Consider the following 57,671-nt stretch of genomic DNA (forward strand, 5'->3'; position numbering starts at 1 on the left):
AACTTATTTATCTGAGTGGTATCATCTAAATAAGTGAAAAAAAATGAGCCGGAAAAGCCTGAATCCAATAAATTCAGGCCTATTTCGGCTCTTTTTATTTATCTATTTGCGGATTTAAGGTAATAATAATCGAGCATGAGTCTCATACGGATGCTCGGGTCGAAAGGGAATCCCCAGGCGAGTAACCTGTTTGCGGTGATCCATTAGCTGCAGGAGCAGAAGAGTATACATCTGGAAGCAAAGCCAGGAAAGCGGCCTATGGAGCTGTGCGGCAGCGCTCAGTAGGCAATTTTTCAAAATATTGTTAAGCCTTTTCTGAGCATGGTATTTTTCATGGTATTACCAATTAGCAGGAAAATAAGCCATTGAATATAAAAGATAAAAATGTCTTGTTTACAATAGAGTGGGAATGATTCCGCGTCTGGCACAGCCAGGCACCTGATGGCATGAAATGCCGCTAAGCCCGCGTAATTGCGGGCTTTTTTTTGTTTGTGTTTGGCACGATCTGGCAACGGGAGGAAGCGCCAAGCACCGTTTGAGCATGGCATTAAAGCTGGTATTATGGTTTGGCGATGCCATGATTGATGCCGATACCATGCTGCGTTCTTTTGTGTGTTCATGGTATTAATATTCTATAAGTTACTGTTTCGTAAGAAAAAATACGATAAATTCGAGATTTTTTCAGCATGGTATCGGAGACGAAGAAGGACAAGGTACATGCTGACCGATACCAAGCTGCGCAATCTCAAGCCCAGGGACAAACTCTACAAAGTGAATGACCGGGAAGGTCTCTATGTGGCAGTGACTCCAGCCGGCTCCATCTCGTTCCGTTACAACTACTCAATCAACGGTCGGCAGGAGACCATCACCTTTGGGCGTTATGGTGTCGGTGGCATCACCCTGGCCGAAGCCCGCGAGCTGTTGGGTGACGCCAAGAAGATGGTTGCGGCGGGCAAGTCGCCGGCCAAGGAGAAAGCCCGAGACAAGGCGCGGGTGAAAGATGCAGAGACGTTCGGTGCCTGGGCGGAGAAGTGGCTGCGTGGCTACCAGATGGCCGACTCCACCCGCGATATGCGCCGCTCGGTTTATGAGCGTGAGCTGAAGCCGAAATTCAGCAATCAGAAGCTGGTGGAGATCACCCACGAAGACTTGCGGGCGCTGGCTGATGCCATTGTTGAGCGAGGCGCACCGGCCACCGCCGTTCATGTGCGTGAAATCGTGTTGCAGGTATTTCGCTGGGCCATCGAGCGTGGGCAGAAGGTCGAAAACCCGGCAGAACTGGTGCGCCCAACAAGCATCGCTCGATTCGAGCCACGTGACCGAGCGTTGACGCCAGAAGAAATTGGGCTGATGTACCAGTACATGGAGCGAGTGGGCACAAGCCCAACAAACCGTGCGGCGGCCAAGCTGTTATTGCTGACGATGGTGCGCAAGAGCGAGCTGACCAATGCGACCTGGAGCGAGATCAATTTCAGCGAAGCGTTGTGGACGATTCCAAAGGAGCGGATGAAACGCCGTAACCCGCACCTGGTATTTCTGTCCCAGCAGGCTCTGGATATTTTCATTGCCATGAAAACCTTTGCCGGTGGTTCCGACTTCGTTTTGCCATCACGGTACGACTCGGATGCGCCGATGAGCGCTGCCACACTTAACCAGGTGCTGACGCTGACTTACAAGGCGGCGCAGAAAGATGGGAAGTCACTTACCAAGTTCGGACCGCATGATTTGCGGCGCACAGCCAGCACGCTGTTGCATGAGGCCGGCTACAACACCGACTGGATCGAGAAGTGCCTGGCGCACGAGCAGAAGGGCGTGAGGGCTGTCTACAACAAGGCTGAGTACCGCGAGCAGCGGGCGGCGATGTTGCAGGATTGGGCCGATATGATTGATGAGTGGACTTCGGGAGGCAGTAAGGGTTGATGTTTTTGCTATCTTTGATAGCATTGAAGTTGATGCCGTGAATTTATAAATAAGGCCGCCATTGGCATCGGGCAGGTCAATTACCGATTAGCTGCTTCGCGCAGCTACTCGATGAATAGCAACTATTCATTTGAGAGGTATTGACCCATGCAAAATATAAAGACCCTCATCAACAGGAAGAAGCTCCTGGAGATGATCCCGCTTTCGACACGAACAATTTATAACCTGGAGCAGCGAGGGGATTTTCCACGCCGTATCGCGTTAACCAGTAGAAATGTCGCCTGGGATTTGTCAGAGGTCGAAGAGTGGATTGAGGCACGTAAATCATCGGGTGATCAAGCTGCGCGACCTGGCCCTATAGAGGGCTAGTTATATGGCTCTTGATCTTATGGCGGCTTTCACGGAATTGCCGCCACCCATTGATTATGTTCTGCCTAATATGGTTGCTGGCACTGTTGGTGCTCTTGTGTCGCCTGGTGGGGCTGGTAAATCCATGTTGGCCCTTCAATTGGCTGCACAGATTGCAGGCGGGCCTGATTTACTTGAAATAGGCGAGTTTCCCACCGGGCAAGTGGTCTATCTGCCTGCTGAAGATCCACCGGCCGCTATTCACCATCGTCTGCACGCCCTTGGGGCACACCTCAGCGCAGCGGAACGGCAAGCCGTGGCTGATGGTTTGCTCATTGAACCCTTGATCGGTAAATGCCCAAACATCATGGCTGCTAGCTGGTTCGATGCTCTCAAACGAGCCGCTGAAGGTCGTCGCTTGATGATCTTGGACACTTTGCGGCGCTTCCACATTGAGGAGGAGAACGCTAGCGGGCCGATGGCGCAGGTTGTTGGGCACATGGAGGCCATAGCCGCTGATACAGGCTGCTCCATTGTGTTTCTGCACCACGCGAGTAAAAGCGCAGCCATGATGGGGTCGGGCGATCAACAGCAGGCCAGTCGTGGATCGTCCGTACTGGTTGATAACATCCGTTGGCAATCGTACCTATCCGGCATGACGCAAGGCGAGGCCGAGATACTGGGGGTCGATGATTGTCAGCGTGGGTATTTTGTCCGCTTTGGCGTCAGCAAGGCCAACTATGGCGCACCTTTTCAAGAACTCTGGTTTAGACGGCACGACGGCGGCGTGTTGAAGCCTGCTGTACTGGAGCGGCAGTGCAAGGTGAAAAGGAGACAGCGTGAAGAAGCCTAAGCATGACCTGACCCACGTCCGACATGATCCCGCGCACTGTTTGGCACCTGGCCTGTTCCGCAGCCTCAAGCGTGGCGATCGCAAACGCTGCAAGCTGGACGTGACCTACACCTTTGGCGAGGACGAATCCATGCGTTTCGTCGGATTCGAACCTCTCGGGGCCGATGATATGCGTCTTTTGCAAGGCATCGTGGCCCTTGGCGGCCCGAACGGCATCTTGCTAACCCCGGAACCGACCAGTGAGACGGGGCGACAGCTACGGCTATTCCTTGAACCCCGTTTCGAAGCCATTGAGCAAGACGGCTTGGTGGTTCGTGAGAGCCTGACCAAACTGCTCTCAGAAACGGGCATGACGGATAGCGGCGACAACATCAAGGCGCTCAAAGCCAGCCTGCTGCGCATGTCGAACGTCACCATCCTTGTGACGAAGGGACGGCGGCAAGCCGCGTTCCACCTGATGAGTCATGCTTTTGACGAGACGGACGGCAGGCTATGGGTTGCCCTGAATCCGCGTATTGCCGAAGCGATCCTGGGGCATCGTCCATATGCCCGTATCGACATGGCGGAAGTGCGGGTGCTACAGACTGATCCGGCACGGCTGATGCACCAACGGCTATGCGGCTGGATCGACCCCGGCAAATCCGGGCGCGTGGAACTGGACACGCTTTGCGGCTATGTCTGGCCAGATGAAGCCAATGCCGAAGCTATGAAAAAACGCCGTCAGACTGCCCGGAAGGCACTGGCCGAACTTGCCGCCGTGGGTTGGGTAGTGAACGAATACGCCAAGGGAAAATGGGAGATCAAGAGGCCTGGCCCCACGGCAACTGCACCCGTTTACCGTCGTAACGTTCCCTTGTTACCGTCGTAACGCTCCCCTTCTGCCGTCGTAACGTTCCCCGTCCCAATTTGGAAAACCCAGACGGTGCGCTGCTTTGCGGGCAGTTTGGGAAATCCATCCAAGATTATCTAAAGATAATCCATCATGCGCGGTGCAGCTCGCGCCTTGAGGGCGCGTTCTGACCTTGCCAATAAAGCCCTGGCGGGCTTTATCAATCGGCCATAGGCCGATGGTTTAACGCCAAGAAGAGAAGGCGGCTTCAGTGGCCGCTGAAACGCCTTGTGAGAGGGGAAAACAACCCGGAGTCCCTTATTCCATGAGCTGAAGCAGAATCTGCGTCTAACGGTGCTGGAGGGCCGCTGTGTGCACTTGTAGTTATCTGTACTGAAACCTTGGCTCGAAACGTGAAATGGCTAAGCAGTGCCCATTCGTTCGGTAAGAATAATAAGAAGATTATTATTCTTATTATTACCAAGCAGGAATGAGCCGTGTGTGTTGGACGCCCATAACCAGTAACCTGCGTGAAGGTGTCAACATCAGGAAAGGTTGCCCCTCAAGTATCAATACGTCGCCTTAGTGGTATGACGGGAGGGGAGGCAAATTTCTTGTGTTCATTGACACTTGAGGGGCGGGTTATGCCCTTCTTTTTTGGCGTCCAACTCGCCCCATCGGGGCGAATGGTTTGTGTCGATTGTTGGCATTTTAGGTTCCGATTTAAAGCCGATTGAGCAGCGATTTTGAAGCGACTATGTCGATTGCAGGCCGATTTGGTGACGATTACGGTTATGTTGCCAAGAATCGGTGTTTGTTTGACGATAAAACGCTTTACGTTCGATATGCGCTAGATTTTCAATAGTGGGTGAAATGCGGGCAGGATGGGTGAAGTTAGCTAACCGGCAAGCCGGTTATCTATCTTCACTGTCCCTTATTCGCGCCGGGGGCACTCAACGGGAATCCTGCCCTGCGGGGCTGATCGGCTACCGCCGGTTGCAAGAGTATAGGTCTTGCTATTTTTAATATCTTTGATAGCATGGTTGTCGGGTACACCAAAAGGGTATTGATATGGCAAATGTGCTTATCAGGAATTTACCCGCCGAGGTGCACCGTGCGTTGAAAGTTCGAGCAGCGCTCAACGATAGGAGCACCGACGCGGAAATACGCGAAATACTGACGGCGGCAGTACAGCCGCTAGAGCTTGAAGAGATTGGCCGGGAAGTTGGCTTGTCCGAAAGCGATAAAAAAACAGAGTAGTTTTACGTTTGTAAGTCCGGGCCTCAGCGCCAAGGGCAATACCGATCAGCTAGTGGCGTAGCTCTTCGATGAAACGTTGCCGAGAACAAGCACAACGCTTGGTCAAGGCAATGCCTTCTTTTCATCGACGGAGTACGACCATGAAGTCCAAAATTTTAGCGGCTAAAAAAACCGCTCTAGCCGTTGCACTCGCAACCGGCTTTATCACCACTACCACCGCCCCTGTGCAAGCTGGTATCCCCGTCATCGACGGCGGCAACCTGGCCCAGAACATCATGACGGCCATCGAGTCGGTGGCGCAGACGCTCAAGCAGATTGAGCAGTACCAGACCCAGTTGCAGCAGTACGAAAATCAGCTCCAGAACACGATGGCCCCAGCCGCGTATATCTGGGATCAGGCGCAGACTACGATCAACCGGCTGATTGCCGCGCAAAACACGCTGGCCTATTACGAGAACCAGCTAGGCAGCCTGGATCGTTACCTGGCCAAGTTTCAGGACGTGGCCTATTACCGCAGCTCGCCATGCTTCAACGGCAGCGGCGGATGCACGCCGGCCGAAAAGGCAGCGATGGAAGAGAACCGCCGCCTGGCGTCAGAGTCGCAAAAGAAGGCCAACGATGCCCTGTTCCAGACCGTTGCCGACCAGCAAAAGGCTTTGAAGGATGACGCCCGTACCCTGGAGCGGCTGCAAGGCGCGGCCCAGGGTGCAACTGGCCAGCTACAGGCCATCGGCTACGCCAACCAGCTCGCCAGCCAGCAGGCCAATCAGCTCTTGCAGATTCGCACCATGTTGACCGCCCAACACAACGCGGAGGCAGCCCGGATTGCAGCAGAACTCGATGCCGAGGCGCGAGGTGATGCCAGGGCCGAGCAAATGCGTACCTGGACGTTTCGCCCGAGTCCGGCAGACAACTACTAGGGAGGCGGTGAGATGAAAAAAATCTTTTTTACTACCGCGGCTACGTTGCTGTTGTTGGCTGGATGTGAACAGGAAAGGATGCCCGAACCAAATGCGGCGACGTGTGCCCCCGATGCGTTCCAGGCAGCACTGAATGAAATGCGCAGCGAAGCGAACCGAGAGGCCTTTACCGAGGAATGCAGAGCATTCCAGAAGGCCAAGCAGATGCGTCAGTGGGAGTTCAAGCCCAGCCCTAAAGATGATTATTGAGGTGGTCGCCATGAGAAAGAAAATTGCTCTAGGTGGCTTGATGATGGTCGCCACAATGGTGCTGGCTGAACCTGCAATGGCGCAGGAGCTAAGTAGCAGCGGTGTTATGAATGATGTGCTCAAGCGTTTTCATGATGCTGCCGCAACATGGGGGCCAGCTATTGAGTCCGCTGCATCGCGTTTGTTCTGGACGCTGGTTGTGATTTCGATGGTCTGGACATTCGGCATGATGGCTTTGCGCAAGGCCGACATTGGCGAGTTCTTCGCGGAGTTCGTTCGCTTCACGATCTTCACCGGCTTTTTCTGGTGGTTGCTGACGAATGCGAACCAGGGCATGAATATCGCCGGTACGATTGTTCAGTCATTGCAAACTCTGGGCGCGCAGGCGGGGGGACTTTCCAATAGCAATCTTGGGCCCTCCAGCATCCTTGATCTTGGTTTCGAGTTATACAACCGCACAGTACAGGCCACCTCGGAGCTGGGATGGCGGCAGATGGCAACTGCTCTGGTCATGGAGCTAATGGCCCTGGCTGTTTTGTTTGTCCTGGCGTTGATTGCGGTCAACCTGTTGCTGTTGCTCGCATCAGCCTGGATTCTGTTGTATGCCGGTGTGTTCTTCCTTGGCTTTGGTGGAAGTCGTTGGACTTCCGACATGGCGATCAATTACTACAAGACCGTGCTGGGCCTGGCCGCACAGCTTATGGCAATGGTGCTTCTGGTTGCGATTGGCAAAGAGTTCATCAATCACTACTACACGCAAATCAGCGAGAACATGGCATCCCAGGAACTGGCCGTGATGTTGGTTATATCGGTCATCTTGCTTTTCTTGGTCAACAAAGTTCCGCCGATGATTTCTGGTCTTGTGTCTGGTGGTGGTATTGGCGCAGCCGGTGGAATTGGAAACTTCGGTGCGGGTGCGGCAGTTGGGGCGGCGGTGACGGCGGCCAGTATGGCAACTGGCGGCGCTGCCCTGGCAGGTAAAGCGGTTATGGGTGCCGCAGCCGGTGCAGCCGGAGGTGCAAGTGCACTCCAAGCGGCTTTTCAGAAAGCATCAGCGAGTATGGAAACCGGCGGTGACATGTCCAGCATGGGGTCAGTTGTCAGCAGTGGCGGAAACGGTGGTGGTGAAGCGGGTACTGCTGGCAGTAGCCCATTCGCCCAAGCGGCTGGCTTTGGTGACAGCGGCAGTAGCTCAAGCGGTGGCGGCTTTGCCAAGGCCGCGAAGCTGGCCACAGGCACGGCCTCCGAGTTAGCCAAGGGTGTCGGCTCTCAAGTGAAGCAGGGATTCCAGGAGCGAGTGAGCGAAACCACAGGCGGAAAACTGGCTGCTTCGATACGCGAAAGCATGGAGCCGAAAGAAGCAAGCCAATCTGGCCAGTTCGAGGGCAATAGCTTGGGCGCCGATTCTGGCCCAGATAGTAACGAAGTCAGGAGTTAGCACGATGACGACATCAACATACATGGCCGCATTGGCGGCCCTGGATGAAGCGCCAAGGGAAGAAGTCAGCCAGGTATTTATTTCGCCGCTGGGTGATCAATCGACCGAGGTCGATGCAGAGACAGAAACAGCCGCTTTTGTATCACGGCCAGACCCTATGAGAGAGAGCGAAACTAAGCCGATAAGTATTGAGGTTAATGGCGGCAGGAATGAGCGGTCAGCATTCGCGGAGGCGGCGGGGCTGTACCTGTAGGCGCACCGGGCTGGCCACAACCAGCCCGGCACTTTCAATCAACACCTACTGGAGAGGTGAATTATGACAACACAACATATTATCGAACCAGGGCAAGCAGTGCATCAAGCAGCGGCTATTCTTTCTTCTTTGGAGTACATCAACCAAGCGGAAGCGCGGAGCCTTGGGCCATTGGCCGAAGCCGTCGCTAATGCTTTTATGGTGGTGTACTACCAAGCTGAAACGGGCCGGGCGACACAGGCTGATTTTCAAGAAGCAATGAACGCCTTGCGCCAAGCGTGCAGCTAATGACGAAAGGGCGGCCACTCGAACTGGCCGCCTTTTTCAATCTTCACTGTTTGGCCATTCCCGACCCACAGACGGCGCATCCATCCATTCGCGTTCCTCCGGCGGCAGCGGGTAAGCCCCGGATGCTTCCGCGTCGGCCAGTAGTTCGGCCAGTGTGTAGCGCACCCGACCAGTGGAAACGGCGCGGGCCGGGTCGGCCTTCTCATGCAGCCTGTTCTCTAGGTTCTTTGGGTCTGTCATCGGGCGACCTCAGCAAGCATGGATACTAGGTGTTCCAGGTCAGTGATCGAATGCGCCAGGAAGCGGCCGGCGCGGCAATCTGCAATCATTTCCTCAGTTTTTTCCTACTCATGTTCAACCTCGTTCGTACCAGCTCTTCGAGCGATTCACCACGCGCACGACCAGCAGCATCACCGGCACTTCGACCAGGACGCCGACCACGGTTGCCAATGCAGCGCCGGAGTGCAGACCGAACAAGCTGATGGCGGCCGCCACGGCCAGCTCGAAGAAGTTGCTGGCACCGATCAGGGCCGAAGGACAGGCGACAGAGTGCTTTTCCCCCGCCCGCTTGTTCAGCCAGTAGGCTAACCCGGAATTGAAGAACACTTGAATCAAGATCGGCACGGCTAGCATGGCGATCACTAACGGCTGCCGGATGATGGCCTCGCCCTGGAAGGCGAACAGTAGAACCAACGTCAGCAGCAGCGCGGCCATCGACCACGGCCCGATCTTCTGCATGGCCCGTTCAAAGGCGGCCTGTCCTTGCTTGAGCAGATGCCGCCGCAAGAGCTGCGCCAGGATCACCGGCACGATGATGTAGAGCACGACCGAAATCAGCAGCGTGTCCCAAGGCACCGAGATCGAGGACATGCCCAGCAGCAGGCCGACGATGGGCGCGAAGGCCACGATCATGATGGCGTCGTTCAGAGCCACTTGCGAGAGCGTGAAAAGCGGGTCGCCGTTGGTAAGGCGGCTCCACACGAACACCATTGCCGTGCAGGGCGCGGCGGCCAGCAAGATCAAGCCCGCGATGTAGCTGTCCAGTTGATCGGCCGGCAGGAACGGAGCGAACACTTGTCGGATGAACAGCCACCCCAGCAGGGCCATCGAGAATGGCTTGACGGCCCAATTCACGAACAGCGTGACGCCGATGCCGCGCCAATGCTCTTTGACCTGGTGCAGCGCCCCGAAGTCGATCTTGACCAGCATCGGGACGATCATTACCCAAATCAGCAGGCCCACCGGCAAATTGACCTGGGCCACTTCCATGCGGCCTATGGCCTGGAACACGTCAGGAAGGCCCTGGCCGAGCGCAACACCGGCGACGATGCACAGGGCCACCCACAGCGTCAGGTAACGCTCGAAGCCGCTCATCGGGGCCTGGCGCGGCTTCGCGGCGATGGCCTGTGCGCCGGCGCTCATGCTTCCTGCTCGGTCTTGCCGATGTTCGCCAGCTCGCGCTTGATGGCCGTCTGGTCAAGCATTTTGAGAGGCAGATTCACGAACAGGCGGACGCGGTTCATCATGTGCCGGAAGGTTTGTTCGAAGGCCCGGCGCTTCTCGGCGTCAGTGCCTTCGACGGCGGCCGGGTCTTCAAATCCCCAATGCGCCGAGATCGGCTGACCAGGCCACACCGGACACATTTCGCCGGCGGCGTTGTCGCAGACGGTGATGATGAAGTCCATCTTCGGTGCGTCGGGCGTGGCGTACTCGTCCCAGCTCTTGCTGCGCAGATTCTCGGTCGGGTAATTCACCGACTCCACCTTTTCGACGGCGAAGGGATTGACCTTGCCGGTTGGGTGACTGCCGGCGCTGTAGGCGCGGAAGCGCCCTTGCCCCATCGTGTTGATGAGAGCTTCGGCCATGATGCTGCGCGCCGAATTGCCGGTGCAGAGGATGAGGACGTTATAGATTCTTTCGGTCATGATGTTTCGCTTTCTGGTAGTGGCTGGGGAGCAATGGCGATGGATGAAAGATCGGTGGCCTCGTCGATGACGTGGCCGGCCGCTTTCCGTTCGGAATAGCGGTCTGTCAGTGCTTCACGGTGCGGCCGTACCAGCGCCGTGAAGCGCACCAGTTCTTCCATCACATCGGCTATTCGGTCGTAGTACGGCGAGGGCTTCATGCGGCCCGCCGCGTCGAACTCTTGGAACGCTTTGGCGATACTCGACTGGTTCGGAATGGTGAACATTCGCATCCAGCGGCCGAGCAGACGCAAGGTGTTCACGGCGTTGAAGCTCTGCGAGCCGCCGGATACCTGCATCACGGCCAGGGTGCGGCCTTGGGTCGGCCGGATGCCGGCCATTTCAAGCGGCAGATGGTCAATCTGCGCCTTCATGACACTGGTAATCTGACCGTGGCGTTCCGGGCTGCACCAGACTTGTCCCTCTGACCACTCGGACAGGGCGCGCAGCTCCTTGACGGCCGGGTGATCGTCGCTTTGCACTTGATCGGGCAACGGCAAATCGGACGGGTCGAAGATGCGTGTTTCTGCGCCAAAGAATTGCAGCAGCCGGGCCGCTTCCTCGACGGCCAGCCGTGAGAACGAGCGGGCGCGCAGCGAGCCATACAGCAGCAGGATACGCACCGGCGGGGCGTCGGGTGCCAGCCCGAGCGCCGGGCGCTCGATGGCAAAGGATTTGTCCAAAGCGGGCAAAGAATCGGGGTCGGAAAGATGGCGAAGTCTCATGCCAACACCTTCCCGGCTTCCGTGGTGCAAGACAGGTTGCACACCTGGCCGCCGCAGCAGTTTTCCGTGAGAAAGGCCACCAGGTTAGTGGCCGTCGAAAAGTTCGCCTCGTAGATCACAAATCGGCCTTCTTGCCGCGACGTGACCATGCCGGCGTGTGCCAGCTCTTTCAGGTGGAAGGATAGCGAAGACGGCGGGATGCCGGCCGCTTCGCTGATTTTTCCGGCGGCCATGCCGGCGGGGCCGGCCTGGACGAGAAGCCGGAACACCGCGAGGCGCGATTCTTGAGCGATGGCCGCCAGGGCGGCTACAGCATTTATCGTTTCCATGTTTCAATAATAGTCGAAATATGGAGTGTGCTCAATAGCTCATTTAAGCTGTAAAAATGAGCTAGGCGCATTTAGATCGATATGTGATAAATTGGCCTGCCAGTTTAAGATGGGTGCATTTGAGTATGCCCAAAGGAGCCCGCAAGTATGCGCAGGACGAAGCCAGTAGCCGCGCCGATGGTGGCGCGGGTCTATCTGCGCGTCAGCACCGACGCGCAGGACTTGGAACGCCAAGAGGCGATCACTACGGCCGCGAAGGCCGCCGGCTACTACGTCGCCGGCATCTACCGTGAGAAGGCATCCGGCGCACGCGCCGACCGGCCTGAGCTGCTGCGCATGATCGGCGACCTACAGCCCGGCGAGGTGGTCATTGCCGAGAAGATCGACCGCATCAGCCGCCTACCTTTGCCCGAGGCCGAGCGCCTGGTGGCCTCGATACAGGCCAAAGGCGCACGCCTGGCCGTCCCTGGCGTGGTCGATCTATCCGACCTGGCGGCCGAGGCCCAGGGCGTCGCCAAGATCGTGCTGGAAGCCGTGCAGATCATGCTTTTTCGCCTGGCCTTGCAGATGGCCCGCGACGACTACGAGGACAGGCGCGAACGCCAGCGCCAAGGCATTGAGTTGGCCCGCCAGGCCGGGCGGTACAAGGGCCGCCGTGCTGATCCGAAGCGCCGCGCCCAAGTTGTCGCGCTGCGCAAGTCCGGCTACAGCATCAACAAGACCGCCGAGCTGGCCGGGTACAGTGCGGCCCAGGTGAAACGGATATGGGCCGAGGTCAGCCAGGCCGAAGCGAAGCAGCACGGCGCGTTCGTGGAGGACGCATTGACGGAAGCCGATGCCCTGGCCGCTGTCGGCCAGGATGAGCGCCAGGAGGAAAGGGCATGAAGAAGCCGAACCAAGACGACGAGCCGTTTTTCATCACCGAGGAGATTGCGGCCGAAATGATCGCCGGCGGCTATGAGTTCGAGCTGCCGCCCATTCCTTGCACCATCCGCCTACGCGACGTGCTGGAGCGCATGACCGATGCTGAGCTAGCATTGCAGCCGGGCGAGATCGCCGACCAGGAGCGTGAACGCTGCCGGCGCAAGCCGTGTTCAACCTCATGATCTGGTCATGGTATTTTTCATGGCACTGAGCCTGATAGTTCTTGCAAATTGTTGTCACTAAAGGGTTTTGTGTGCTTGTTTACAATCGAGTGGGAGTGACGGGCACTGGCTGGCAATGTCTAGCAACGGCAGGCATTTCGGCTGAGGGTAAAAGAACTTTCCGCTAAGCGATAGACTGTATGTAAACACAGTATTGCAAGGACGCGGAACATGCCTCATGTGGCGGCCAGGACGGCCAGCCGGGATCGGGATACTGGTCGTTACCAGAGCCACCGACCCGAGCAAACCCTTCTCTATCAGATCGTTGACGAGTATTACCCGGCATTCGCTGCGCTTATGGCAGAGCAGGGAAAGGAATTGCCGGGCTATGTGCAACGGGAATTTGAAGAATTTCTCCAATGCGGGCGGCTGGAGCATGGCTTTCTACGGGTTCGCTGCGAGTCTTGCCACGCCGAGCACCTGGTCGCTTTCAGCTGTAAGCGTCGCGGTTTCTGCCCGAGCTGTGGGGCGCGGCGGATGGCCGAAAGTGCCGCCTTGCTGGTTGATGAAGTACTGCCTGAACAACCCATGCGTCAGTGGGTGTTGAGCTTCCCGTTTCAGCTGCGTTTCCTGTTTGCCAGCCGGCCCGAGATCATGGGGTGGGTGCTGGGCATCGTTTACCGCGTCATTGCCACGCACCTGGTCAAGAAAGCGGGCCATACCCACCAAGTGGCCAAGACGGGCGCGGTCACCCTGATCCAGCGTTTTGGATCGGCGCTCAATCTGAATGTTCACTTCCACATGCTGTTTCTCGACGGTGTGTATGTCGAGCAATCCCACGGCTCAGCGCGTTTCCGCTGGGTCAAGGCGCCGACCAGCCCAGAGCTCACCCAGCTGACGCACACCATCGCCCACCGGGTGGGTCGCTATCTGGAACGGCAAGGCCTGCTGGAACGGGATGTCGAAAACAGCTATCTGGCCTCGGATGCGGTGGATGACGACCCGATGACACCCCTGCTGGGGCACTCGATCACTTACCGTATCGCTGTCGGTTCACAGGCGGGGCGAAAGGTGTTCACTTTGCAAACTCTGCCGACCAGTGGTGATCCGTTCGGTGACGGGATTGGCAAGGTAGCCGGGTCCAGCCTGCACGCCGGCGTGGCGGCCAGGGCCGATGAACGCAAGAAGCTCGAACGGCTGTGCCGGTACATCAGCCGCCCGGCGGTATCCGAGAAGCGGCTGTCGTTAACACGAGGCGGCAACGTGCGCTACCAGCTCAAGACGCCGTACCGGGACGGCACCACGCACGTCATTTTCGAACCATTGGATTTCATTGCAAGGCTGGCCGCCCTGGTACCGAAGCCCAGAGTCAACCTAACCCGCTTCCACGGGGTGTTCGCACCCAACAGTCGGCACCGGGCGTTGGTCACGCCGGCAAAACGGGGCAGGGGCAACAAGGTCAGGGTGGCTGATGAACCGGCAACACCAGCACAACGGCGAGCGTCGATGACATGGGCGCAACGGCTCAAGCGTGTTTTCAATATCGACATCGAGACCTGCAGCGGCTGCGGCGGCGCCATGAAAGTCATCGCCTGCATTGAAGACCCTATAGTGATCAAGCAGATCCTTGATCACCTGAAGCACAAAGCCGAAACCAGCGGGACCAGGGCGTTACCCGAAAGCCGGGCGCCACCGGCTGAGCTGCTCCTGGGTCTGTTTGACTGACGAGCCTGAAGGCCAACGATACCAATCAAAATGCTGCGTTCACAGCGCCGCGGCAGGGATCCGCCGTGCTGGTTGTCGGAAAAGGAGCCGCTAGTGGGAAAGAGGAGGGTAAATTTTCAGCGTTGCTGGCTCCCCGTCAGCCGGATTGGGTTGCATCGCAGGGGTGTCGAAAGAGTCAACTGCGGTCCAAAGCTGTTGGACTTGGGTGAAAAGGGCGTTTATTCTTCCTATACGTTGTCGGCAGCGGGCCAAAAAGGAATACGTCCATGCCCATCGAGGTGAAACCGGCTGTGAGCGCGGGTTCAAGCATATAGCCCGACAGGCGCGTATCCTTGCCGATCACGACACGATGGCGGTGGTCACCGCGACGAAAGACACGGCCAGCCGCCATGCCGACGCGCAAGGCGGTTTCCGCCGTCATCGCGCCTTCGTTGGCTTTGCCACGAATACCGTCTGTGCCGAAATATTTGCGCACCATAAGGTCGATTATCCTGTCGTCGGGTCGCCCTCAAAGGGGACATGCCTGCTGAACCGCGAATATAGAGAAATATCCCGAATGTGCAGTTAACGAATTCTTGCGGTTTCTTTCAGCGCCGCCAATACCGCCAGCCCGTCGCGCAAGGGGCGCGGCTCGTGTGTGCGGATGAAGTCAGCTCCACCTGCGGCGGCGGCAAGCTCTGCAGCGAGTGTCGCGGCCCCGACATCCCCCGGACCACGGCCTGTGAGCGCGCGCAGAAAGGATTTGCGCGAAACAGACAGAAGCACCGGCAAATCGAAGCGCAGCCGCAATTCATCGAACCGCGCCAGCACCGAGAGCGAGGTTTCGGGAGCAGCCCCCAGAAAAAACCCCATGCCGGGATCAAGGACAAGGCGGTTGCGTTTGATACCGGCACCCGTCAGCGCCGCGATGCGCGCGTCAAAGAACGCCGCAATGTGATCCATGATGTCGCCAGCGGGTGCCTCGCGCCGATCTGCCTGCCCGTCTTGCACCGAATGCATAACGACGAGTTTGGCAGATGATTTCGCCAATTGCGGATAGAACGCAGCGTCTGGAAAACCGCGAATATCATTGAGATAGGCCACACCACGCGACAAGGCATAGGCTTGCGTCGCGGGTTGATAACTGTCGAGCGAGACGGGAATGCCATCTGCCTTGAGCGCGTCCAGCACCGGCGCGATACGCGCGATTTCTGTGTCGGACGAAACAGGCGCGGCGTCGGGATTGCTGGATGCCGGACCGAGGTCGATCACATCTGCCCCCTCGGCCATCAGCTTACGCGCCTGCGCAATGGCTGCGTCTGGCGCCAGATACCGGCCTCCATCGGAGAAACTGTCCGAGGTTATGTTGACGATGCCGAAAATGATGAGCGATTTATTCATGGGGGCTTCTATAATAATACCTAAAATCCGCAGGTAGTTAATTAGGATGTTTAAAGATTCTGATTATCCGTTTATGCACCTGTTATATTCGCAATTACTAGTCTGTCAAAGAGTTTGTCTCCAAAATACCGTCTGTTTAATTTGTAAATAAACTCGTTGAGATACAACTGTAAGTATTTCCTTTTGATTTTATGGTAGTTGCCCAGCAATGTCCGTTTTGCATTACTGATTGCGATATGCACCCATTTGAGTGTTTCCTTGGTGGTTTTGGCGTCTGATTTCTCGGTGACGTGCAATTCCACCAGATCGGAGATGTCAACGTAAGAAGTGCTTTTGTCCGAAAATACGATGGCATCATCCTCCATGCAGTCCCTGACCACGCCGTTGATTCCTTCACTTTGATGGCTATCCAGTACCCTGGCCTTGAAATAACGCACATGCTTCTCCTTTTTGCCCGTTTCGATATCTTCCAACGGGGTGCTTTCGGCCATCACCGCAACGTTCTGCTTTCCCTCGGCTCCCCGGCCACGTGTACCCTTGCCTCGCTCGATTTCCTTACTGGCCACCGAAAAGTAACCCTCATCCAGTTCTATCATCCCTTCCAGTGTATACCTTGCATCCCGGTTGCCCATCGCCCTGCGGAGTTTGTGTACCATCGCCCATACCGGTTCGTAACGCTTCAATCCTAATTGCTTCTGGAGTTCGTTGGTGGAGAATCCCTTTTTTGTGCAACTCATCAGGAACATCGTTTTGTACCACACCAGAAACGGCAGCTTGGAGCTCTCCATGATCGTACCGCTGCGCAACGAGGTGCGGAAACGGCAACCTTTGCATTCATAACTCCATTTACCCTGTAACCAATAATGGGAAGTGCCCCCGCATCGCTTGCAGACAACCCCTTCCTTATCACGCTGCTCCTTGAAATGCAAACGACAATCTTCCTCCGAACCGAAATGAGCCGTAAAACTGAATATGTTCATAATCCCTGCTTTTTGAGCGCTAATATACTAAAAATATTAGGTGTGTTTGCGGAGAATCAGATTAAAGATTAAATATAGCAACCATTTTGCTTTTATTTTTGTCCCTTTTGGGTCGTTACTGACCGGGTGCCGGGAAGTAGTCAGTGTGAATTGCTGGGCCAAACTGGTACAGAGGAGGTTTTTCCGGTTTTTTTGTCGTTTTCTGGCAGGCTAAGACATAGCTTCCCTGTAATGTTATTGATTTTCAACAGGTTGCACGGTTGCTTATTTGGCTTTAGGTCAATAAAGGCGAGTAGTCCTTTTCGGTATATAGCTTGAGCACATAGTTTCTTCCCGTCCTGATCCATTTCCCCGCCACTGTTATGAAACGGAAGATGAATTTTTTCAGCCTATAGTTGGGTTTCAGCCAGGAAAGCTTTTTGGAATATTCTCCGACCAGGTAACTGTAAAAATTGGCGTAGATGGCCGTCATGATCATAAAGGCGGTATTCTCCGATAAAAAAGAGCAGGGCATTTTGGCCCAACCGAAGTCGTTGTTCATCACATCGAAAATCCGCTCGCTTTCCCCTCTGGCATTATAGAAGGCCACCACTTCCTTATTGGGACTCTCCAAGTCATTGGTCAGGATGCCCCTGTAGGTATAGGCCCCACCGCTGAACATATCGGTCTGTGCATCCCTTCTCTTTATCCTGCTGATGACCAGCCGGTAGGGGTTGTCCCCGCCAAACGGTCTGTAACCGGGGATGTCGGCCACCTCCATCTCCTGGATGCCCAGGCGGGTCTTCTCCCAGTCCCCTTCGGGGACAGATCCGATCATCCCATCCATCTTTGCACATCGGTTTGCCCTGATGTAAAAAGACCTGCAGTTCTGTTCCACCATGTCCACTACCTCTTTCTGGTAAGAAGCCGAATCGGCCCTGAACCTGCCTATGCTGATCCGGTTACCGGCCAGGCTGGCAAACGCCCTTTCCAGCGTCTCTGCCTGAAGGTATTTTGCCGGACTGTTTCCGTTCCTGCCCTCCAGGTATACCGGCATGTTGTCTATGGAGGCTATTCCCGGCTGGTAGCCGTATGTCTTTTTATAAGTCATTCCAGCATCGTATTTCTCTGTCGGCTGGACCTGGTTGTCATAGTCAAGGTCATACCGTTTGTTTTCCCTGAGCTGGCCGGTCAGCTTTAATGCCTTTACCAGTAAGTCATTGAGTTTAGGATTCAGGTTGAAGCCGTGCTTTACCCCGGTAACAGGATTTTCAAAGACTTCGGTAGCAGTGGCCAGTTCCTTGATGCCCCGGAGGATGGTATCCGCACTGCACACCTGAATACCCCTGACATTGCGCAGATGTTCCCTGAGATGGTCATTGACATCCTCTGTACAGTCCCCTCCGTTTAAATAGATGGCAAGGTGGTTGGTGAAAATATCGCTATAGGAAAAGCCGAAGGTCTTTACCCTCATCCCCAGCTGATTATCTATCAGATCCGGAAGGCCGGAATCTTTAAACGAATTGAAAACAAAATTAAAGCCGCCAAAGGGTGTGATTTTTTCTGATGAATTGGTTACTTTCATGCCAACTTATTTATCTGAGTGGTATCATCTAAATAAGTGAAAAAAAATGAGCCGGAAAAGCCTGAATCCAATAAATTCAGGCCTATTTCGGCTCTTTTTATTTATCTATTTGCGGATTTAAGGCAATAACTCATTATCCTTTTGTTCTACGCTCATACTAAATGACCCGAACGGATGCTGTATGTGAACGTCTTTCGGCAATTGTTCAACCTTGAAGTTTTCGGGCAAATGATAGACTAGGGAGTCGATATCCACGTACCCGCGATTAATATACAAGTCGTTTTCCCTGTCTCTTGCTTCTGGTGGCTGCGGACTTTGGTTCAGTCGGTTCAATGGAATAAACATTAAGTCGGCATTAATAGCCCCATAATTAGATGCATTGAAGCTGAGTTTCTCAACGGTTGTAGGGCGACTGCTCTTTTCTTGGTCAATAGTATACGAATCTACTGTAAGGTTTCCAATTCGATAGATTTTTGGAACTTCCTTGATTTGTTCACGCAGTGGTTCACCAATTAGGAAAATACGGTTATCGTATTGCCATCCGTCAAATTCAGTCGTGATCGTACCATTCACTGAACCTTCTTCATTGATATTTAAGACGGCGGTTCTTATCTGCTTACTGTTGTCGGAAGTATAGCGAGGAGTACGAACGAGCTCGCCGCCATTTTCAGTACATGCTACGGCAAGTCGGTCGTCGGTAAAAGTCCCCAAGTAATTGAATGGATTGTCTTTGCTGGTACAGTCGACCCAAGCTGTATCTGACTCAAATGGAATTCTCAGAATAACATGGTCGAACTGACTAATACTTGCAAAATCTGGAAGTGCATTCTTCTTTTTATCTCCAGAAGCAACAACTACATAGTCTGAAGGAATACCAACTACCGCCAGTAGTCCCTGTGTATAATTTACAAGGGCCTTGCAGTCGCCATAGCCTGTTGCATCAACCTCGCTGGCTAGGAACGGTTGAAAACCGCCGATTCCAACCTGGATACTGACATAGCGAGTTTTTTGCTGCACGAATTCGTAGATGGCTTTTGCCTTCTCCCACGGGTCGGTCATGTCAGCGGTGATCGATTTGATATGAGACGCAGTAGTTGCCGGTATTTCGCTACGTCCTTTTAGCAGAACATTGTACATCCACTGGCCATATTCCTGCCAATTCGAGAAACTACCAGACACTTTTTCGTACGTGAAATGTTCCGGCGCCAACTTGACTGATGTGAGGAAGGTTTCGGGAAGCGGACTGTATAGCTCATTTTTCAGCGCCTTCTTATTTGAGATACGCCAATGGTATGTTTTGATACCTTCCTCTTCCGTAACTTCCGCAGCTCCCGGATAGTTGATCTCCTTATACCTTAACTGAAAATCTGGGTCAACATGTACGGTTAAGCTCGCATTCTCAAGGGAAACACCCGACGTAGTTACAGGATACCAGTCGGGTAAATTCAGTGTTTGTTTAGATCGGACTTCGTACTCAATTTCAAGTGTATATGGGTACATGAGAGAGTTAGGCTGAAATACCATTAAGCGCGAATCCAAAAACAATGAAACGTTATCACTGGCGCTGACATCCTTAAAGGACTTTGACGTTATTTTGGATATTTGACGACCAAATTCATCATAAATCGCTCCGCGAACAGATCGGATTTGGCGACTCTTGTTGTACCAAATGTTTACCGCGGCATCGGCATCACCATTTTCGTTTAAGACGGTAATCACCCGCTTGACCGTATACGTGAACTGATCTACATCTTTGATTTCAATATCCATGTCCATCGTACGAATTACCGAACTGGCACGTGACAAGAGATTAGGGTCAATATCACTAGCTAAATAGCCCTCCTGTGCCATGCTAGAAAAACTAAACATGGATAGAAGGATGATTGAATAAAAGAGTCTCATATTTCTTTGCGTTCAAAAACTAAGTCTGTCTTCTGAAGTTGAATGATCTGATTGAAAAGCTCTTTCAATGCTGGATATTCCTCAGGCTGATAAATGCTCTTTCCCAGTTCCATAATCTGCGAAAACTGTATTTGATCACCGACTATTTCAGTTTTATTAATAAAACGACCTCCTCTGTTAGGTAAAGCAATGGCAAGATCACGTGGTTTACCAGTCAATTCATAGTTTTCAGGAATCCTTAAACTAATAACGACCCGAGTGCTCTCGGGTGCTCCTAAATCAACCGGATAGGTCCGTTCTGCAAGCTTAAACGGATTATCGTTCATTTTATTCATAAGGAAGGGATTGAAGAATATTCGATCAAACGAGAGTGAGTCAAATGCTGCAATCTCTACCTCGTAAGTCTCTTCGAGAGTTTTGTCAATAGTATCCAGATTGTTTACGTCATAATTGATAATCCTTGTATCAGGCAAATTCTTGTCTTTATCCTCAACGTACTCTTCGATACTGTTGAATTTTTTGATCTCTTGTCTGCGGTAGTAGGCAGCGTAACCGAGCTTGTAATTTTTGATCGACCCAGTTATTTTACCATTTGGCTGCAAGGTCAATTGTAGAGAGTAAATATCACTTCGTTTTTGGGAAGCTACTAAATCAATCCATTCCGAGGGCTTATTCATGCTCATGATCCGCCCTTCTCCATTTATACATCTCATGGGCAGTAAACCGAATGGCAATAAAGGATCGGTTGCATCTAGCAGATAACTCTCCCCATCGATATTTACCATCGCGACGACATAATTAAAGTCGGATATTACAGGATACAGTTTATGAACCACCCCATTGTCCCGGGTTGATAACACGACTGCGTCTGCGTCCAGATCGGCTGCAGCTAAGGCAGCAATAAGGGAAAGGTTAATATCTGCCACGTTCCCCACACGATGATCAATCGCGTTCTTTAGACCCTGATCTGTAAATTGACCATAACGTTTATTCCATCTTATTTGAGATTGAATATAGGTATATATTGACTGCGCTTTTTCCAAATCGCTTTCAGTCCCGTCTAGAATAGTAGGTAGTATTTTCTTAAAAATATCATCGCGACGCAATTGCTTTCCAAATAGACGATGTGTCTTCATTTCGTAGTCCACATCTTTCCACTCTTTCGTAATCTTTTCTTTAGCACCGTTCAATCGGGTTACCTCTGAAAGCTCGAAATTAATAGCCGATATAAAATTCTTGGGAGATGTCATGTAATCCTCCTCAATGAATGCTGGAATATCATTCATGGCATAGGTCATTTCCGAACAATCAATTCGATACCCCCGAGGCTGAAAACATTCTTTCTTTACCTTCGCGTCGCTCTTATCCAATCTGAGGTATCCGACCAATGATACATTGTAGACAAATACTGCGGGAATGAGTGCTACATATTCACTGTACATCTTGGGGATGTCCCACTGAAACTGCCAGGGGCGATAATTAAAAATATACGGACTCTCAATCTCATATTCATATTCAAGAACGCTACCGTCGACGATATTCGGCAGGGCAAACTTTACTAATTCGACATGCTCCGAACTTTTTTCGCGAATGATACTTTTTTTATCAAGCTCGGTCTTGTTAATTCCGCCATCCGGTGCGGGGTAATAGACTACACCTCTGATATTATCAACTGACTCATATTTTGTAGTCGACCCCTGATATAAAGGAATGACTACATCCCCCCTATTAAATCTAGCACTATTAAATACTTTGATACGAACGTGATAACGGTGCTTAATTTTATCGCCGTCATGAAGGAAACTAGTTGTTCCGAATTCCCTTATAACCACGGCGGCGGCCGTCGTGTCCTTATCATAACGCGTCATGTTTATCGCATGATGATCGAGTTCACCGAAAGGAAAATCTTGTGCTTTTGATAACAAAAAAGAACTTGTTATCAAACAAAAAAGTATGAGTCGTTTCACGGAGGTTCGGTTTATAGGTTATCGTGTTTCCCCGAAAATAATGTAAAAAGCCGTACTTTGCAAGCTTTATTATCTACCTTTGCAAAAATAAAATAAAATAATTTGTCATTTGAAAATCTAAATCTCGATGCGGCCTTATTGAAGGCGCTTGAGAACGAAGGGTACACACACCCGACTCCTATTCAGGAACAATCCATCCCTATAGCACTAGAAAGAAGAGATCTGTTAGCCATTGCCCAAACCGGTACTGGTAAAACAGCTGCATTCGCACTTCCGATTTTACAGCTTTTAGGAAACAATAAAAAGAAAGAAGGCATTAAGTCTCTTATTCTCAGCCCAACACGTGAATTAGCTATCCAAATCAGTGAAAGCTTCGCTGCTTATGGGAAACATACACAACTAAAACACGCTGTAGTATTTGGCGGAGTACCCATTGGCGCTCAAATAAGCACGTTAAAGAAAGGGGTCGATATCTTGATAGCTACCCCCGGAAGACTGTTAGACTTGTTGAATCAACGAGTATTGTCACTCGCTCAGATTGAGATACTGGTGCTCGACGAAGCCGACAGAATGTTGGATATGGGTTTTATTAACGATGTTAAAAAACTGATTGCTAAAATTCCTGCAAAAAGACAGACCTTATTCTTCTCGGCTACCATGCCTAAAGAAATCACAGGTTTAGCTAACGGTATACTAAATAACCCTGTTAAGGTGGAGGTCACTCCGGTAGCCACGACGGCGGAGAAAGTTAAACAGGCGGTCTACCCGGTTGTAAAGAAAGATAAGGCCTCCTTATTGATTCACCTACTAAAAGACCCTAAAATAGAAAGTGTACTGGTTTTCAGTCGCACGAAATATGGTGCCGATAAAATCGTAAAAATCTTAGGCCGTGCTTCTATTCAGGCAGCTGCGATCCACGGGAATAAATCTCAAAATGCAAGACAAAAGGCTCTCAGCTTCTTCAAAAGCGGAAAGATCCGGGTGTTGGTAGCAACCGACATTGCGGCGAGAGGTATCGATATCGATCAATTGAACCACGTAATCAATTATGATCTACCGAATCAGCCGGAGACCTACGTGCACCGCATTGGTCGCACAGGCCGCGCAGGATTGTCGGGCACTGCTCTGTCATTTTGCGATCAGGAAGAAAAGGCCTATCTGGACGATATCAATAAATTGACAGGACAAAATATCCAAGTCGTCGAAGACCATCCGTATGCGATCGTTTTTGAAAGGCCTGAACCAGTAAACAAGAAAAACGGTAGTAGTCGGAATAATAAAAATCGTCGAAATAGTCGAAACAAAAAAAGATTCGAAGGTTCTTCTAAAAAGAGCTAACAACTTTCATTTTATTTCGTTTTATATTTGCTGTTGTTTGCATTATTTTATAATATTGCTTTTAGTTTCTTTTGAAACAAAAAGCAATATTATATATTTCAAATCATTTCGACTTGGCAGATATGAAGGATCAATCTTCTCTATTTAATCGTGATTTATCAACCGAAAAACTACAGCAAGAAAGTCAATGGGATTTCCTGATAATAGGCGGCGGTGCAACAGGTCTGGGGATTGCTCTAGACGCAGCATCACGCGGATATAAGACGCTTTTATTAGAACAGTCAGATTTTGCGAAAGGTACTTCAAGCAGAAGCACAAAGCTAGTACATGGTGGAGTCCGCTATCTGGCCCAAGGAGATGTTGGATTGGTTCGAGAGGCTTTAAAGGAACGAGGAATTCTATTTAACAATGCGCCGCATTTGGTCAAGAAGCAGGCTTTTATTATCCCCTGCTTTTCATGGTTTTCGAAAATAAAGTACCTTGTTGGCTTGACTATATATGACTGGTTATCGGGGAAGTATAGCTTTGGCAAATCTACGTCGATGTCTAAGGAGGAGGTACAACAAGCAATACCTGATATAAATTCCAGCAGCCTAAGAGGTGGAGTGGAATATTACGATGGTCAGTTTGACGACTCGAGACTAGCAATCGATATCGCTAAAACCGCAGCGGAACATGGCGGCACCTTAATCAACTATGTCAAGGTAACTAAATTATTAAAGAACCAAGAAGGAAAAGTTGAAGGTGTCAGTGTCTATGATGCTGAAAAACAAGCCACTTATAATATTAAAAGTAAAGTAGTAATTAATGCTACTGGGGTTTTCGTGGATGAAATCTTACAGATGGATCATCCGGAAAAGAAACCAATGACCAGACCTAGCCAAGGCATTCACTTGGTACTGGATCGATCGTTCTGGAATAGCGACAAAGCCCTCATGATTCCTAAAACCTCTGACGGTCGGGTGTTATTTGCCGTGCCATGGCACGAGCATCTACTGCTTGGTACAACCGACACTCCGTTAGACAAACACAGCTTGGAGCCGATTGCACTAGAAGCTGAAATCAAATTCATACTGAAAACTGCACAGCAGTATTTAAGTAAAAAACCGGAACGTAGCGATGTGCTTTCCGTCTTTGCGGGTCTAAGACCGCTAGCGGCCCCGGATAAAGATGTCGACAGCACAAAAGAAATATCTCGAAGCCATAAAATATATATTGAGCCTTCGGAGCTCATAACCATAACCGGTGGAAAATGGACAACCTATCGGAAAATGGCAGAAGACACCGTTGACAAAGCCATCAAGGTAAAAGGCTTAGATAAACGAGCTTGCAGGACGGTTGACTTGCCCATTAATAACGGAGTTGAAATATCCTCTAATGGATTGCAAGCAGATGCAAGCGACGTAGCCCTTCATTCGGAATATAAAATAAGCGAATTGGGAATTATCAATGCAGTTCGCTTCGAAATGGCGAGAACTGTCGAAGATGTATTAGCCCGACGATTCAGGATCCTGTTTCTTGATGCGGAAGCTGCTGTAAAGCTAGCCCCTGAAGTAGCACGAGTGATGGCTCAGGAACTAAAAAAAGATGAAATTTGGATTAAGGAGCAAGTTGCCGAATTTATAGCAGTTGCAGATGCATATCAAATACAGTATTTTAACGCCTTTGTATAAACATTCAGACTGAATGGCCTTGCATTTAACCTAAAACAATAAAAGAGATCATACTAGCTTCGTAAACATGATGAGTTTATTTAAACCAGCTCCCCATATTGAGGAAAAACCATTAGATCGTATAGACCCTGAATATAAAAAGCTCAGATTCCAAGTATTCTTAGGGATATTTATTGGTTACGCAGGCTACTATCTAGTACGAAAAAACTTCTCACTGGCGATGCCAGACCTCATTGATCAAGGTTTTAGCAAGGCCGATCTAGGCATTGCGCTATCTGCTATCTCCATCGCTTATGGCTTGAGCAAATTCTTAATGGGCAATGTATCAGACCGTAGTAATGCACGAACATTTTTAACAGCTGGACTCGTGTTATCCGCTAGCACGATGATTTTAATGGGATTGTTTCCTTTTGCAACCGGTTCACTGACCATCATGTTTGTTTTATTATTTATAAACGGTTGGTTTCAGGGAATGGGTTGGCCAGCTTGTGGGCGGGTGATGGTCCATTGGTTTTCAACCAAAGAGCGAGGCACCAAAATGTCTATTTGGAATGTCGCTCATAATGTCGGTGGTGGGCTTGTAGGTCCGCTAGCAATCGTAGCTATTGCGATATTCGGCGACTGGCAGAGTAAACTCTACTTTCCTGGACTTGTGGCTCTCGTTATCGCATTCATAGCCTACCTTTTGATCCGCGATACTCCCCAATCATGCGGCCTGCCGCCTGTGGAGAAATACAAAAATGACTATCCCTCTGATTATTCCGAAGAGAAGGAAAAGGAACTGACAGCCAAGCAGATATTTTTCAACTATGTCCTGAATAACAGATTACTATGGTACATCGCATTTGCCAATGCATTTGTTTACCTAGTGCGGTATGGTATTCTAGACTGGGCGCCAACCTTTCTTGAGGAAGCTAAAGGCTTTTCGGTGAAACAATCGGGTTGGGCCTATTTCGCTTATGAATATGCCGGCATACCGGGCACTCTGCTTTGTGGATGGATCAGTGACAAGGTATTTAAAGGACGTCGCGCACCTGCAACGATTATTTATATGCTACTTGTACTAGTCTCGGTCATCATTTATTGGAAAAACCCTCCGGGTAATATATGGGTTGACAATATCGCGTTGATCGCAATTGGTTTCCTTATATACGGCCCCGTAATGCTCATTGGCGTGCAAGCATTAGATTTAGCGCCGAAAAAAGCCGCTGGAACGGCAGCGGGGCTAACTGGTCTCTTCGGATATATGGGCGGTGCACTTTTCGCAAATATCGCCATGGGTTTTGTTGTTGACCTTTGGAGCTGGGACGGAGGATTCGTCATACTCATTCTATCCTGTATTTTGTCAATTTTCTTTACTGCACTGACGTGGAAGAGGGAAAAAGAACACTTGAATTTACAATCTAGGTAAAACTTTTTGATGCTAAACTGGTATTTTATATATCATAATTCCCATAATTGTGATATATAAAATACCAATTATCATCGTTTAACGTTTATACTATTAAAATATTTCAAGAGTTTGACCTAAAACACGCATTCTATTAAAAATTGACAAAATATGGACTTGAAGAAAAAAGACAATTCAAATTGGCTACATGTTGCCATCTCATGGGGAGCAAGTATTGTTATTATTGGAGTACTATTTAAGATCCTCTACATTGGTGGATCCTTGGCTAACTACATGATTGGTATCGGATTGGGTGTCGAAGCCGTTTTATTCTTTTTAATGGGCTTTAACCCGCCACCAAAGGAACATGACTGGGCGAGAGTCTATCCCGAACTAAATGAAGACTATCAGGGAGAATTACCAACGAGTTCATTTCGAGCCAGTAGCGCTCCTGCAAATCCGCCTACGACTGCTGCATTAGACAAGATGTTTGCTGATGCTAATATCGAACCGGCAACAATCGAAAGCCTCGGTAGAGGATTACGTGACTTTGGAGACAAAGTATCAGCGATTAATCAGATATCGGATGTATCGTTTGCTGCGAACGAGTTTACAGAGAAGCTACGACACGCATCCACTAAATTTGACAACCTAAGTGCTGCTTTTGAAAAAGCATCTGCTAATCTGGTAGCAATGTCTAACACAAACACGGACACTACAAACTACCATGAACAGGTGCAGCAGCTAACTGGTAACCTACGATCATTGAACAATATGTACGAACGAGAACTCAGAGACTCGGCATCACATCTACAATCAATGAATCATTTCTATGAAAACTTGAGCTATACGATGAAAAACTTCAATGAATCCTTAGATGACTCCAAGGTATTCAAAGAAGAAGTTAATAAGCTAGCGAAGAACTTGACTGCCTTAAATTCAATTTACGGCAACATGTTAACTGCTATGAACCAGCCGCGCGGCTAATTAACTCATTCATTTTTAACAAACATAGAATATGGCTTCAAGAAGAGAGACTCCGAGGCAGCGGATGATTAACATCTTATATCTGGTACTATTAGCTTTGCTTGCATTAAACGTACCGAACTCGATATTAGATGCTTTCAAGAATATCAATAATAGTTTAGAAACTTCTAAATCAAATGTAGACAACTCGGTCGACCAACTATTCGCTGCTTTCGAAAGCACTAAATTAAAAGAAGAACCTGAACGCGCTAAACCCATATACGAAAAAGCTAAACAGGCGCGAGCTATTGTAGGCGATCTAAATGAGTTTATCCTTTCTCTAAAAAAGGAACTAGCACAGCAAGGTGGTGGATATGACGAAGATACAGGCGATCTTGTAAAACGAGAAAACGCCGACATTGCTCCTAACCTCATGCTTAATAAGAAAAAAGGAGTTGAGTTAAAAGAAAAGATCAATACGACACGAGAAAAGTTACTAGCTCTGCTAGATCCTGACGATCAAAACTCTGTATCATTTTCGCTTGAGGCAAACGACCCTCAAAAAGCTGTTAACGGAAAGAGAAAATGGGAAGAAATTAATTTCGGCAGCGGTACGCCACTCACAGCCGCGATGACCATTTTAACCAAGATCCAAACCGACGCTACCAATGCCGAATCAGACGTAGTGAAATTGATCTTAGGAAAAATGGATCAAGCTGTGGTTAACTTGGACAAGTTTGCTGCTGTGGCCGTTGCCCCAACATCGTATTTGGTCCAAGGCCAGCCCTATACGGCTGAGGTTTTCTTGACGGCATCAGACTCCAAGTCTGAACCAATGATTACGGTAAACGGCACGGAACTGCCGATTGTAGACGGTAAAGGTGTCTATACAGTCCCTACCAACCAAGAAGGTATCTTTACTTGGTCGGGGACCATTCAAGTGAAACAAACCGACGGAACGGTGAAGGAATATCGCACACCGGAACAGACTTTTCAAGTTGCACGACCTTCGGCAGTGGTTTCGCCAGATAAGATGAATGTCTTATACATCGGCGTAAACAATCCCGTATCAGTATCCGCACCCGGGACGCCAACCGATAAAATCAAGGTTAGCATGAGCGGCGGTAGCATTTCCGGATCAAATGGAAAATATAATGTACGCGTAACTTCACCGGGAACTGCACGCATTTCCGTATCAGCGGAGGTGGCACCAGGCAAAACCCAAACACTAAGTACAACCGAGTTCAGGGTAAAACGGATACCTGATCCTATCGCAAAATTTGCCGGGAAAACGGGAGGTACAATGGCGACGGTTGCTCTAAAAGCTCAGAATTCTATTTTTGCCACTTTGGAAAACTTCGATTTCGATGCCAAGTTTAATATCACCAAGTTTAGTATGATCATCGCAAAACCGAGAGCAGATGCTATCGTCTTGTCGACCAGCGGGAATGATTTAAGTGGCAGTATGCGATCTGCATTAAATAGCATCAGCCCCGGCACACGAATTATATTTGACAACATTATTGCCGTAGGGCCAGATGGATCGCCAAGGCAGTTAAACGCTGTTGCTCTAACAGCTAATTAAAGCAACAGCATTCATAAGACCATTATGGTGTAGGAGTCGACTCTTCAGAAATGGGAGTCGACTCTTCTGTTTCTGAAGAAGTACTTGTAGTAGTTGAGCTGGACGAAGAACTTGTGCTCTCCGATTGGGTGCTCGGCTCGGCTTGCTCGGCTTTATAACCTTCAAGACTCTCTGGATCAATACCCTTTGGTGTCTGCCAGAGTCGCTCTTTATAAGCTTCTATCTTGTCTTCTATTTCACGAGCATCTTGGGTCTGCTGCTCAGCAGTTTCCGCATATTGAAAATTCTGCTGCATACCCGGCGATGATTCCCGAATAATCGTGCTAGCAAATTTACGCTGAACAAATAAATCATCCATGCTCATGTCATAAAGCCCACGATCAGGGTCTGAAACATCAACCTTGACCAGGGTGTAACGAAGCTGCGGGAAGTAGAGCCAAAATGCTGGAGTTGCACCTACAGATTGTGCTAATTCGGCCGACGAAGATATTTCCATTAGCGGCGCGACACCGATGATTCTAGTTTCCAAGCGTCCCCTTTGTTTATCAAAGAAAATATCTTCTTTTATTCTGAATTTCGTAACACGCTCCGGATTGAATTCATTTAATGCCATGCGAGCATCAATCTGGTTTCCTTCATCATCAAAAATCGGCACCAATACACTATCGGCGAAACGTGCGACTCCTTCTTTGGCAGTCATTTTCGTCTGAAATGAATCATCTTCTGGACTATAAGGCGTTAGTTTCCCTTCGCTGATCCCTTTCATAATCGCCTCGATTAAAGAAGAACCTGGTGTAGCGAAAATATAGTTTTCTTCATTCGACAGATCGATATCTCTCCACACCCGCTTATAGAAACGAATGTTTTTCATATTAATCGCCGGATAGGCAAATGGAACGGCATCCTCTAGATTGTTCGCCTGATAAAATCCGTCGGTAACGGGGATTGTGTCTATCAGTAAATCACTCGAAGTAGTATCAACCACCGTTCTCTGCATGGTTGTTCCATTTTCAAAACTAGTTGCTTCAGCGGGAACTGTATCGAGTTCGCTTGTAGTCTGTGGCGGTATATCGACCTCTTGTTGTGCTAATAACTGACCGAAGCCAAATAATAAAGAAATTGTCATCAATATTTTCATTCTTCTCTGAATTTTAATTCAACACTTAATATCTCCTTGTCTTACTCTGACTGGTCGGCATCTCAAAAGCCGACATTACGCAGCGAAAACCGATATAGGAATGAGGCTCGTAATCAACCACATAGTTTCGGGTTTCACTATTTAATTGCTCTCCATTATCCTTCCATGAACCGCCGCGCACAACCTTACGTTTTAGAGCATCGCTATCTTCCGGGTCGGCGTCGTATAATAATACGGGGTTCAAATCATTGACAAAGGCAATCGCCGACGGACTGTAAGCATCCAATGTCCATTCAGCCACATTACCCGCCATATTATATATTCCGAAAGCGTTCGGGATATAAGATTTGACAGGCACTGTGAAGGTTGCCCCATCGCGTGAATAGGTACCTTCTCCTTGTTTGTAATTTACAGCCAACTTTTCTTTTCCATTCTCGCCATCTATTGTCAGACGCGTTCCCGGTATCGTATCACGTGGGTCTAGTTTTCCTTCCGCAGCATATTGCCATTGCGCTTCGGTCGGCAAACTGAACGTAAGTTGATAGCCGCTCAAATATGAATTTTTCATCAGGGTGGCCATTAGTTCCTTACCGCGCCAATCGGTATAAGCTCTAGCTTGCCTCCAGGTTACGCCCACAACCGGGTAATAATCAAATGATTCATGGGTGAAGTAGTTTGCATCCATGGACATGAGCTGGGAATTTGGAAAATCTTTTGACCAAATATCTTCTACTGGCATAACTGACACCGTATCTGTAACATATTCCTTTTCAAGATTACCTTGTGATTTCAAATAGGAAAAACGGTACTTAACAACATCTTCGTTTAATGCTCTCCTTGAACCCTTCATGACAATCATAGGTGCTAGACGCTCCTGAATGGATGGATCATTGCTTTTCCATAGCGGAGACACCTTTTTCACACGATCCCAGTTAATCTGTCGCTCACCAATTTCCTCGCCGGTCACATCTAGAAAGTACTGATCATCATTCAGATAATCAGTTACCGCAATCGAGTCGGCTACCCAATTTACAAAGGCCCTATATTGTTTATTTGTGACCTCAGTTTCATCAATAAAGAAGGCACTTAAACTTATATTCTTACCCACATTGCCACTATCTAAAGAGCTTTTGTATAATATGGTGCCGGATGGAACGTAAACCATCCCCGGAGGTGCAGGAAGCTCGCCGCCCCTAAATGCAGAAACCTTAGGTGCTTTGTAGAAATTATTTGACCTGCAAGCGCTAAAGGCAGAACCAATCAGCAGGGCAAAGATCAATATTCTAGATTTTCTTATCCTTTTCAGACTTTTCTTATCCATAAGTTATCGTTTATAAGCTTTTGATAGTTAGCGATTAAACAATGCCATTTTAACCCCTAAGGACAAATAAGAATATTGATCGTCCTTTCTATTAATAACCCCGTCCAGGTTATCTTTGGGTAATAGTGAATGCTGGTAATTGAGGTTAATTGCCCAACGAGGGCCATAGAGCGTGCGACCCAACGGTATATCGAGTCCAATATTCAAAGGGATGACTAGATTCCCCGAATTTAGATCGTCACTAACCTCACCTCCATTATTGCTAATAGATTCGGTGTAATTAGGATCAATATTATTTTCAATTGAACTTTTGAAAAGGCCAACTCCACCACCTACGTATATATTCGCAAGTATCTGATTAAATATACTCGCTCGCAGTGTATAATTGCTATAGTTTTTCGGTAACGAAAGAAATTGTCCTAAGCGTACTTTGACGTTTCCATTAATTGTATAATAACGGTTTTCAAATTCGCTATTCCAACCATAGGCACTCATGATACCTTTCTCGCCATGCACTCCTACGGAAATAAAAGGTGTTATGAGTCCGTCGACATCCACATGCCCTGCAAAACGAATATCGCTGTTACCTAAATCCGCTAAACTCAAGGTTCCGCCCGCTCCGACGCCTACGCTCACAGGCCGCGAAAATTGTGCAAAAGCGTTATTCAGCGAAAAAAAAGCAAACAAACCAAATGCTAAAAATATATTTTTCTTCATATGTTATTTTAGTTTAAAACACAGATTAATATTGTTTAATAAACCTCATTAATGGTATACTCTATACCATTAAACGTAAAGGATTCGTTTTTATTTTTTCCGTTGAGAATTTGTCCCAAAGGCGAAGCGGGAGATAGTATCAAGACGTTCATTCCGTCGACGTGTATTTGACCTAAGCTGATAGTCAGGTAAAACATGCCTTGATTGGTTTGGATAAGCGCGCCGGGAATTATTGTCTGCTCGATGGTCGTGCTTTCTAGTTGTTCTAGATGATAGCGTGCTTTTTTAGCTTCAGTCAGTTGAAGTTGATTGCGACTTATTTCCTGTTGCATCATTTCTCGAGTTGTTTCATATTTATCTCCGGCACTGCTCTTGGTGTCGTCCGCTCCCGCGTTTTCTGCTTGTTCGATGGCAATTTCTATATTCCGTACGCGATCATTCATCTGGCTCAAACATGCATTGTATACCTGCTTCTTGAAATCTTGGTCAATTTCCATTTATCTACGCTATATACTATTTTAGTAAACGAAAAAATCAAGCAATTACCCTGCCTTAATTAAATAGCCAGCAATTGACTAACCAGCAATTTTCACTTTCGCTCTCCTACCTGTTGACGCCACATCGCGTAATAGAGTCCTTTCTGTTCCAATAAGTCTGTATGTGACCCAACTTCAGACACTTTCCCCCGTTCAAGTACATAAATCAAATCTGCATGCATAATGGTTGATAGACGATGGGCAATCAAAATGGTAATACGTTCTTTACTAAGCGAAAGCTCACGTATCGTTTGAGTGATCTCATCTTCTGTTAGCGAATCGAGTGCGGATGTAGCTTCATCGAAGATTAATAAGCGCGGATGCCTGAGAAGTGCACGTGCTATTGAAATACGTTGTTTTTCACCTCCTGATAGCTTCAAACCATTTTCGCCGAGAACGGTATTGATTCCATGCTCAGACCTCGACAACAGGTTGTCGCAAGAAGCTTTATGGAGAGCATCGAGTATCTCTTCGTCCGTCGCATCTCCCTTAACAAATAAGAGATTTTCTTTAATGGTGCCGGCGAACAGTTGTGTGTCTTGTGTAACAAAACCGATCTGCCGTCGCAAAACATTATAGCGTATCTCTGAAGAAAGATATTGATTAAAGAAGATATTGCCCGCAACAGGTCGATATAGACCAACTAGCAGTTTCACTAAAGTAGACTTCCCAGAACCGGATGGTCCCACAAAGGCGACGGTCTGCCCCAACTTAACTGAAACGAGACGCCATCAATAGCGTTAATAGTCGAACTGCGATGCCGAAAAATAACATCATCGAAAGAAATGTCCGTGAGTGGTCCCAATTCCTTCGGATCTTCAGGTCTCCTTTCAATTGGCTTCTGCATTAGCTGGTCGAAATTATTTACGGACGCTTCAACTTCACGATAGCTTAGAATGATATTACCTAAATCTTGTAAGGGTACAAAGATCGATGTTGAAATAAACTGCATAGTAATGAGTTCACCTGTTGTAAGAACATCTCGGAAAATTAGCCACAACAAAATAAATAAGATTGATTGACGTAAAATATTCAACGTAGTTCCCTGTAAAAAGGAAAGCGTTCTAACTCTTTTTGTTTTCAACATTTCCAGCTCATAAATATTTTTAGTCTGGGTATTTAATTTTCTGATTTCGGGGAATGTAAGACCTAAGCTTTTTACCAATTCGATATTTCTAAGCGATTCAGTAATTACGCCGGCCATTTTATTTGTCTCCCTGTTAATGGTTCGCTGCACAGTCTTAATTTTTCGGCTCAACAAACCAGTAAGCGAACCTAGAACCAAGATACCGACGACAAAAACTGGTACGAGGAGCCAGTTTTTATTCACAGAATACCAAATTAAAAAACCCATCCCAACGATAGAGGAAAACAGAATATTGATAAAGGAATTTAAAAAACGTTCGGTGTCAATCTTCACTTTTTGTAATACGGACAGTGTCTCGCCACTGCGTTGTTCCTCATATTCCTGAAACGAGAGACGCAATGTTTGTTTCAGACCGTCATTAAAGATCTGCATACCGAAACGTTGGACGGCAAGCCTTGTAAAGTATTCTTGAAAAGCTTTGGCTAGTCGCGCCGCTAAAGCTATAGCAACCGCAATAGCTAACCAATAAATAACACCATCTACCCGCTCCTTTTCGGAAAGGTTATTGACATTATTGGCGTATTCATCGACAATCTTCCCAAATATAATAGGATCAATCAACGTGAGTAGCTGGGCTATTCCAGCCAACACCAATGACAATAGAATCCACCATCGCTGCACTTTAAAGTATTTCCAAAGAATTCCCATTCCTCTGCAATTAAATAGATATTTTTAGATCATCAGCTGCGCAGGCAACCTCTAACTGGTCTATATGGTCTTGCATATCGTCACCCAAGTGGGTTAATAGCATTCGTTTGCATCGAAATTCCGTTAGATGCTGAGATAGCGTCTTATAGTTTAGATGACCTTTGATCTCCTTTTTATAAAAATTGCATTCACAAATAAACAGGTCCGAATCCTTCGCCAAGTCGACCAACACAGGAGTCCACTCTGTATCACCGGAATAGCTGATTATTTTATCATCAATTTTAATTTTCATGCCATGAGGTTTTGTCTCAAGCTTATGAATAACCGGTAATGCTATAATTTCCAATCCTCTTACCATGAAGGGCTGGTCGCTTGAATATTCATGAAAATGCAGGTCAAGTTTGGATAAGATTTCTGTACCTGGATAAAGAAGTGACGCCAGTTTCTCCACTTTCTTTTTACACCCTACCGGAGCAACAATAGAGAGCGGCCTCGTCCGTTTGGTAACGGCTGCTTCTAAAAGAAAAAAAGGGAGACCTCCAAAATGGTCTCCATGCAAATGGGAGATAAAAATAAGATCAATTGCACTAGCCGATAGTCCATTGCTTTTTAATCCTTGCAGCGTATTTACACCGCAATCAACTAAAAAAGTAATCGTAGAACTATTCACATGAAAACAAGTTTGCCTTCTACCTCCACTGTTGAAAGCATCTCCGCTTCCAATAACTGTCACACTAACATCTTTCGTTCTCAAAATTCTAAAGGTTTTCCTAAAGGAACGATTAAAACCCTTTCTTGTTTGAGTACGTTAGCAGACAGCATAACTATTCCTCCACACAAGGATTATTGTAATCAAAATTGATCATCCAGTAAATCCCGTACCGATCTTTGAAGCTACCGTAATACGCGCCCCAAAAGGTATCCTCCAGAGGCATCTCAATGGTGCCCTCTGCGGACAAGCCATTAAACAAACGATCGGCCTCCTCTTTGCTAGTCGGATGCAATGAAATATAATTATTATTGCCTTCAATTAACGTATGCCCCATAGAAGGAACAATATCCGATGCCATTAAAAATAAATCGTCGGATATCCGTAGGGTAATGTGCAAAATGCGGTTCTTTTCGTCGTCCGACAAGTTTTCGATACCCGGCGCATCGCCCATTTTAGACACACCACCAACAAACTCACCGCCAAAAACAGATTTGTAAAAATTGAATGCTTCTTCAGCCTTGCCGTCGAAATTCAAATAAGGATGTACTTTCATAACTCAAATATTTTTAATTAATGATAGTTTAAAGGTAAAACACATCCATTAAAGAAAAACGAGTCAAAAACGACATTTAAAAGAGGAGAAAACGACAAATACATCTATGGCTCTAAGAAGCTTTTTAACGATTCACCAACAATCTCGTTCCATCCAGCCTCATAACTTTCTCTTGAAAATGTACTCCCTCCATCGACAAAATTCTCCGTTCCTTCGTGGGTGAGCGTTACTTTTGTTCTACCATTTTGTGGTTCCAATTGCCACGTTAAAAGAGACTCACCTTTGCTGTGACTTGGGTGAGTCCAAGTATGCTGGAGTTTTTCGTCGATTATTATCTCTTTTATCGTACCTTGATGATGATATTTATTATTACCACCTGGTTCATAGAAATTAAAAGTAGATCCTGTGGTCAATTCAAAATCCGGTATATCAAAATACCATTCTTTCATTTGCTGCTTAGTGGTGAGAGCTTGCCAGACTTTCGCCACTGGTGCATTAATAATAGCCTCAACAATAATAGGTTTTGTTTTCATGGATTTAATTTTTCTTTGTTGCCTCTAGATATAGATTCAAATAGCGTTCATTATTTTCATCAGAATCTCCGTATTTTTCCCGTATATTCTCTAACTTCTTATGCATCTCGCGCTTTACATCTGCATATGCCGGGTCGTCGTAAACATTTTTTAATTCTTGTGGATCCTTTTCAAGATCATAGAGTTCCCATTCATCAATATCATAATAAAAATGAATGAGTTTATAACGATCTGTTCGGATTCCATAATGCCGCTTCACCATATGAATTGAAGGATATTCATAATAAGTGTAGTAAATTGCATCCCGCCATTCCGATGTCTTTCCGGAAGCTAAATCTCTGAACGATTTGCCCTGAATATCTGAAGGGATCTCTACACCCGCATAATCTAAAAGTGTCGGTGCAAAGTCTAAGTTCTGCACGAGTGCATCAATTTTAGTTCCTGGATCTATCTCCTTAGGGTATCGAATCAATAGCGGTGTTCTCAAAGACTCTTCATACATAAATCGCTTGTCAAACCATCCATTCTCTCCCAAATAAAAGCCCTGATCAGAAGTATAAACGACGATGGTATTCTCCGCCAATCCATTTTTTTCCAAATAATCCAATAATTCCCCTACACCTTCATCTACGGAAGCGACACTCCCTATATAGTCCTGCATATATCGCTGATATCGCCAATGCATTAAGTCTTCTCTTGACATATCCGGATAACGCTTTTTAAAATCCTCATTAATCGGGTCATAAACCGCGTCCCAAGCTGCACGCTGCTCCTTGGTCATTCTGCCCAGGTTATTATTATACGCTCCTTTATCCCATTCCATATATTCCTCAATTCCCAACTCATCCATCAGTTCCGGACGGATCTTTGAATCGCCTGCCCAGTTCATATGATCTAATAGGTTCATCTCGGCAGATTTAGCTGCCGTTCCCCGTCCTTCAAAATCGTCAAAAAGCGTTGGAGGTTCCTCGAATGACATACTTGTATATTTTTCTAAATGTCGTAGCGCAGGCAACCATTCACGATGAGGTGCCTTTTGATGATACAACAGGACAAAAGGTTTGTCCGAATCGCGTTCATCCAGCCAAGCTAAAGCCAAATCGGTCGTGATATCCGTCACATAGCCCTGTATCCTTTTCCTTTCTCCATCAATAATAAAATCAGGGTTGTAATAGTGCCCCTGTCCGGGCAGTACCGCAGAATAATCAAATCCCTGTGGTAAACCATCCATATGAATTTTCCCAACCATGGCTGTTTGGTACCCGGCCGATTGCAGCAATTTTGCAAAATTATCCTGACTCCAATCGAAAGCCTGCATATTGTCTACTTTCCCGTTGACGAAGCTATGTTTGCCTGTCAACAGGACGGCACGACTTGGAGCACACAGCGAATTTGTCACACTCGCACGAGTGAACAAAGCACCCTCCTTTGCTAATCGATCGATATTGGGAGTTTTATTCAAACCATAACCATAAGCGCTGACCGCTTGATAGCCATGATCATCACTCATGATATAAACTATATTAGGTCGGCTGTCCTGCGCAAAAAGACCTAGACTGGCAACTAGCAAAAAACAACTGATAAAGAAGGAACAGAGGGAAACAAACCGCATAATAACCTGATTTTTAATTTATAACAATATCTTGCTGTCGAGGTTTGGAAAAATTTCCTTTCCTGTTATAACATAAAATATTTATAATATTTCCACCTCGATAGAAGATGCATTTTCTTGATCATGATAAATACGATGAGTAGCTTTCTGAAAGTCAGACTCATCAGCATCATTGTATATATCTATAAACTTTTGCGGATTACGATCCACCAAGGGGAACCAAGAGTTCTGGATTTGTATCATGATGCGATGACCTTTTTTGAAGGTATGGGCAACGTCTGGCAATGTATAGTCGACCGATGTGATTTCACCTGGCACAAAAGGCTCCGGCTTTTCAAAGCTATTACGAAACTTTCCACGCAATACTTCGCCTCGTACCAACATCTGATAACCACCCATGATAGCATCAGGATTGTGTTCGGGAGCTTCCGCATCAGCCGGATAAACATCGATCAACTTAACGACATAATCAGCATCGGTGCCCGTGGTCGAAACTTTTAGCCGCGCTCGCAAAGGACCAACAATCGTAATATCTTCCTTTAAAATCTCACTTTTGTATACCATAACATCGGGTCTTTTAGACGCAAAGCGCTGATCGTCTATCATATATTCGCGACTACGCGTCTTATTTACCCCTTGCTGGTAAGGTACTGGCGAATTAGGGTCGCTTACGTATTCATCATAACTTTCAGTCTCATTAGGTTTTTCAAAACTGAGGCCACCATTTGCATGTAGATACAACTTTTTAACCTCAGAAGCTTTCGGTGGCCATGCGTCAAAATCCTTCCAATGGTTACTCCCCGTTATGAATACGGTAGCTTCGGCAGCATTAAACTCACCCTCCCCTTTTAAATAATAATTAAAAAATGGTATTTCTATGTTTTTCAGATACCATGTGCCGGTTTCTGAACCAAATTCAATATCACCGAAATAACTGCCATCGCTACGTACCCAGCCGCCATGGAACCATGGTCCGATAACCAACCTGTTATCTGCTTTTGGATTTTGTTTTTCAATCATCTTGTAGGTATGAAAACCACCAAAGGTATCTTCTGCGTCAAACAGTCCACCTACAACCAATACGGCCGGCTTCACATCATACAAGTGCCTTACAATCTCACGGGCTCTCCAGAAGCTATCTAAGGTTCCATGAGCCATAACGTCATTCCAAAATTTAATACTATCGCCAAAATATCTTTTCTTCACATTCTTAACAGGGCCTAAATCCATGAAAAATTCATAGTTATCATTCATGAGGAAGTCAACACGCTGCGGAGCATTCTCTCGTGTAACCGGCTTAGGCCTTGGAACTCCGAAGCTACTGTAGAAACTAAACCCATCTGTTAAAAACAGCGCTCCATTATGATGGAAATCATCACCTCTAAACCAGTCCGTCACAGGCGCCTGTGGAGAAACAGCTTTTAATGCCGGATGGGCATCAGGCAAAGCTGCTGTCGAATAAAAACCCGGATAAGAAATTCCGTACATACCAACATTCCCGTTATCGCTATCCAAGTTCTTCAATAGCCAATCGATCGTGTCATAGGTATCACTACCTTCATCAATTTGATTTTTATTCTGCTTGTCTGCTATATGAGGCCGGATATCTTCAAACTCACCTTCGCTCATCCACTTCCCACGGACATCTTGGTAAACGAAAATATAACCCTCCTTTGCAAAATGTGGGTTCGGTCCTAAAGAGGTCTTAAACTCATCAGGGCCATATGGCGACACCGTGTAAGGTGTCCGGTTTAATAAAATAGGATATTTCTTACTTTGATCCGTTGGAATGTAGATCGATGTAAAGAGCTTCACACCATCCCTCATGGGGATCATTTTTTCAATTTTTGTATAATTTTCCCGGATATAGGCGGAATCAGTAACCTGTTGTGCTAGAGAAAGGTGGGCTAGGAATAGGAAGCATACCAATAGAACGGATCTCATTTTCATAATTTACGGCTATTTAGTTTCACGTAAAGGTATGAAAAATACAAAAAAAGCGACTAAGCCCCGGAAGACTTTCTTATGATGAGTTCGGATGCAATAATTAGCTCCTTTTTGGGACTTTGCGTATCATTTATTTGTTCGATCAATACATTTACCGCCTTGCTAGCGACTTCAAATAAGGGCTGGTACACATGGGTTAGCGGCGAGTAGAAAAAATCAAAAGCATCGCCTTCGTCAAAACACACAATACCGAGATCTTGGGGCACCTTATAATCAAGCGTATTGATGTGTTTAAGTCCGTTCAGAGCCAAGGTGTTGGTAGCAAAAAAGATGGAATCGACGGGTTTATCCCCCTCCAATAGCGCATTAATTCGAGCAGGAATATCTTCTTCAATATTTCCAAATCGAATTTTGGCTATCATCGATGGATTAACCGATATACCATGTTTACGAAGCGCTTCCTCATAACCCCGCTGCCTTTCCTTGATATTGATTAAATCGCTGTCGTAAGTTACCAAGCCGACTCTCTTATGACCGTTTTCAACCAGATGATTAACCACATCAACAGATGCCTCAAAATTGTCCGTGGCAACATAATTAGTTGATATCCCCGGAAAGTATCTATCTATAAGCACCAAAGGAATACCACGACTTTCAAGATCTTTAATCTGTTCTTGTGAATTTTCAGTAGGTGCGATAATAAAGCCATCGACTTGCCGGTTTACTAACACATCAATCAGGTCTTTAGACTTCTCAGCATTTTCATCAGAACTGCCAAAAATAACTGTGTAGTTGTTTTTCTTAGCTTCGTCCTCAATGGTTCGAGCAATGTTAGCAAAAAAAGGATTGGAGATATCCGCTACAATAAGTCCAATGGTATATGACTTTCCACTTTTAAGACTTTTCGCCAGTTGGTTCGGTTGATAATTCAGTTGCTTGGCAATATCCCTAATTTTTATGGCGATCTCTTTTCCTACGCGAGCTTCTTTCTCTTTATTGTTCAACACATAGGAAACCAAAGCAGTTGAAACACCTGCCGCCTCAGCGATGTCTTTTATCGAAACTCTTTTTTTCATTTATTAATCTATTTCCTAAATCTCTTTTTAATCAAATGTTTAGCATAAAGTCTTTGCCGTAATGATCTACTAAACGATTGTAAGCTTCCGCTGCCGCACCATTTCCCCAGTCGTAAATTGTAAATTCCCCAATGCCTAATCCATGATCATCCGTAACGCCGCCATGTCCGTAATTTTCCATCATAAAGCCATAGTCTTCTTCACCAAAAAATGGCCATCGAGCTTCCCATTGCTGCTTAGTCTTTTCGTTATACGGTGAATACATCATCAAAAAGGAGGCGCGCAAAGCTGCCAAACCACGCTGAATATACTGTCTTTTACCAAGTTCTAACCCATATTGAATAATTAATTCAGCGAAAAGACTTTGTCTTGAATCGTTCCATTCCGCATCGGCATTCATAACTCCAAAGCCACCGAATGCGTCAACATAAATAAATGGAGGTTGCCAAACAGCCTGTGCCATTAACAATTCATCCAGCGTCCGATTTCCGTATCGTAAATAATCTTTTTCACCAGTCACTTGATACATATTCAGCAGAGCCTGTGCAGTCCAATACATACTAAGCGTATTTTGCTTATACATATTGTTTCGTTCTACCTTCTTGCCGACAAGGTGTTCTTGTCCATAGGTACTACAAGACCAATAGGTTTCGAAATCTTCCCATCGTCCATCCATCACTACATTATCTACAACCGCATCCATTGCACCTACGGCAGCGTCCAAATATCTTTCATCCCTAGAAATCTGGTACAATTTAACTAGGAAAGTAACAGACATAGACGTTTCAGGAGATTGTGCTAAGAAACTATAAGGTTGTAGATCCTCCAATGCTAACCAAGCGGGGAAAAACCCGTCTGAATCCTGTAACCCCACTAATGCATCGGCATAAGCTATCGCATAGTCCAACAACCGACTATCTTGTTCAAGTTCATCGTACCAATTGAGCATTAACCAAGCTGTATAGCTCATATCCAGAATATGAAATGGAGCATTTCTTGCGTCGCGTGTTAGAGGGTTCCGGTTTGAGTTTCCCCAATAAAATGCGTCCCAGCCTTTTGATCGATTATAGTGATTACCATCTATTTCTACATTCTCCATTTCCGTTGCAATGAGCCCATAAAAAAAGCCATTTTTCTGAGGGAAAGCTAAAGCCAGCTCCTTGGTCAATTGTGCATAATCCATCAACTCCTTATTACGGGTTCTTCTTGCGTAGCGAAACACGCCTTGCGCCGACCGCAAAGAATTAAACCAAGCTTGATTCCATATGGATCGGAACTCCCGTTCATTAATCAAACCTTCATAGTTGGGACTCTGCGTTACGTTGACGATAAAAGTCGGAGCACCAACTTTCTTACCATTCAGGGTAAACTCTTGCCACACACTTTCCTTCCAGCTATTAAAAGCCCAGTTGTAAGTATCATCCACATAAGGATCTAAATTAAGCTTATCGGTCTGATCATATGCACCTTGCCCCCATGTCTCCCAAAGGAAATCAAGACCCTGTTCCCATGGATTAAACAAAGCTTTTTTATCGTCATTCAATAAAATATAAAACCCAAACTTAATGGTTCCCGACTTATACTCTGCCCCTTCTTCCCGAACAAAAAGAACGTGTTCCTTCACAGCCGATTCACTCATGCCCAGTATCAATTTGTTTTCGGTTGCATTGAGATCCATATACCAGTCGGGACCCTTGTGATCATTTAATAAGGATAAATCCGGGATGATAGTAACCTGTCGTGATTTGTCAGCCATAATCAAAGCTGGTGCTCTAAACACGTGCTGTGCAATGATGTGATCATCGGTAGGTGTAAGATGCGGCGCCCAGTGAAACGTGGGTGTAAAGCTCGGTGTCAACTCAACCTTCCAGTCATCCTGCTGGATGGTATCGGTAACCGTGATTTCAATCAATACTTTTGCGACATTGCGATTCATCATGGAAACAGCTACGTCTACTTTTTGATCTCCTAATGAGTCTACCGAAAGTGATTTTATAAATTTATTCAAAGGATTCGCAGCCTGTAAGCCTATTTCATTAGAGGCATAACCAATGAGGACATTAGTGAACAGGACTACAAACGTTAAGCTATATGTCAGGAATCTAGGCATGAACCAAAATCTTTATATTGCTGATAACGAAGCTGATAGACTGCCACTCTATCTGAATCAGGAAGGTATTCCCTGTTAAAACCTTTCCCCATAGCTGTCATGGCATCTTCGACATTCTTATATACGCCGCCAACGGTCGCTGCAAACATAGCTGCTCCCAAGGCGGAAGTTTGTTCAGAAGAATGAACCCGGATGGGCATATTCATAATATCAGCCATCATCTGCATAACAAAAGAGGACTTTTGCGCTATTCCCCCAACCCCTATCAGGCCTTTTACGGGAACATTTTCCTCACTGAAGCGATCAACGATCATTTTAGCACCAAAACAGGTAGCTTCAACTAAGGATCTAAAAATTCGAGGGGCATCCGTCCCAAGCGTTAATCCACTGATCGCTCCTTTTAACAGTTGATTAGCATCGGGTGTCCGACGGCCATTTAACCAATCTACTGACAATTCCATATCCTCTGTTAACGGAAGTTTTTCAGCTTCTACACTTAATTGATAGAGCATTTCCTCCTCCAGTTCGCTCATTAAACGCTCTGATGTTTGGGACTCTATTAAGGAAGATTGCTCCAGGATATTTTTTGCTGGCCACAGTAGAATATCTCGATACCAGGCGTAAACATCACCGAAAGCAGATTGTCCAGCCTCCAAGCCTGTCATTCCTGGAATGATGGAACCGTCCACCTGACCACAAATCCCTTTTACGGGACGTTTGTTTATCTCATTTTGTGGCACTACTAACATATCGCAAGTCGACGTCCCCATCACCTTACTCAAATAATAGGGTTCAATTTGTCCGCCCACTGCGGCCATATGTGCATCAATTGCACCGACGCCGATGAGCACTTTCTTCGAAAGGCCTAATCGTTCTGCCCATTCACCGCAGAGTGTTCCGACCACTTGATCGGTTGTATACGCATGGTCATATAACCGTTCTCGAAAACCCCTCAGTGATGGGTCTACTGATACCCAGAACTCTTCTGGAGGTAGGCCTCCGAATTCTTCTGACCACATGGCCTTATGTCCGGCAGCACAGACGCTACGCTTCATATCTTCTACCCGCTCACCGCCGGTCAAAAGAAATGGGATCCAATCGCAATGTTCCACCCAAGAATAACACGCATTTCGGACTTGCTCATCCGTCCGCAGAACATGGAGTAACTTTGCCCAGAACCATTCTGACGAGTAAATTCCCCCCACATATTGAAGGTAATCTACGGGTTCATGTTCCGCACCCTGATTAATATCCTCGGCTTCTTTTATGGAAGTATGGTCCTTCCACAAAAGGAACATAGCATTTGGATTGTCTTGGAACGTTGGAAGCAACGCCAAAGGCACGCCATTTTCGTCTACCGCCACCGGTGTAGAACCGGTTGTGCCCGTTGAAATTGCACGAATATTTTTACGAACTTCATCATTTACTTGGCTCAGACATTCCTTGATAGTATGCTCCAGGCCCTCTATATAATCCAGAGGATGTTGTCGGAATTGATTTAACGAAGGATCGCAATACAAACCTTCTTTCCATCTGGGATAATAGAATACCGATGAAGCAAGCTCCTTACCGCTATGCGCATCAACCAATATGGTACGCACCGAATCAGTGCCATAGTCCACACCAATACAATAATCTTTATCTCTCATGACATTAACACCTATTTACTTAATCACGATACTCGTCTAGACTTCTTCTAGTGATGGTGCATGGATATCGTATCGACCTTGAGTTTCTTGACTCCCCAGAATGCATACCAGGCTATAAAAGCGAAACAGAATACTGGTACGATAAACGCAGTAGCCATGGTTGAGTTATCTGCTATTAAACCCATGGCCGGAGGACAAAATGCGCCACCCGCTACCGCCATAACCAAGAAGGAGGAACCCTTTTTGGTTAGCGTCCCCAAATCAGCCACACCCAAGGCAAAAATTGTAGGGAACATGATGGACATAAAGAAATACGTCGTAAACAAGGAGAATACAGATACCCACCCAATGTCCAGAACAACAATTACCACCAGAATTGTATTAACGATGGCATACCAGCCCAATAAGCGTTGGGGTTTCATAAACTTCATGATATAAGATCCGGATAGACGTCCTATAAAAAACGCACCCATACCGCCTATCGCTAAAATCAAGGAAGCTGCCTGCTCATCATTTTTTGGCATGAACACCTCTCCAAAGTATCCCAGGTTTTCCATTATAGCTGCAATCGGATCTTTTAATCTCGGAATAGCATCAATCACATAATTAATAAAAAAAGAATTCGTTCCCGTTTGTGCGGCTACGTACAAGAATTGTGCAATGACCGCTAGAATAAAGGCTGGGTGCTTTAGTAAATTCCGCATAGGCGGATTTTCCTCGGTTTCCGTACCCTTCTCTTCTTTAATTTCCGGAAGCTTAATAAACAGAAACACGATCGTTACAGCTACGACGATACAACCAATCATCATATACGGGGTCACCAACGAATCGAATTTATCATGCTCTCCGGTTGCCTCCTGACCAAAAATAAACCATCCGCCTATCAGCGGTCCCAAGATCCATCCTAAACCATTAAAAGACTGTGAAATATTAATTCGCCTTGCCGAACTATCTTTTGGTCCTAGCGCGATGGAATACGGATTAGCTGCCGTTTCCAAAAATGCCAGTCCACATGCAAGCACGAATAGAGCCAATAAAAATGGAATAAATGCGGCTAATTTTGCCGCTGGGTAGAATAAGAATGCACCAAGGGCAAATAGTATTAACCCGAAGATAATTCCGCGCTGATAGCCAAAACGCTTAATAAATAACCCAGCTGGAATGGCCATTGCCAAATAGCCTATATAAAGTGAAAATTGCACAAAACCAGATTGCGCCTTAGATACATGCAGTAAATCCTGAAAGTGTTTGTCTAGTACGTCTAGAAACCCATGGGCAAATCCCCACAATAAAAAAAGACTACAAATAAAAATAAAGGGCACAAAATAATTTACACCATTCTCACCTCTAAAAAACGATGTTTTTTTCGTCGAACTCATAAAATAGACCAATTGGTTGGTTAAAATTTGGTTGAAATTATAAATAATTTTTATTTATACAAGGGTCCATAGGTTTGACATGCACGATAGTCTGCTCCTTCCTTATCCATCCCATAGGCGCTCCATGCAGCAGGTCTAAAGACGCTCGGATCATCAACATTGTGCATACACACTGGTATTCGCAGCATTGAAGCCATGGTTATAAGGTCCTTGCCGATATGACCATAGCTAATTGCTCCATGATTAGAGCCCCAGTTTGCCATAACGGAGTATACATCCTGAAAAGCACCTTCGCCAGTCACCCTCGGCACGAACCAAGTTGTTGGCCAAGTCTTATCAGTGCGCTTATCAAGGACGTCATGAACATTTTCCGGAATATCCACCGTCCAGCCTTCGGCAATTTGTATTACCGGTCCGATACCTTTAATCAAGTTCACACGAGTCATCGTCACCGGCATCCCCCCTTTAGACAAGAAATTCGAAGAAAAGCCCCCGCCCCTGAAGTAATCGCGGTTTGCCGGATACCAGGTAGTTGCATCCAAACAAGCTTTAACTTCTTTGTCTTCAATATCCCAAAATGCTTTCATAGCCGGTTCTCCGTCCACACTCTGTTGTCCAGTACCATCCAATGTAGCGGCACCGGAATTAATCAGATGAATAAAACCGTCTTCGGATCGACCCGTAGGCTTCCATCCGGTCACCCGTTCTACAGCATCAGAACTCCAGTAAGTTCTAACGTCAGCAAAAATCTGTGCTCTATTGGTTAAGAGGTAGTTAAACAACATAGAGACGCCGTTGAGCGTATCATTTTCGGTTGCCACCATATAAGGCGCTCTAATGCCATTCCAATCGAACGATGAATTGAGAATAGCTTCTGCGAAATCGCCATTAGGCAAGAAATCAGTCCACTGTCTTTGTCCCTGAAAGCCGGCAACAATTGCATGATGCCCATAAGCTTCTTCCGGATGTCCCATGTCTTTCAATTTATCATTACCGATCATAAGATCTCGAATGATTAAGGCCATCTTTACCACAAACTCCCAATCTTTGTCGAGTTCTTCTCGCGATTTAAGTTTATTTTCCGAATTAAAATCCTCTCCTTCCTTACAGTTATTCCGGGTCCATTCAATAGCACGTTCAAATTCATTATTGTCATAAATGCCCAATTCAATTCGTCGCAATACTTCAGTTGAATCAACGTATTCATTCCGCATACCTAGATAATCTTGAAAAAAATCTTCGTTGACCATAGAACCTGCGATCCCCATACAAACCGACCCGATCGCCAAATAGGATTGCCCTTTCATGATCGCCACAGCAAGTCCGGCTTTTGCAAATGACAGAAGTTTCTCGCGAACGTCGTCAGGTATGCTATGATCATCGGCATCCTGAACATCACGCCCATAAATTCCAAATGAAGGCAAGCCTTTTTGATTATGTGCCGCCAATGTAGCAGCCAAATAAACAGCGCCGGGCCGTTCTGTTCCGTTAACACCCCAAATAGCTTTTGGTATTTGAGGATCCATATCCATCGTCTCTGAACCGTAACACCAACTCGTTGTAACCGACAAGGATACCCCCACATTTTCTCGCGAAAATTTCGCCGCACAATCCGCAGCTTCTTTCACTCCGCCAATACAGCTATCAGCGATAACACATCGTACCGTGCTACCGTCGGGATATTTTAATTCTTTGGTAAATAGATCGACAACAGCCTGTGCCTTCTTCATCGTAACCTCTTCCAAAGATTCACGAATGCCACCAAAGCGCCCATCCAAAATCGGGCGAATTCCTATTTTTGGATAATCTTTCATTTATTTTATAATTTATATCAGTTAGTGGCGGTCTGAAATTGAGCATCAATCTCCGCCAGCGAAACTCCTAGAATTTTTGTCGAAATTTCATTCAGTGTATTCTTATCACCCGTAAAGTGAAAAACACTATGTCTGTGTGTTAAACTTTCTCCCGGTTCTAAAAATGCAGCAGGTGATACGCTCTCAATTTCATAAAACGGTCCCATTTGACTGCCATCTTCTAGCGGACCATCGTTATAAGCATTAATAGCGTCACCTATAAGTGGATCTTTGTCAGGCGTCCATTCCTGATTCAGGTATACTCCATTATTGTCCACATCAAAGCGTGTAATCGTCAGAACCCCATTATCCGCGGCATAACTGCCAGCAAATTCGGTTGCCCGTTGTGGCGGAATGCCTAGTTTTCCGCGCGACTTACCGTCGGCTTTCAGATAGAGTGTCCCATTTTCATATACGATACGATCTTCGGGAATCTCACCAAAATAATCGGTAGTCGCTACCTTACCAGTCGCCTCTTCGCGATATGGTATCACAATCACGGTTTTTGGAGAAGGTGAAAACATATCCAGGTTCCACATGCAGGGAGCGCCGGTTTGTTCATTCCAAGCAAAACTTCCTGTATTCGTTAACACATTGACGGTGTGAAAACCAACCGATTTTACTGAATCGTTCAGCTGAACTCCAAGCAGCTCCGCAATAGCTGATGGCTCCATGATCTCAATTTCCCGATCTACCGTCAGATCCAGTTTGGTCCCCACATAGTTCACGAGCGACATATCTTTTTTCATAGTCGCCTTCTGTTCACTGGCACTCACTAAATCCCAGCTTTCTGTATCTATTGCAGCTGGTGTATGCCAGTTTTCAAACTCCATCGTCGTATTAGGTGCAAAAAATAATGAAAACTTCCCTCCTTCTGGGCCTAACCACAAACGGTCTTCCCCACCATAACCATTCATATGCGGATCAGGCTCTCCTTCAAATGCTTCATAATTAATCCATCCAAAACTTTTCCCTTCTAAACCGTCGGCTGTCGACGTGAAAGCCTTTGCCTGATACTTAGGCGAAACAATGACCTGAGCGTCTCCCCCAGCGGCAGTCAACACAATAACACTATCTTTCCCTTTTAGGAATTCTAAATCATAAGCGAAGCTGCCTTTTTCACTTTGTTCCATAGCTTGATTGTTGTTATTGCTAGTCTGACAGGATCCAAAGACCAAACAGAATACTGCAGCGGATAATAAATTATTGTTTCTCATCATATTTCTTATTAGGTCGACAATCATCTGTCTAGTTCACCTCTAAAACGTTTCTTTCCGGTAAGTCTGGGAATGGCGCGTGAGGTTCACGTTGATACCAATAAGCTACCGTGATAATATCAGAGTTTTGTGGTAGGTAACGATGGTTACTTCGCCAGCCTAAATCTTGAATCGTTACTTTTAAATCCTTTTCAAAGCGGATTGGATCCATTACATGCCAACGGTACATACCAAAACGTTGCTGTGAATTGTAAAGTCCATCAGGACGGATTACTTGATGTAATCCTGCAAAGGGAGTAGAGTACTCCTCATAACGACGTGTCTGCTTATTTTCAAAATTGTAAGACCCCAAGAAGTAATCTTCTGTTCCCGTACCAACAATCGTTGCAAAATCTTTGTCGCCATCCATAAAGAACTTAATCTCACCTTCTCCCCACCAACCATTATTATTCACACCCACACCCATAAAAGTTCCCACATAGTGCCCTTTACCCTTAATACCGTCAATGATTACATGATCGGAGTTTGTATCCTCATTGGACCGGCGGTACTGGGCATGAAAGTACGCCTCATCCTCACCCACTTCAGTTAATGTGTAATCAATTTGATAATACAAGTTCATTGACTCGTCGGGATTAATATTCTCAACAGTGATTTTACATTTTTTACGGAAAGGCATTTTCCAAAAACTATTAAAAGCACTACCCGGATTTACCGTCATGGCGATAGAGTTAAGGGGAGCATATGTATTCCATGCCATTCCAAAAAATGGACCTACTGGCACTTCTACTGAAGGCTCTGTTTCGTCATCCCAATAGAAGCGAATAATTGAATATTGCCAATTTCCGGTCGGTGTCATCCAAATGTGTTGAATAGCACCTGACCCGTCGATTTCAGCAAGTGTAAATGTTTCACCTGGCTCAATGATGACATAAGGATTTACCTTCCAACCAATGCCGAGTTCTCGTGCCTGCAAAGCTGAATTTGCAACATTTCGTTGACCTTTATGTTTCTCAGGATCTGCCATTCCCCCGCGTCCTTTTTCACCGGTAAAGTTTTCTGGGCTAATTGAACGGGTTTGTGCATCTGATAGCTTTGACAGGTTCCCCATATTCATATCAAGGCCATTAAATTTTTCCTGTGCAGAAGCGAAACAGAATGCCACCAATCCCAGTAGCAACAACGTGACTTTTTTCATAATTTTAGATTTGGTTAGAATTTATGCTTATTCGTTTAAGCTAAATTAAAATAAATGATTCAATTTACAAATTTTGTTTAAAAAAAGAAGGGCGATTAAGCGTGGATCGCCCTTCTTATATACTTTACTGAACACTAATTCGCATAGCATTCAAATAATAGAAGCCAGTTCCATTATCATTTCGTTCACCAGCGGTCACAGTTACAAAGATATTGCCATCAGCATCCGGCTGTATACCTTCGTTGCAAGCAATCTTGTCGGAATTACTACCAACCATCAATGTTGATGCTACTTCATTCTGTCCCTTTGTGATATATTTTGTCTCCCGCCCTTCGTTTGAACTTCGAGAACCAAAGAAACAGAAATCATACAATTTCGATGGATCTAAACCGCTGATCTTCATAACACTTTTCAATACCAACAAACCACCAAAAGACGCTTTTGTATTACCAAAATATGAAGACCCTGAAACGGAGCTTGGCATATTCAACGGCGTATTGGTATTTTGCTCACCATTGAAGTTCACGTTATTAAAACGCTCTGTAATCTCCAAGGACACTTCGGTTAGATTGCCATCCTGATCACGTAAGTACGGAATAATTGTGCCCTCTACCGGACTAGTCAACCCATTCCATCCATCGGCGGGTTGTGTTTGCGCTATATCAACAGAAATAGTTGATGTGAAATTATCTAAATCGACCGACTTATAGTCGACCATTTCCGTAATCTGATAAGGATTTAAAATAGCTGCATGTGCCGCGTGTTGGCCCATTTCCAGTTCTATATCGGTTAGCATAAATGAACCGGGATCATAGGTATTACCGATGACAGATTTTCCGAAGATTGCTTCATACCAAGTACAGGCGGCTACATAACGACCGATATTCAAATCGAGGTGGTAGCCATCGCGTGTAAAGTTATCACCCCAGAAAGTTGTACGACCATTCTGTATCGCTGTACCAGCGGGCACTACCAAGTCGAAATCAACCAAGTTCGTCGCCTTTTGTACAGCATCGACGATCGCATTGTACATCGTCATTTGATCGTTCCCGTAATTAGCAAAACCACTATGAGTTGAGTTCTGCGCATAAGCCCAGGTCTGATGGAAAACGTATTTAGTTCTCGTATATACCACTTTCTCTTTAACATATTTATATAGTTCAGGTAAAGAAGCCTCATAGGTTGGGTATTGACCCGAGAAATGACTTGCCTGTTGAAAACTAATATAATCCCATAGCTCATCATTTAAAACTTCCTCCAGCGTCATTTCATTCACGGTCGTCTTTACTCCGTATTTATCAATCTTTCGATATGAGTAAGCATTATTGTTTTCTTGGGCATTTGTTAAATGTTGTTCCAATGAAGAACCCCCAATATACATATTAGCAATAATAACACTATCCCCCGCAGTGGTCGCAATGGAATGCAGGTAGGCTTCTAAGGCGTCCTCTGAAAAACTGTTACCAATTGCTAAAATGCGGGTTATACCATCAGAAACAACTTCATTCACCGTCACCTCGCAGGTTAACTCGACTTCTCCATCGTCTGAAGTAAAAGTTACCACCGCAGAACCCACCTGACGGCCTAATACGCGGACGGTATAACCGTCAACACGTTCGATACCGACAATTTCCGGATTCGAGCTACTTGCGCTAAACTTTTTCACAAAGCTCTTTCCATCTTCCAGCGACATAGACAGCGTTGTCCTATCGCCCACTGTCATTTCGATGTTATCCTTATCTAGAATAATAATGCCAGACGTCGGCGGTCCTGGCGGAAGTGTTAGTTTCTCGCAAGAAACAATGCCTGCCAGCAAGAATAAACTGAGAAGGATGTATGAGAAATTCTTCAACATCCTATCGCCTTTTCCTATTTTCATTAATATACTTTTCATAATATTCAATTTATAGTCCTGTTAATACCCAGGAGCCTGCACAAGGTTAGGGTTAATATCTATTTGAGCTTGCGGAACGGGCCATAGATACATTTTATTTGTAAATACCCGGTTCTTATAAAAAGTCCGTTTAAAGAAGGCGTTCGGATTGTTCGGATCATCGCTACGTACATTTCCAGTAAAATTCATTCCCCATAGCTGGCCATTCAAATACTGATCGGCAATCTTCCAACGGCGTAAATCGTGAATACGGACACCTTCGGCATTAAATTCAATTCTTCGTTCTCGCTGAATAGCTTTACGAATCGCTGACTGCGACAGACCTTGCTCTAATGGAGGAATACCTGCACGCTCACGGATTAAATTAATATTCTCCAATATCTCGGGATTACCGGGGTCCGATTCATTAAGTGCTTCCGCATAACCTAAATATGCATCGGCCATACGATAAAGGATCCCCGGCTGATAAACCCATCTATTTTCTCTAGGAAAAACATCTAAACTCACTGCCTTCCGAACGTTATAGCCGTTCTGGGGCGCATCAAACGAAAGTCGTGTGTCTCTACCCCCTTGAACAAACTCAACGTTCCTATCATCTACACCCAACCATGCATTGTCAAAAATGACCGATACATAGAACCGGGGTTCACGGTTGACATACATATTATACGTACCTCCCATCGTAACTGTGCCGACTTCCGGACCTCCGCCCGGCCAGCGTGTGTTTCGAACTTCATTTGCAGTAGAGAATCCGCTTTCTGAATAACCCGAGTTGGGGTCAGTTATAGGCAAGCCGTTTTCCATATAAAAGGCATCTACCAGCTCTTGAGTAACGCCCATACCGCCATTACCTCCTATACCAATTGGTAAATGGTGAGCCTGCCAACCATTTAGATCGGGTTGGTCGGGGCGACCGAATATGATTTCTCTATTCCCTTCTGAAAACTTCTTAAGCGACATGTTGTAATATGACATGAATGGATCAATTGAGCCGTCGGCGTTATATTCATAGTACAAACCATAATCTGCAGCCTCGGCGGCGTCAATTAATTCTTTATAGGCAGCTGCGGCTCGCGCCCATTTAGACGGATCAGCATTGGCTTGAAACAAATTAGTTCCGTGGGCATTCTTCCAATTACGGAAATCAGGATTGCCGTTAAACAAAGGACTCGCGGCAAAGAGCAAGGTCTTCGCTCGAATAGCCAAAGCCATAACTGAAGTCGCCTTTCCCCAATCGTGCTGATCAGGATAAACAGCAGGAAGCTTTCCTGACACATCTTTCAGTTCTGTATCAATCCAATTCACAATCGAGTCGTAAGGCGTTTGCGTAATCATAAGTTCCGACGCGGGCGCATCCACCGCCTCGATCACGCCCGGTTTAAAGGGTATCGGACCGTATATTTCGATCATGAGGGAGTAATAATAAGCGATCAAAAAGCGAACCTGAGCTTTCATCACTTCAACATCTTCAACACTTACCCCCGGTAAGGGCTTAACATTTTCCAGAAAAATAAGCCCGGATCGAATTCTTTTAGGCAGTTCCACCCAATAATATGGATTCCAAGCTGAGATAGGATTCCAATCGCCCAATGTATACGCATATACATTACGCCAACCGAAAGGTGTCCACTCTGCCGGAATCGTCAAATCGTCCCCCATAATATTATAACCCTGATCTTTGAAATAACCCCACATCGGATTAGGTATCCCGGAATACACTCCAGCCAACCAGTCTTCCGTACGTATTTTATCATTAAAAATCATCTCCATCGTCAGCTGGTCGTCTGGCATTTTATCGAGATACTTTTTACAGCCGGTGAAAGAAAATATGACGGCTGCAATGATTCCTATTTTATATATTGTTTTCATTATATATCGTTTTAAATCCTATTCAATTAATATCTCACTACTCCTTAAAAATTAACATTGATACCCAAAGACGCAGATTTCATCATGGGATAACGAAGCCCATCCGTGGTTTCCAACTCAGGGTCCCACAAGTCGAATTTCGAGAAAGTCAAAATATTGGATGCTCTGGCGAATACCCTCAAATTAGAGATATGTGCTCTTTCAGTCCATTTTTCTGGGAGTGTGAAGCCCAATTCAATATTCTTCAATCTCAGAAAGCTCATATCTCGTAACCACCATGTAGAACGCTGCTCATTATTTAGGTTTACGCCCGAAGTCAGTCTCGGCCAAAAAACATCTTGCGATGGATTATCTGGTGTCCAGCGGCTGTCAATATTAGAATAGATATTTCCTGTAGCACCCAAGGCTGTTCCCGGCAACCAGTTTTCGCCGCCCAATATCTGCCAAGTTCTACCCGCGCCTTGGAAAAAGAATCCTAAATCCACAAAACTATACCGGATAGTCGCCCCGAAACCATAAATAATCTCAGGCATCCGAGTCCCCCCAATGGCTGTTTGATCCAAGGTTGTCACTACCCCATCGCCATTTAGGTCACGATACTTTATATCACCTGGTCGGAGTGTTTCACTAAAAGATTGGGAGGGTATTCCTAGTTTTAATTCTCCTGATTCATCGAAATCGTCTTCCGTGAATAATCCGTCGGCCACTAATCCAAAGAGCTGCCCAACAGGTTTACCGGTGCTTGAACGGTAGGTTCCCAAGACGCCGAGTGGTTCGTCTATCTCCGTCCTGATGTTATGCGCATAGGTATAATTCCCCATAACAGTCAGGTGCCATTTATCTGACAGTCTTCGGTCGACCGTTAATGACATTTCTATACCTTCGTTCTCGACTTTACCGAAGTTTGCCCACACTGTTCTGATAAACCCAGCTGAGCCAGGCACATTATTACGCTGAATAAATATATCCTCGCGTTTTTCTTTAAAGAGGTCAACATTAAAATTGATCGACCCGTTTAACAAGCCTACTTCAAGCCCTACATCCGTCTTTGCCACCGTCTCCCATGTCAGTTCAGGTATACCCACTTCTCCTTCCGAACGACCTAAGCGGTATACGTCATTGTCAACTCCCCAACGATAATAGTGGAAATCCTCAATCGTCGAAATGTAAGCAAATCGACGTCCTCCAATATCACTGTTCCCAGCTTTACCCCAGGAACCACGAATTTTCAGATTTGAGATCACATTTCTTACCTGCTCCATAAAGTCCTCTTCTGAAATTACCCAACCTGCTGCAAATGCTGGAAAAAAACCAAAACGTTTTCCAGGAGCGAAGTTCTCAGATCCGTTATAGCCGAAATTAGCTTCCGCTATGAACCGACGATCGTATGTATAGGAAAACCGGCCTGCTATACCCTGGTTTCGGAAAGGCAATTTACTACCATTGTCATAATGGCGCTGGTTATACAACAGCATCGAGTTGATATCATGCTTATCATCAAACATTCTGCTGTACGACACCATTCCCTCTAAATATACACTTTGATTACCCCACTGAGCACCCGTACCGTAACCTAAAAACTCTTGTCCGTGGTGATTAATTTCTAATATTAGATTACCTTCCTCATCTCGTCCGGAAGCAGGAGTGTAATAATCAGGGGTTTTGCTTCTCGATACAGAGTTCGCTGAGAATTTATCGAATGCGAAAGTCAGCTTCGCTTTTAAACCAGGTGTAAAGGCCTCTAAATCCTGTTCTACAGAGGTAAGTGATTGCAATGTATAATGATTCCATTTCTCATAGCCTCGCTGAGTTGTGAAAGCCCACGGATTTTCACGAAAAGCAATTCTTGGGAGTTCTCCGGTCGAATACTGCGGCGGGTGTATGAATGGCGGGATTCTCGATGCTTGATAGAAAACACCAAAGCTGGTCTCGTCCCCGGGAGGGCCATTGTGGGTTTGAAGATAACCACCCAAGTTCACGCGAACCAAGGTTGTTGGTGTTACATTCAAATCGACATTCGACCGAACATTTTGGCGGTTTACTTTAACCCCCGAATTCCAGTCTTGAGTAGGATCTCTTTCTATAATACCGTCTTCGGTAAAATAACCTAATTCCAAAGCATAGCGCAAGAAATTATTACCACCCGACATATTCAAATTGGCTCTCATGCTAGATGCATGATCTTTCGATACAACATCCCACCAATCTACATCTGGATAAAGATCCGGATCAGACTGATCTCGGTATTTCTGAAGAATCTCTTCCGACATCAACGGTGCTTTACCCGCATCTTCGTTAAGCTCATTGATGAGTTCAATGTAAGGGACAGCGCCAATATAATCAGGGATTTTAACTGGAGATGTATTTGCACGCTCAAAACGCATGCTAATAACCGGCGGACCCATTTTCCCGCGTTTCGTCGTAATCATGATAACGCCGTTAGCCCCTCGTACTCCATAGACAGCACTCGCAGCAGCATCCTTTAGTACGGAAAAGGACTCGATTTCTTCGGGATCTAGATTGTCTAAACTCCGTTCGACACCATCAACTAATACTAGCGGACGCGAATTCCCTCCAAACGTACTAATGCCTCGAATCCAGAAATCCGAATTATTGTGCCAAGGATCTCCCGTACGCTGTACCGCTATCACACCAGGCACCATGCCGGCAAGATTATTACTAAGCGAACGATTGGGCGTTATTTGCAATTGCTCCGGCTTAACGGTTGATATCGCACCCACTACCGACGCCTTTTTTTGTGTTCCGAAGCCGACCACTATTACTTGGTTCAGGCCCGTGACACTGTCTTGCAGAACAACGTCGACAATTTCACGATTTCCCACGTCCACAGTCAATGTCTGATATCCTATTGCCGAAAACTCCAACTTCGCAGTTCTATCTAGAACATGTATCACATATTTCCCCCCATCTTCTGAAAGAACAGAATTATTAGTGTTAACCTCGGCGACGGTAACACCGTCTAAACGTTGACCAGTTTCACTCGAAATCCGACCAAGTATCCGTATCCCATCGGCACGAGTCTGTAAAACTCGCTCGCCGTTAGGTGTTTCCTGCGCCTTCCCTTCTGGATAGAAAAAGAAGACTTGTAACATGAGGAGGATAAAGAACATTCCTCCTGGTTTTTGCAAGTACTGTTTCATAATTATTGGTTATTTGGTTTTTTGGTTATGGTTTATATTATTCGTCTGTTTTAGCTAAGGTGACGCGATCAAAGGCCATGTCCGAAGCGAGGTTGTTTTTCAGGTCGATTCTTACGGTTTCGACACCATCAGCAACCCGTACATTTCCAATTCTAAAATCATTATCGCTGTTATTGGCACTCGATACCTTTTCCCATTGACTATTATTCGGTACTCTCACATTTAAATCAACAGATCCTTCAGAACGCAAATGAACATACACCGCATAATGACCTTCCGGAATGCCTGAAACGTCGACCGACAGTTCTCCTTCTCCATTCGGCGAAAGAACTGCCCCCGGATCCCTTTTCTCCAAATCACCCTGATATTGAAGATGCTCCATCAAGCCTGTATAAAAACTAACAGTATCTGGCACAAAAACCTCTGTCTGTGCATTTGTAGGATCATCTTGGTCAACAATCGGTTTATCT

At 46.5% G+C, this 57,671-nt stretch carries 49 protein-coding genes (1 of these 49 running past the window's edge); 17 read left to right on the forward strand and 32 right to left on the reverse strand.

Annotation, left to right across the window (positions count from 1 at the left end; translation table 11 throughout):
* The first annotated feature begins 717 nt into the window (after nucleotides 1-717).
* The 9 genes from WKR92_RS01410 to WKR92_RS01455 all read left to right on the forward strand — a co-directional run bounded on the left by WKR92_RS01410 (nucleotide 718) and on the right by WKR92_RS01455 (nucleotide 8,358).
* On the forward strand, nucleotides 718-1,920 hold the full coding sequence (locus WKR92_RS01410; RefSeq protein WP_000954590.1) for a tyrosine-type recombinase/integrase: 1,203 nt from the start codon (nucleotides 718-720) through the stop codon (nucleotides 1,918-1,920).
* Nucleotides 1,921-2,067: 147 nt separating this feature from the next.
* Nucleotides 2,068-2,289 carry a helix-turn-helix transcriptional regulator gene (locus WKR92_RS01415; RefSeq protein WP_001179606.1) on the forward strand — a complete coding sequence of 74 codons (222 nt, stop codon included), beginning with the start codon at nucleotides 2,068-2,070 and terminating at the stop codon, nucleotides 2,287-2,289.
* A gap of 4 nt (nucleotides 2,290-2,293) precedes the next feature.
* Nucleotides 2,294-3,121, forward strand: coding sequence for a helicase RepA family protein (locus WKR92_RS01420; RefSeq protein WP_001162384.1), 828 nt, complete (start codon nucleotides 2,294-2,296; stop codon nucleotides 3,119-3,121).
* Nucleotides 3,108-3,989 carry a replication protein C, IncQ-type gene (gene repC, locus WKR92_RS01425; RefSeq protein ID WP_000743064.1) on the forward strand — a complete coding sequence of 294 codons (882 nt, stop codon included), beginning with the start codon at nucleotides 3,108-3,110 and terminating at the stop codon, nucleotides 3,987-3,989. The genes WKR92_RS01420 and repC overlap by 14 nt, the downstream gene beginning before the upstream one ends.
* A 1,032-nt stretch (nucleotides 3,990-5,021) precedes the next feature.
* On the forward strand, nucleotides 5,022-5,210 hold the full coding sequence (locus WKR92_RS01430) for a FitA-like ribbon-helix-helix domain-containing protein (RefSeq protein WP_000024442.1): 189 nt from the start codon (nucleotides 5,022-5,024) through the stop codon (nucleotides 5,208-5,210).
* Nucleotides 5,211-5,350: 140 nt separating this feature from the next.
* Nucleotides 5,351-6,130: a P-type conjugative transfer protein TrbJ gene (gene trbJ, locus WKR92_RS01435; protein WP_000836966.1), complete on the forward strand. Its 780-nt coding sequence runs from the start codon at nucleotides 5,351-5,353 to the stop codon at nucleotides 6,128-6,130.
* Nucleotides 6,131-6,142: 12 nt separating this feature from the next.
* The gene (gene trbK, locus WKR92_RS01440) at nucleotides 6,143-6,379 is read left to right on the forward strand and encodes an entry exclusion lipoprotein TrbK (protein WP_000718002.1); all 237 of its coding nucleotides are present in this window, start codon (nucleotides 6,143-6,145) and stop codon (nucleotides 6,377-6,379) included.
* Nucleotides 6,369-7,817: a P-type conjugative transfer protein TrbL gene (trbL, locus tag WKR92_RS01445; RefSeq protein WP_002097827.1), complete on the forward strand. Its 1,449-nt coding sequence runs from the start codon at nucleotides 6,369-6,371 to the stop codon at nucleotides 7,815-7,817. The genes trbK and trbL overlap by 11 nt, the downstream gene beginning before the upstream one ends.
* Nucleotides 7,818-8,133: 316 nt before the next feature.
* Nucleotides 8,134-8,358 (forward strand): type I toxin-antitoxin system ptaRNA1 family toxin, encoded by a 225-nt coding sequence (locus WKR92_RS01455; RefSeq protein WP_000211355.1) that lies wholly within the window; start codon nucleotides 8,134-8,136, stop codon nucleotides 8,356-8,358.
* Nucleotides 8,359-8,712: 354 nt separating this feature from the next.
* On the opposite strand, the gene arsB is transcribed toward WKR92_RS01455, so the two are convergent.
* Genes arsB through WKR92_RS01480 form a run of 4 tightly spaced genes read right to left on the reverse strand, consistent with a single transcriptional unit; the run spans nucleotide 8,713 to nucleotide 11,376 of the window.
* Nucleotides 8,713-9,780: an ACR3 family arsenite efflux transporter gene (gene arsB, locus WKR92_RS01465; RefSeq protein ID WP_001272375.1), complete on the reverse strand. Its 1,068-nt coding sequence runs from the start codon at nucleotides 9,778-9,780 to the stop codon at nucleotides 8,713-8,715.
* A complete protein-coding gene (locus tag WKR92_RS01470) occupies nucleotides 9,777-10,283 on the reverse strand; it encodes an arsenate reductase ArsC (protein ID WP_000140066.1) in 507 nt (168 codons plus the stop codon). The genes arsB and WKR92_RS01470 overlap by 4 nt, the downstream gene beginning before the upstream one ends.
* Nucleotides 10,280-11,047 carry an arsenical resistance protein ArsH gene (arsH, locus tag WKR92_RS01475; RefSeq protein WP_001239389.1) on the reverse strand — a complete coding sequence of 256 codons (768 nt, stop codon included), beginning with the start codon at nucleotides 11,045-11,047 and terminating at the stop codon, nucleotides 10,280-10,282. The genes WKR92_RS01470 and arsH overlap by 4 nt, the downstream gene beginning before the upstream one ends.
* On the reverse strand, nucleotides 11,044-11,376 hold the full coding sequence (locus WKR92_RS01480) for an ArsR/SmtB family transcription factor (RefSeq protein ID WP_000447876.1): 333 nt from the start codon (nucleotides 11,374-11,376) through the stop codon (nucleotides 11,044-11,046). The genes arsH and WKR92_RS01480 overlap by 4 nt, the downstream gene beginning before the upstream one ends.
* Before the next feature lie 147 nt (nucleotides 11,377-11,523).
* Here WKR92_RS01480 and WKR92_RS01485 point away from each other — a divergent pair, with 147 nt between their 5' ends.
* The 3 genes from WKR92_RS01485 to WKR92_RS01495 all read left to right on the forward strand — a co-directional run bounded on the left by WKR92_RS01485 (nucleotide 11,524) and on the right by WKR92_RS01495 (nucleotide 14,186).
* On the forward strand, nucleotides 11,524-12,261 hold the full coding sequence (locus WKR92_RS01485; protein ID WP_001366550.1) for a recombinase family protein: 738 nt from the start codon (nucleotides 11,524-11,526) through the stop codon (nucleotides 12,259-12,261).
* Nucleotides 12,258-12,482 carry a hypothetical protein gene (locus WKR92_RS01490; RefSeq protein WP_000743213.1) on the forward strand — a complete coding sequence of 75 codons (225 nt, stop codon included), beginning with the start codon at nucleotides 12,258-12,260 and terminating at the stop codon, nucleotides 12,480-12,482. The genes WKR92_RS01485 and WKR92_RS01490 overlap by 4 nt, the downstream gene beginning before the upstream one ends.
* Nucleotides 12,483-12,692: 210 nt before the next feature.
* Nucleotides 12,693-14,186: an IS91-like element ISCR2 family transposase gene (locus WKR92_RS01495; protein WP_001120888.1), complete on the forward strand. Its 1,494-nt coding sequence runs from the start codon at nucleotides 12,693-12,695 to the stop codon at nucleotides 14,184-14,186.
* 175 nt (nucleotides 14,187-14,361) lie between these two features.
* Here WKR92_RS01495 and WKR92_RS01500 read toward each other — a convergent pair whose 3' ends face one another.
* The 6 genes from WKR92_RS01500 to WKR92_RS01525 all read right to left on the reverse strand — a co-directional run bounded on the left by WKR92_RS01500 (nucleotide 14,362) and on the right by WKR92_RS01525 (nucleotide 21,937).
* Nucleotides 14,362-14,664, reverse strand: coding sequence for a phosphoglucosamine mutase (locus tag WKR92_RS01500; RefSeq protein WP_000251875.1), 303 nt, complete (start codon nucleotides 14,662-14,664; stop codon nucleotides 14,362-14,364).
* Between the two features lie 86 nt (nucleotides 14,665-14,750).
* On the reverse strand, nucleotides 14,751-15,566 hold the full coding sequence (gene sul2, locus WKR92_RS01505) for a sulfonamide-resistant dihydropteroate synthase Sul2 (protein ID WP_001043260.1): 816 nt from the start codon (nucleotides 15,564-15,566) through the stop codon (nucleotides 14,751-14,753).
* 71 nt (nucleotides 15,567-15,637) lie between these two features.
* Nucleotides 15,638-16,546, reverse strand: coding sequence for an IS1595-like element ISBbi1 family transposase (locus tag WKR92_RS01510; RefSeq protein WP_005807145.1), 909 nt, complete (start codon nucleotides 16,544-16,546; stop codon nucleotides 15,638-15,640).
* Nucleotides 16,547-16,820: 274 nt separating this feature from the next.
* The gene (locus WKR92_RS01515) at nucleotides 16,821-18,110 is read right to left on the reverse strand and encodes an IS1380 family transposase (RefSeq protein WP_185269626.1); all 1,290 of its coding nucleotides are present in this window, start codon (nucleotides 18,108-18,110) and stop codon (nucleotides 16,821-16,823) included.
* Between the two features lie 117 nt (nucleotides 18,111-18,227).
* Complete coding sequence (locus WKR92_RS01520; protein ID WP_375556066.1) at nucleotides 18,228-20,012, reverse strand: DUF3857 domain-containing protein; 1,785 nt, start codon at nucleotides 20,010-20,012, stop codon at nucleotides 18,228-18,230.
* Nucleotides 20,009-21,937, reverse strand: a complete 1,929-nt coding sequence (locus tag WKR92_RS01525; protein WP_375556067.1) for a DUF3858 domain-containing protein — start codon at nucleotides 21,935-21,937, stop codon at nucleotides 20,009-20,011. Before WKR92_RS01525 ends, WKR92_RS01520 begins: the two co-directional genes overlap by 4 nt.
* Before the next feature lie 144 nt (nucleotides 21,938-22,081).
* On the opposite strand from WKR92_RS01525, the gene WKR92_RS01530 reads away from it, so the two are divergent.
* The 5 genes from WKR92_RS01530 to porM all read left to right on the forward strand — a co-directional run bounded on the left by WKR92_RS01530 (nucleotide 22,082) and on the right by porM (nucleotide 28,931).
* On the forward strand, nucleotides 22,082-23,317 hold the full coding sequence (locus tag WKR92_RS01530) for a DEAD/DEAH box helicase (RefSeq protein WP_375556068.1): 1,236 nt from the start codon (nucleotides 22,082-22,084) through the stop codon (nucleotides 23,315-23,317).
* 122 nt (nucleotides 23,318-23,439) lie between these two features.
* Complete coding sequence (locus WKR92_RS01535; protein WP_375556069.1) at nucleotides 23,440-24,990, forward strand: glycerol-3-phosphate dehydrogenase/oxidase; 1,551 nt, start codon at nucleotides 23,440-23,442, stop codon at nucleotides 24,988-24,990.
* A gap of 67 nt (nucleotides 24,991-25,057) precedes the next feature.
* Nucleotides 25,058-26,401: a glycerol-3-phosphate transporter gene (glpT, locus tag WKR92_RS01540; RefSeq protein WP_375556070.1), complete on the forward strand. Its 1,344-nt coding sequence runs from the start codon at nucleotides 25,058-25,060 to the stop codon at nucleotides 26,399-26,401.
* Nucleotides 26,402-26,551: 150 nt separating this feature from the next.
* Nucleotides 26,552-27,367: a type IX secretion system motor protein PorL/GldL gene (gene porL, locus WKR92_RS01545; RefSeq protein ID WP_375556071.1), complete on the forward strand. Its 816-nt coding sequence runs from the start codon at nucleotides 26,552-26,554 to the stop codon at nucleotides 27,365-27,367.
* 31 nt (nucleotides 27,368-27,398) lie between these two features.
* Complete coding sequence (porM, locus tag WKR92_RS01550; protein WP_375556072.1) at nucleotides 27,399-28,931, forward strand: type IX secretion system motor protein PorM/GldM; 1,533 nt, start codon at nucleotides 27,399-27,401, stop codon at nucleotides 28,929-28,931.
* Nucleotides 28,932-28,953: 22 nt separating this feature from the next.
* Here porM and porN read toward each other — a convergent pair whose 3' ends face one another.
* From porN to WKR92_RS01660, 22 genes are all read right to left on the reverse strand, one after another.
* Nucleotides 28,954-30,069, reverse strand: a complete 1,116-nt coding sequence (gene porN, locus WKR92_RS01555; RefSeq protein WP_375556073.1) for a type IX secretion system ring subunit PorN/GldN — start codon at nucleotides 30,067-30,069, stop codon at nucleotides 28,954-28,956.
* Between the two features lie 25 nt (nucleotides 30,070-30,094).
* Nucleotides 30,095-31,390, reverse strand: coding sequence for a T9SS ring complex lipoprotein PorK/GldK (porK, locus tag WKR92_RS01560; RefSeq protein WP_375556074.1), 1,296 nt, complete (start codon nucleotides 31,388-31,390; stop codon nucleotides 30,095-30,097).
* A 27-nt stretch (nucleotides 31,391-31,417) separates the two neighbouring features.
* The gene (locus WKR92_RS01565; protein WP_375556075.1) at nucleotides 31,418-32,107 is read right to left on the reverse strand and encodes a hypothetical protein; all 690 of its coding nucleotides are present in this window, start codon (nucleotides 32,105-32,107) and stop codon (nucleotides 31,418-31,420) included.
* 35 nt (nucleotides 32,108-32,142) lie between these two features.
* A complete protein-coding gene (locus WKR92_RS01570) occupies nucleotides 32,143-32,604 on the reverse strand; it encodes a 3-oxoacyl-ACP synthase (RefSeq protein ID WP_375556076.1) in 462 nt (153 codons plus the stop codon).
* A 92-nt stretch (nucleotides 32,605-32,696) separates the two neighbouring features.
* Entirely contained in the window at nucleotides 32,697-33,332 is a 636-nt protein-coding gene (locus tag WKR92_RS01575) for an ABC transporter ATP-binding protein (protein ID WP_375556077.1), read from the reverse strand.
* Complete coding sequence (locus WKR92_RS01580; protein WP_375556078.1) at nucleotides 33,299-34,438, reverse strand: ABC transporter transmembrane domain-containing protein; 1,140 nt, start codon at nucleotides 34,436-34,438, stop codon at nucleotides 33,299-33,301. Before WKR92_RS01580 ends, WKR92_RS01575 begins: the two co-directional genes overlap by 34 nt.
* A 10-nt stretch (nucleotides 34,439-34,448) precedes the next feature.
* On the reverse strand, nucleotides 34,449-35,192 hold the full coding sequence (locus WKR92_RS01585) for an MBL fold metallo-hydrolase (protein ID WP_375556079.1): 744 nt from the start codon (nucleotides 35,190-35,192) through the stop codon (nucleotides 34,449-34,451).
* Nucleotides 35,193-35,262: 70 nt separating this feature from the next.
* A complete protein-coding gene (locus WKR92_RS01590; RefSeq protein ID WP_375556080.1) occupies nucleotides 35,263-35,703 on the reverse strand; it encodes a VOC family protein in 441 nt (146 codons plus the stop codon).
* Nucleotides 35,704-35,807: 104 nt separating this feature from the next.
* Nucleotides 35,808-36,236 carry an SRPBCC family protein gene (locus WKR92_RS01595; RefSeq protein WP_375556081.1) on the reverse strand — a complete coding sequence of 143 codons (429 nt, stop codon included), beginning with the start codon at nucleotides 36,234-36,236 and terminating at the stop codon, nucleotides 35,808-35,810.
* Between the two features lie 4 nt (nucleotides 36,237-36,240).
* Nucleotides 36,241-37,848: a sulfatase family protein gene (locus WKR92_RS01600; protein ID WP_375556082.1), complete on the reverse strand. Its 1,608-nt coding sequence runs from the start codon at nucleotides 37,846-37,848 to the stop codon at nucleotides 36,241-36,243.
* An 81-nt stretch (nucleotides 37,849-37,929) separates the two neighbouring features.
* Entirely contained in the window at nucleotides 37,930-39,798 is a 1,869-nt protein-coding gene (locus WKR92_RS01605; protein WP_375556083.1) for a CocE/NonD family hydrolase, read from the reverse strand.
* 53 nt (nucleotides 39,799-39,851) lie between these two features.
* Entirely contained in the window at nucleotides 39,852-40,871 is a 1,020-nt protein-coding gene (locus WKR92_RS01610; protein WP_375556084.1) for a LacI family DNA-binding transcriptional regulator, read from the reverse strand.
* 31 nt (nucleotides 40,872-40,902) lie between these two features.
* Entirely contained in the window at nucleotides 40,903-42,981 is a 2,079-nt protein-coding gene (locus tag WKR92_RS01615; protein WP_375556085.1) for a YyaL domain-containing protein, read from the reverse strand.
* Nucleotides 42,966-44,630, reverse strand: a complete 1,665-nt coding sequence (locus tag WKR92_RS01620) for a ribulokinase (protein ID WP_375556086.1) — start codon at nucleotides 44,628-44,630, stop codon at nucleotides 42,966-42,968. Before WKR92_RS01620 ends, WKR92_RS01615 begins: the two co-directional genes overlap by 16 nt.
* A gap of 47 nt (nucleotides 44,631-44,677) precedes the next feature.
* The gene (fucP, locus tag WKR92_RS01625; RefSeq protein WP_375556087.1) at nucleotides 44,678-46,009 is read right to left on the reverse strand and encodes an L-fucose:H+ symporter permease; all 1,332 of its coding nucleotides are present in this window, start codon (nucleotides 46,007-46,009) and stop codon (nucleotides 44,678-44,680) included.
* 50 nt (nucleotides 46,010-46,059) lie between these two features.
* On the reverse strand, nucleotides 46,060-47,823 hold the full coding sequence (locus tag WKR92_RS01630; RefSeq protein WP_375556088.1) for an L-fucose isomerase: 1,764 nt from the start codon (nucleotides 47,821-47,823) through the stop codon (nucleotides 46,060-46,062).
* Between the two features lie 17 nt (nucleotides 47,824-47,840).
* Nucleotides 47,841-48,995, reverse strand: coding sequence for a DUF6786 family protein (locus WKR92_RS01635; protein WP_375556089.1), 1,155 nt, complete (start codon nucleotides 48,993-48,995; stop codon nucleotides 47,841-47,843).
* A gap of 115 nt (nucleotides 48,996-49,110) precedes the next feature.
* The gene (locus tag WKR92_RS01640) at nucleotides 49,111-50,277 is read right to left on the reverse strand and encodes a glycoside hydrolase family 172 protein (RefSeq protein ID WP_375556090.1); all 1,167 of its coding nucleotides are present in this window, start codon (nucleotides 50,275-50,277) and stop codon (nucleotides 49,111-49,113) included.
* Between the two features lie 124 nt (nucleotides 50,278-50,401).
* Nucleotides 50,402-52,171, reverse strand: a complete 1,770-nt coding sequence (locus WKR92_RS01645; protein WP_375556091.1) for a DUF4886 domain-containing protein — start codon at nucleotides 52,169-52,171, stop codon at nucleotides 50,402-50,404.
* 21 nt (nucleotides 52,172-52,192) lie between these two features.
* The gene (locus tag WKR92_RS01650) at nucleotides 52,193-54,040 is read right to left on the reverse strand and encodes a RagB/SusD family nutrient uptake outer membrane protein (protein WP_375556092.1); all 1,848 of its coding nucleotides are present in this window, start codon (nucleotides 54,038-54,040) and stop codon (nucleotides 52,193-52,195) included.
* 44 nt (nucleotides 54,041-54,084) lie between these two features.
* Nucleotides 54,085-57,201 (reverse strand): SusC/RagA family TonB-linked outer membrane protein, encoded by a 3,117-nt coding sequence (locus WKR92_RS01655; RefSeq protein WP_375556093.1) that lies wholly within the window; start codon nucleotides 57,199-57,201, stop codon nucleotides 54,085-54,087.
* Between the two features lie 37 nt (nucleotides 57,202-57,238).
* Nucleotides 57,239-57,671 carry the end of a glycoside hydrolase family 172 protein gene (locus tag WKR92_RS01660; protein WP_375556094.1) on the reverse strand. Its footprint extends 1,493 nt past the window's final position, so only the last 433 of its 1,926 coding nucleotides appear in the window; the start codon falls outside the window, past its right edge; it ends in the stop codon at nucleotides 57,239-57,241.

It is taken from the genome of Albibacterium profundi, from assembly GCF_042159835.1.
GTDB classification, from domain to species: domain Bacteria; phylum Bacteroidota; class Bacteroidia; order Sphingobacteriales; family Sphingobacteriaceae; genus Albibacterium; species Albibacterium profundi.

What these genes read in the sequence shown, in the direction of transcription:
- WKR92_RS01410 (WP_000954590.1), top strand. Translation starts at nt 718, where the DNA reads ATGCTGACCGATACCAAGCTGCGCAATCTCAAGCCCAGGGACAAACTC.
- WKR92_RS01415 (WP_001179606.1), top strand. Translation starts at nt 2,068, where the DNA reads ATGCAAAATATAAAGACCCTCATCAACAGGAAGAAGCTCCTGGAGATG.
- WKR92_RS01420 (WP_001162384.1), top strand. Translation starts at nt 2,294, where the DNA reads ATGGCTCTTGATCTTATGGCGGCTTTCACGGAATTGCCGCCACCCATT.
- WKR92_RS01430 (WP_000024442.1), top strand. Translation starts at nt 5,022, where the DNA reads ATGGCAAATGTGCTTATCAGGAATTTACCCGCCGAGGTGCACCGTGCG.
- trbJ (WP_000836966.1), top strand. Translation starts at nt 5,351, where the DNA reads ATGAAGTCCAAAATTTTAGCGGCTAAAAAAACCGCTCTAGCCGTTGCA.
- trbK (WP_000718002.1), top strand. Translation starts at nt 6,143, where the DNA reads ATGAAAAAAATCTTTTTTACTACCGCGGCTACGTTGCTGTTGTTGGCT.
- trbL (WP_002097827.1), top strand. Translation starts at nt 6,369, where the DNA reads ATGATTATTGAGGTGGTCGCCATGAGAAAGAAAATTGCTCTAGGTGGC.
- WKR92_RS01455 (WP_000211355.1), top strand. Translation starts at nt 8,134, where the DNA reads ATGACAACACAACATATTATCGAACCAGGGCAAGCAGTGCATCAAGCA.
- arsB (WP_001272375.1), bottom strand. Translation starts at nt 9,780, where the DNA reads ATGAGCGCCGGCGCACAGGCCATCGCCGCGAAGCCGCGCCAGGCCCCG.
- WKR92_RS01470 (WP_000140066.1), bottom strand. Translation starts at nt 10,283, where the DNA reads ATGACCGAAAGAATCTATAACGTCCTCATCCTCTGCACCGGCAATTCG.
- arsH (WP_001239389.1), bottom strand. Translation starts at nt 11,047, where the DNA reads ATGAGACTTCGCCATCTTTCCGACCCCGATTCTTTGCCCGCTTTGGAC.
- WKR92_RS01480 (WP_000447876.1), bottom strand. Translation starts at nt 11,376, where the DNA reads ATGGAAACGATAAATGCTGTAGCCGCCCTGGCGGCCATCGCTCAAGAA.
- WKR92_RS01485 (WP_001366550.1), top strand. Translation starts at nt 11,524, where the DNA reads ATGCGCAGGACGAAGCCAGTAGCCGCGCCGATGGTGGCGCGGGTCTAT.
- WKR92_RS01490 (WP_000743213.1), top strand. Translation starts at nt 12,258, where the DNA reads ATGAAGAAGCCGAACCAAGACGACGAGCCGTTTTTCATCACCGAGGAG.
- WKR92_RS01495 (WP_001120888.1), top strand. Translation starts at nt 12,693, where the DNA reads ATGCCTCATGTGGCGGCCAGGACGGCCAGCCGGGATCGGGATACTGGT.
- WKR92_RS01500 (WP_000251875.1), bottom strand. Translation starts at nt 14,664, where the DNA reads ATGGTGCGCAAATATTTCGGCACAGACGGTATTCGTGGCAAAGCCAAC.
- sul2 (WP_001043260.1), bottom strand. Translation starts at nt 15,566, where the DNA reads ATGAATAAATCGCTCATCATTTTCGGCATCGTCAACATAACCTCGGAC.
- WKR92_RS01510 (WP_005807145.1), bottom strand. Translation starts at nt 16,546, where the DNA reads ATGAACATATTCAGTTTTACGGCTCATTTCGGTTCGGAGGAAGATTGT.
- WKR92_RS01515 (WP_185269626.1), bottom strand. Translation starts at nt 18,110, where the DNA reads ATGAAAGTAACCAATTCATCAGAAAAAATCACACCCTTTGGCGGCTTT.
- WKR92_RS01520 (WP_375556066.1), bottom strand. Translation starts at nt 20,012, where the DNA reads ATGAGACTCTTTTATTCAATCATCCTTCTATCCATGTTTAGTTTTTCT.
- WKR92_RS01535 (WP_375556069.1), top strand. Translation starts at nt 23,440, where the DNA reads ATGAAGGATCAATCTTCTCTATTTAATCGTGATTTATCAACCGAAAAA.
- glpT (WP_375556070.1), top strand. Translation starts at nt 25,058, where the DNA reads ATGATGAGTTTATTTAAACCAGCTCCCCATATTGAGGAAAAACCATTA.
- porL (WP_375556071.1), top strand. Translation starts at nt 26,552, where the DNA reads ATGGACTTGAAGAAAAAAGACAATTCAAATTGGCTACATGTTGCCATC.
- porM (WP_375556072.1), top strand. Translation starts at nt 27,399, where the DNA reads ATGGCTTCAAGAAGAGAGACTCCGAGGCAGCGGATGATTAACATCTTA.
- porN (WP_375556073.1), bottom strand. Translation starts at nt 30,069, where the DNA reads ATGAAAATATTGATGACAATTTCTTTATTATTTGGCTTCGGTCAGTTA.
- porK (WP_375556074.1), bottom strand. Translation starts at nt 31,390, where the DNA reads ATGGATAAGAAAAGTCTGAAAAGGATAAGAAAATCTAGAATATTGATC.
- WKR92_RS01565 (WP_375556075.1), bottom strand. Translation starts at nt 32,107, where the DNA reads ATGAAGAAAAATATATTTTTAGCATTTGGTTTGTTTGCTTTTTTTTCG.
- WKR92_RS01570 (WP_375556076.1), bottom strand. Translation starts at nt 32,604, where the DNA reads ATGGAAATTGACCAAGATTTCAAGAAGCAGGTATACAATGCATGTTTG.
- WKR92_RS01580 (WP_375556078.1), bottom strand. Translation starts at nt 34,438, where the DNA reads ATGGGAATTCTTTGGAAATACTTTAAAGTGCAGCGATGGTGGATTCTA.
- WKR92_RS01590 (WP_375556080.1), bottom strand. Translation starts at nt 35,703, where the DNA reads ATGAAAGTACATCCTTATTTGAATTTCGACGGCAAGGCTGAAGAAGCA.
- WKR92_RS01595 (WP_375556081.1), bottom strand. Translation starts at nt 36,236, where the DNA reads ATGAAAACAAAACCTATTATTGTTGAGGCTATTATTAATGCACCAGTG.
- WKR92_RS01600 (WP_375556082.1), bottom strand. Translation starts at nt 37,848, where the DNA reads ATGCGGTTTGTTTCCCTCTGTTCCTTCTTTATCAGTTGTTTTTTGCTA.
- WKR92_RS01605 (WP_375556083.1), bottom strand. Translation starts at nt 39,798, where the DNA reads ATGAAAATGAGATCCGTTCTATTGGTATGCTTCCTATTCCTAGCCCAC.
- WKR92_RS01610 (WP_375556084.1), bottom strand. Translation starts at nt 40,871, where the DNA reads ATGAAAAAAAGAGTTTCGATAAAAGACATCGCTGAGGCGGCAGGTGTT.
- WKR92_RS01615 (WP_375556085.1), bottom strand. Translation starts at nt 42,981, where the DNA reads ATGCCTAGATTCCTGACATATAGCTTAACGTTTGTAGTCCTGTTCACT.
- WKR92_RS01620 (WP_375556086.1), bottom strand. Translation starts at nt 44,630, where the DNA reads ATGAGAGATAAAGATTATTGTATTGGTGTGGACTATGGCACTGATTCG.
- fucP (WP_375556087.1), bottom strand. Translation starts at nt 46,009, where the DNA reads ATGAGTTCGACGAAAAAAACATCGTTTTTTAGAGGTGAGAATGGTGTA.
- WKR92_RS01630 (WP_375556088.1), bottom strand. Translation starts at nt 47,823, where the DNA reads ATGAAAGATTATCCAAAAATAGGAATTCGCCCGATTTTGGATGGGCGC.
- WKR92_RS01635 (WP_375556089.1), bottom strand. Translation starts at nt 48,995, where the DNA reads ATGGAACAAAGTGAAAAAGGCAGCTTCGCTTATGATTTAGAATTCCTA.
- WKR92_RS01640 (WP_375556090.1), bottom strand. Translation starts at nt 50,277, where the DNA reads ATGAAAAAAGTCACGTTGTTGCTACTGGGATTGGTGGCATTCTGTTTC.
- WKR92_RS01645 (WP_375556091.1), bottom strand. Translation starts at nt 52,171, where the DNA reads ATGAAAAGTATATTAATGAAAATAGGAAAAGGCGATAGGATGTTGAAG.
- WKR92_RS01650 (WP_375556092.1), bottom strand. Translation starts at nt 54,040, where the DNA reads ATGAAAACAATATATAAAATAGGAATCATTGCAGCCGTCATATTTTCT.
- WKR92_RS01655 (WP_375556093.1), bottom strand. Translation starts at nt 57,201, where the DNA reads ATGAAACAGTACTTGCAAAAACCAGGAGGAATGTTCTTTATCCTCCTC.